The organism is Pseudaeromonas sp. HNCC25DJ180 (assembly GCF_055413345.1).
This window is the reverse complement of record NZ_JBVAYF010000016.1, coordinates 1-56,635: the sequence shown is the minus strand read 5'-3', so window position 1 is coordinate 56,635 and position 56,635 is coordinate 1. Positions and strand designations below refer to the sequence as shown.

Below are 56,635 nucleotides of genomic sequence, written 5' to 3'. Positions count from 1 at the left end.
GAGATCATCCAGATCCTGGGTCTCCTTGGGGTTGAGCCCTGCCGCCGGTTCATCCAGCATCAACAACTTGGGCTGGGTACACATGCAGCGGGCTATCTCCAGCCGACGCTGCTGACCATAGGCCAGCCCCGTGGCCGGACGGTTGGCCAGTTCGGTGAGCCCCACCTTATCCAGCCAGAAGAGGGCCCGCTCCAGCGCGGCCTTTTCGGCGCGACGGAAAGCCGGAGTCTTGATGATGCCCTGCAGGAACCCGCCATGCATGTGGCGATGTTGCGCCACCAGCAGGTTCTCCAGCACCGTCATCTCCTTGAACAGACGCACATGCTGGAAGGTACGCACTACCCCCTTGCGTGCTATCAGGTGGCCAGGCAGCCCCTGTATCTCCTCACCGGCATAGCGGATCACCCCCTCGCTGGGACGGTAGAAACCGGTCAGGCAGTTGAATACCGTGGTCTTCCCCGCACCATTGGGCCCTATGATGGAGACGATCTGCTTCTCCTCCACCTGCAGCGCCACCTTGTTGACCGCCACCAGACCGCCAAAGCGCATGGTGAGACCCGAGACTTCTAACATCTTGCTCATTTGGCGATCTCCATATGCTGACGAGTCATAGGCAGCAAGCCTTGGGGCCGCCACAACATCATCACCACCATCAGCAGACCAAACATCATCATGCGGTATTCGTTGAACTCACGCGCCACCTCGGGCAGCACTGTCATGATAATGGCGGCTAATATGATACCGGCCTGAGAGCCCATGCCCCCCAGCACCACGATCGCCAAGATGATGGCCGACTCAATGAAGGTGAAGGACTCTGGGCTGATAAAGCCCTGGCGCGCCGCGAAGAAGCTACCGGCAAAACCGGCAAACGCCGCGCCAATGGCAAAGGCGCTCAACTTGATGACAGTGGGATTGAGCCCCAGCGAACGACAGGCGATCTCATCTTCCCGCAATGCCTCCCAAGCGCGACCCAGGGGCATACGCAACAGGCGATTGATGACAAACAGGGTGAACAGGGTCAGCAGCACCGCCATCAGATAGAGGAAGATCACCTTGTGATCGGCCACATACTTGATGCCAAAATACTGGTGGAAGGTCTGACTCCCCTCCTCGGCCTTGCGCGCAAACTCCAGACCGAACAGGGTCGGTTTGGGGATGCCGGAGATGCCGTTAGGGCCCCCGGTCCAGGTTGTCAGGTTGTTGAGCAGGATGCGGATCACCTCGCCAAACCCCAGGGTGACGATCGCCAGGTAGTCGCCACGCAGACGCAGCACGGGGAAGCCCAGCAAAAAGCCAAAACCCGCCGCCAACAAGCCTGCCAATGGCAGCGCCTGCCAGAAGCTGAGCCCCAGGTACTGGTTGAGCAGGGCATAGCCATAGGCACCTATGGCATAGAAACCGACAAAGCCCAGATCCAGCAGCCCCGCCAAGCCCACCTGCACGTTGAGCCCCAGCCCCAGGATCACGTAGATGAGGGTCAGGGTCGCCAGATCCACCACACTGCGGCTGGCCACGAAGGGCAGCGCCAGCAAGGCGGCTAACAACAGCCAGGAGCCAATGCGGTAGAGGGTGGGTTGGGCGCGCTGCGTGGGTAACGCCAGCTTGGGCATCTGCCCCCTGACCCCGGCCAAGCCGCGAGAGAGCGGTTCGCGAAACAGCTGGAAGAAGAAGACCAGGGCGACCCCCAGCAACAGGGCTGGGCCATTGCCATCCAGGCGGTTGACCACGGTCAGTCCGACCCCTTCGGCCTGCAGTTGGAAACCAAACAGCCAGAGCGACAACAGCAGCGTCATCAGAGCAGCCAGCGAGGCCTGTTTAAAATGCTTCATACCTTCTCCACCTCAGGACGACCCAGGATGCCGGTGGGCATAAACAACAAGATGGCCAGCAACAAACCAAAGGCCACCACATCCTTGTATTCCGAACTCAGGTAACCGGCGGTCAATGCCTCGGTCACCCCGAGTATGAGCCCGCCCAACATGGCGCCCGGAATGGAGCCTATGCCGCCCAATACGGCAGCAGTAAACGCCTTGAGCCCGGCCATAAAGCCGATGGAGGGGTTGATGACGCCGTAGTAGAGCCCCAGCAAGACACCGGCAATCGAAGCCAAGGCGGCACCGATGACGAAGGTCAGGGAGATGACACTATTGGTGTTGATGCCGAGCAGATTCGCCATCTTGATATCTTCGGCGCAGGCGCGGCAGGCGCGGCCCATGCGGGAGCGATTGATAAACTGGGTCAGGCCATACATAGTGATGAAGGTCACCACGAAGATGATGATCTGCATCCAGGAGAGGCTGGCCGTCGAGTTGCCGCTGCCAAACTCGAAACCACCGGTGACCAGAGCAGGCATGGCGATATCCCGCGACCCCTGCGCAAAACGCACCACGTTTTGCAAGAAGATGGACATGCCGATGGCCGAGATAAGGGGGATGAGGCGGTTGCTGCCGCGCAGCGGCCGATAGGCCACCCGCTCTATGCTCCAACCATAACAACTGGTGATCAGGATGGAGACAATGAAAGCACTGCCCATCAACAACACACTGCTGTCGATCCCTATCATCATCAGGGCCGCCATCACCATAAAGGCCACATAGGAGCCCAGCATGTAGATCTCGCCATGGGCAAAGTTGATCATGCCGATAATGCCGTAGACCATGGTGTAACCAATGGCGATCAGCGCATAGGTACTGCCTATGGTCAGGCCATTGAGCAGCTGCTGGATAAAGTAGAAAAATTGTTCAGACATAGGAGCGATTCCTGTGCACCCGAAAGCCGAAGTCACGGGCTACTTCGGCTCTGGTGATAAAGTTAGGGGCGGCAGACGCCGCCCCCCGGGTTGCAAGACAGGCTTACTTCAGGGTGGAAGAAGAACCATCCTTGTGCCAGGCAAACACGCCAAACTCGAACCCCTTGAGGTCGCCCTTGGCATCCCACTGCAGATCCCCCATGACGGTCGGTATCTTGCCGCCCTTCAGGGCCTTGGCCACTTCGGCAGGATCGTCGCCCGCCTGCTTGATACCGGCCACTATGCTCTGCACGGCAGCATAGGTGGTCCAGATGAAGGGGCCTGACGGATCTTGCTTATTGGCCTTCAACGCCTCGACCAGCTTGGCATTGGCTGCCTCCTGATCGTAGCGCTTGGGCAGGGTCACCAGCAGCCCTTCGGAGGCGGCACCGGCGATGGAAGAGATATCCTTGTTACCGACCCCTTCCGGCCCCATAAACTTGGCCTTCAGCCCCTTCTCGGCGGCCTGGCGCAGGATCAAACCCAGCTCCGGGTGATAGCCACCGTAGTAGATGAAGTCCACCTCGTTTTTCTTCAGTTTGGCGATCTGGGCTGAGAAGTCTTTGTCGCCAGCGGTGATCCCTTCGAAGGAGACCACATTGATCCCCGCTTTCTTCAGCTCATCGCGCACGCTGGTGGCAATGCCTTCACCATACTGCTTCTTATCATGGATGATGGCCACGCGCTTGGGCTTGACGCTGTCGATGATGTAACGTGCGGCTGTCGGCCCCTGATCGCTATCCAGACCTATGGTCCGCAGTATCAGCTCATAGCCACGGGTACTCACCTTGGGGCTGGTAGAAGCCGGGGTGATCATCAGAATGCCTTCGTCTTCATAGACATCCGATGCCGCCAGGGTGCTGTCCGAGCAGAGGTGACCCACAACAAACTTGATACCATCATTGACGACCTTGTTGGCAACCGCCACGGCTTGTTTCGGATCGCAGGCATCATCATAGAGCACGGCTTCGATTTTCTTACCGTTGAGGCCACCCGCCTTATTGATCTCCTCCACGGCCAGCTTGCCACCGGCAAACTCCATGTCGCCATATTGAGCAACCGGGCCAGTCTGAGGTCCGGTAATAGCGATCTTGATGGTCTCTTCGGCCATGGCCTGGCTGGCCATACCCGATAAACTGACGGCCACGGCGGTGGCAATGGCACCCTTGATCCAGTTACTCATGAGTCTTCCCTCTATTTTTATCGCTGCTAGACTTTATGTTTATTGGCAGAGTCTGCTGGGATACAGCGACTCATTCCGAGTTTTCTACCACTGGGCAGCGGGACACACAAGAGAGAAAGTGTAAAATTTTATCTTGAGTTTCAGGTTGTTAGCTATTTATTTAACCCAACAAACCGCACAACGACAGAGTTTAAAACCAGCAATATCGAAAAGCCGCCAGATTATTCTAAAACAGCAGGAGACAAAGCCAGCGTTTTATCCTAGCTTGGTAAGTCACTTCTTGCACTCGGTTCTGTGGTGAATAATCCGCTCAAATGGCACCGTTGGCGGGTTTTATGCCCCTATTGGCGAGGTAAGCAGCGCATGCGAAAACATAGGCCCCCACTCTTGGCAAGTTATCGGCGTGATATTGGCCCTGACTCACACCTTGTTGGTGGGAAAGGCGTGATTGACGGCCCGAGCTCCCAGCGTCACAGAGCGGCCTAGGCCAGAGAAAGGAGAGGGGCGCCAACGGCGCCCTTCTGCATGATATTAGTTCACCCAGGAGCGCGCTTACTCCCCGTTATTGATACGCGCCTGAAAGTAGCGCTCCAACTCGGCCAGCTCCGCTTGATGCGCCGGGGCTATATAGGGGCGGAACAGGAACAGAACCCTGGGGATCACCTCATAGATCTTGGACTTGGTGACAGCTTCATTGCCTTGCAGTGTATGCATGTAGGCAATCCAGAAGAGCAGGATCTGTTTCATGATATGCACCAGATTCTGCAGCTCCTCGGCATTCACCAAGAGTATCTGTTGCTCACGCAAGGACTCCATATGCCGCTGCATGAAACCATAAATGGGCGCCTGCAATTTACGATAGAGCTCGCGCAGAGCAGGATCTCGAGCCAAAATATCCGGTAAGTTGTTGTAAAGAAAACGATAGCGCCACATCACATAGATGATGTGATCCAGATGGCCCATGCTCACCTGGAGCGTAACCGGGCCAACCTGTTCCGGCCCGAAATGGTGATGCAGATCCTGGGCATAGAGGCTGATGATGGCCTGAATGATGTCTTCTTTATTGCGGAAATGGTAATAGAGATTGCCAGGACTCATACCCAGATGGGCAGCGATGTGGTTGGTCGTCACATTCTGCTCACCCTGTTCATTAAACAGCTCAATGGCTGCGTGAATAATTTTATCTCTGGTCTTCATGCTGTTCCTACACGATTGAGTGCTCACTCTAGCGCCTGTTACACCTTAGGCACTCCGGCATGGGCTGCCAATCTATATTGCTGCTTTATGTTTTGAATTGTGAATTCTCTCAACAGAGCTCATTCGAGCCTACCTAGGCTACTGCATCCCCTCAACTACGGCAATCCCGAGCTGGGGCCAAAGCACAGTGCCCGCCCAACACTGAGATCTATTTCCCGCCGCCCTTCACTTCGCCCACCTTGTACTGCATGGTAGACTCTAGACAAAGTTTGTAATCCACAGGCGCTGCAACTTGCGCCAAGCCAACGAGGCACACCCTATATGATCATAGTGACAGGCGGAGCCGGTTTTATCGGCAGTAATCTGGTTAAACTGCTGAATCAGGCTGGACATAAAAATATCGTGGTCGTGGACGATCTCACCGACGGCACCAAATTTGCCAACCTGGTCGATCTGGATATTGCTGACTATCTGGACAAGGATGAGTTCATCGCACGCGTCGTCTCAGGCGATCCTTTCGAGGAGTGGGATGAGATAGAGGTGATCTTCCATGAGGGCGCCTGCTCAGCCACCACAGAGTGGAACGGCAAGTTTGTCATGGAGGTCAACTATGACTACTCCAAGGACCTGCTCCATTTTGCCATCGAGCGCGGCATCCCCTTCATTTATGCCTCTTCGGCCGCCACCTATGGTGGACGCAACGACAACTTCATTGAGCAACGCTGCTTCGAGCAACCGCTCAACGTCTATGGCTACTCCAAGTTCCTGTTTGACGAGTATGTTCGTCGCCTGCTACCCAGCACCAACAGCCAGATCATTGGCCTCAAGTATTTCAACGTCTATGGTCCGCGCGAGCAGCACAAGGGCAGCATGGCCAGCGTTGCCTTCCATCTGAACAACCAGATGAAAGAGGGGCAGAATCCTAAACTGTTTGAGGGGTGTGATGGCTTCGGGGATGGCGGTCAATTGCGCGACTTCATCTATGTCGAAGATGTCTGCAAGGTCAACCTCTGGTTCTGGAAGCAGGGCGGCAAGTCTGGCATCTACAACTGTGGCACAGGTCGAGCCGAGCCTTTCCTCAACGTGGCCGAGGCTGTGGTCAAGCACCACGGTAAAGGGCATGTGGAGTTCATTCCCTTCCCTGACCATCTGAAAGGGCGCTATCAGAGCTACACCCAGGCCGACCTGACCAAACTTCGCGCCGCCGGTTGTGATGTGCAGTTCCGTTCGGTCGCCGAAGGCGTGGCGGAATACCTGGCCTGGCTAAACCGCTAAGTTCCCCTCTCGGCCGAACTGCAACTTGAGCCCCTCGGATGCCATCTACGGCCGGGGGGCCCAACCAACTGATAAGACAAACAGCATAATGAGCACACTCAATACGGCAGCACTCTCACCCCGCCTGATGCGGCTGATGCAACTCCTGGTCTTTGGCTTAGGAGCTCTGAGCCTCACCATTAAGGGCGGCTACTCAATCAGCTTCGTTGGACTCTTCCTGCTAGGTGTCGCCTATTGGTGCCGTTACCGGCAAGCAGATCTCTCGCCCATAGCCCGCCCCCTGTGCTGGGTCCTGCTGCTGGCCTTTGCCACCCAGGCCCTGGCAACCTGGCTCGATGGTGGTACCCTCAAAAGCCTGGATCGCCCCAGCCGCCTGCTAGGAGTAGCGCTGATGCTCCCCCTGCTCTGCCGCTATCGCCCCGACTTCCATAGCCTGATGCGCGGCATCGGCATAGGCGCCATCGGGGCAGGAGGAATTGCGCTGCATGATAAATTTATTCGCCATCTCCCCCGCGCCTTTGACGATGTGATGCCGATCCAGAGTGGTGATATCAGCCTGAGCCTGGGGTTGCTCAGCCTCTGTGCCATGGCCTGGGCCTACCGGGAGCGCAAGCAGGGTGAAACCCTCTTTTACCTCGTTGCCGCCAGCATGGGACTGCTTGGCAGCCTGCTCTCGGGCAGCCGTGGCGGCTGGATACTGCTGCCACTGATCCTGCTTGCCTGGTATCGCCTGTTTCGTCCCTGGTTCAGTCGCCGACTCAAGCTCACCCTGCTCGGCGCAGTCATAGCGCTGGGCCTGCTGGGGGCACTACCACAGTTAGGGGTTAGCCAACGGCTGGCTGAGGCCAGGCAGGATATGAGCTTCTATATGAGTGGCGGCGATCAGAACACCTCGCTTGGTTACCGTTTGCAATTTTGGCGCAGTGCCTGGCACAGCTTTGTCGACAAACCCCTGCTGGGCTGGGGTCCCAAGAGTGTGCGTCACTCCCAGGAGCAGCAGTACAAGGCGGGTGAGCTGAGTCAGGCCGCCTTCGACTTCAACAGCCACGCCCACAACCAGTACCTGGATCAGATGGCCAAGTTTGGGCTGCTGGGCCTCAGTTGTCTGCTGGCCCTGTTCTTGGTGCCCCTGTATCTCGCCAAGCGCCTACACAACGGACGGATCAGCGATCGGGGTTACACCCTGGCGGCGGCCACTATTATTCATGTGCTGGCCACCATGGACTACTGCCTGAGCCAGGCGTTTCTTAACCATAATTCCGGCATCATCTTCTACCCCTTGCTCATGGTGTTGCTGCTCTTAAGTGCCGAAGCAGAACAAGAACCGGCACCGGCGGCCCAGATCACCGGGGAGCCCGCCACAGATTGAACCACGCCGGATGGCAATATGTAGCCATAAAGCTATACTGCCCGGCTTGCCCCCACATGTGATGAAGCAGATGAAAATAGTGATCATAGGCCCAGCCTGGGTCGGCGACATGGTGATGTCCCAAAGCCTCTACATCACCCTCAAGCAACAGCATCCCGATGCCGAGCTGCATGTGATGGCTCCAGCCTGGTGCCAACCCCTGCTGGCGCGGATGCCACAGGTGGACAGGGCCATCCCCATGCCGATTGGCCATGGGGAGTTGCGGCTGCTGGCGCGCTGGCGCCTGGGCCGCGAGCTGGCCCGCGAGGGGTATGATTGGGCCATAGTGCTACCCAACTCGCTCAAGTCTGCGCTGATCCCCTGGTTTGCCCACATCCCCCGTCGTACCGGTTGGAAGGGGGAGAGTCGCTATGGCCTGCTCAATGATCTGCGCAGTAACAAGCAAACCTTCCCCATGATGGTTCAACGCTACGTGGCTCTGGCCCATGACAAGAGCACGATGACGGATGCTCAGACGCTGCCTGACATTGCCCATCCCCAGTTGCGTGTCGACCCGCAAGCCCAGCAAGCAACGCTGGAACGCTTGAACCTGACGCTGACCCGCCCGGTTCTGGCACTCTGTCCTGGCGCCGAGTTTGGCCCAGCCAAACGCTGGCCAGAGGAGAAGTATGCAGATATAGCCCAACTCTGGCTGGCCCAAGGGGGTCAGGTCTGGATCTTCGGTTCGGCCAAGGATAGCGCCGTGGCCGAGACCATACGCCAGCAATTAGCTGCCGAGTTCGCCAACCATTGCCACTGTCTGGCGGGTGAAACCTCCCTGACCGAGGCCATCGATCTGCTGGCCGCCAGCCAGCAGGTGGTGAGTAACGACTCCGGCCTGATGCATATCGCCGCCGCCCTGGCTCGCCCCTTGGTGGCGGTGTATGGCTCTACCTCCACGGTTTACACTCCCCCCTTGAGCCAGCAGGTAGAGGTGGTCCATACCGATATTCCCTGCCGCCCCTGCTTCAAGCGCGTCTGCCCACTGGGTCATCTCAACTGCCTGAAGCAACTGCCCAGTGAACAGGTGTGGCAAGCCATCTGCCGGTTACAGGCCAAAGCGGATTGAAGCCAAACTACGACCAAGCTGGTAACGCACACACCAGCTTGAGTCTGGCCCGCCCATCACCGATACTGACCCCCTATTGCCCCCGACCTCAGGCATGCCATGCTCTATCGTCTGCTCTATATCTTGTTGACCTATCTGGCACTGCCTTTCGTGTTGGCACTACTCTACTGGCCACGCCGTGGCAAACCTGGCTATGGTCGGCGCTGGGCCGAACTGCTGGGCTGGACACCCAGAGTGTCATCAACCAAGCGCCCCCTATGGATCCACACCGTCAGTGTCGGGGAATCCCTGGCCGCCATGCCCTTGATCCGCGCCCTGAAAGCGGCCCATCCCGAATTACCATTGCTGGTGACCACCACCACCCGCACTGGCGCCGATCAAATCGCCAAGCTGGGTGACCTGGTCGAACACAGGTATGCCCCCCTCGACTATCCCGATGCAATTTGGCGCTTCCTGCACCGTACCCAGCCCCTGGGGCTGGTGATCATGGAGACCGAGCTGTGGCCCAACTGGCTGGCTGCCTGTGGGGCGCGTAAATTACCAGTGGTGGTGATGAATGCCCGGTTATCGGAGCGCTCCTGTCAGCGCTATCAGAAGTTACAGGGCATATTCAGTGAACTGAGCCGTCATCTGAGCCTGGTGCTCTGCCAAAACCGGCAAGATGAGGCCCGCTTTCAGCGCCTGGGGCTAGCCCCGGAGCGGCTGAAGGTGACTGGCTCGTTGAAGTTTGATATCCAACTGGATCAGCAACAGATCGAAGCGGGCCAGCGGCTGAGAGAGAGCATTGGCCCCCGCCCCATCTGGATCGCCGCCAGCACCCATCAAGGGGAAGATGAGCAAGTGCTGGCCGCCATGGCCCAGGTATTACAGGCGATTCCTGATACCCTGCTCATTCTGGTACCACGTCACCCCCAGCGTTTCGATAATGTCGCCAAACTCTGTGCCGGCCAAGGCTGGGCTCTGGCCCGGCGCAGCCAGCAAGCGCCTATTACCGCCACCACCCAGATCTATCTGGCCGATTCCATGGGCGAGATGGCCCTGCTGTTTCAGGCCGCGGATGTGGCCTTCATGGGGGGCAGTCTGGTGCCGGTCGGTGGTCACAACCTGCTGGAGCCCGCCAGCCTGGGTAAACCCACGCTCATCGGCCCCCACTACTTTAATTTCAGCGACGTGACCCGCCAGTTAAGCGAGAAGCGCGGCTGCCATGTGGTGGCCAACGCTGACGAGCTGGCCCAAGAGCTTATCCAGCTATTAGGGGATGAATCTCGGCGGCAACAGATGGGGATGGCGGCCTTTGATGTGGTGGCCGCCAACCAGGGCGCCTTGCTGAAAACCCGCCAGGCCATTTCCACGCGCTTCGCGCTCACCGCCCCGTCAGCACCTGAGCAACTCATGTGAGCGTCGGTTATGGACCCCCAAGTGGGTTTGGCCCAGATAACTCAAATGCATTAGAGTCCGAAATAATCTCACTTATGGCCAGCCGCTGGCCAAATCGGTGCATCAGCCACAACTCAGGTATTATCCAAGCGGCTTATCGGCTTATAATAAGAGCCGTAGCAGCACCCGTAACAAGGTAGCTGCGCTCATATCCACCTGTTGCAGAAACGAGATGCTTACCCGTATGGCGACACCCCCTTTTTCCCCCGCCGTCGAGCTCCCCATCTTCGTCATCAGCCTGCGCCGCTCGACCGAGCGCCGAGCCCTGATGGTGCAACAATTTGCGCGTTTGAACCTGCCGTTTAGCTTCTTCGATGCCATAGATGCCCAGCAGTGCGAACATCCACTACAACGCCACTATCGAGCGCAACACAGCCTGTTGCGCAAAGGGCGCCCGCTCTCCGCTGGCGAGGTGGCCTGCTATGCCAGCCACTACCAACTGTGGCAGTGGTGTGTAGATCACCAGCAAGCGGTGATCATAATGGAAGATGATATAGCCCTGAACCCACACTTCCCACAAGCGCGAGCAAGTGTGTCGGCACAGATTGAGAGCCTGGGCTATATCCGCCTGGCTAGGACCTTTGAGGTCAAAAAGCAACCATTAACACCCATCGACGAGCGATACACCCTCTATAAATATTTTGGTAAACCCAGTGGGGCTCAGTGCTATGCCCTGCATCCCAGTGCGGCCCGCAAATTACTCCGCCACTCACGCCGCATTAGCTTGCCAGTGGATGACTTCATGGATCAGGAGTGGCGACATGGGGTGGCGGCCATAGGGGTTGAACCCTTGCCCATCACCATCACGGATCTGCCCTCAGAAATTGGTCAACGCCGTCCAGAGCAACCGCTCAGCCGTGTCAACCGGATCAACCGCGAAGCCTTCCGCTGCGGCTACGATCTGATGGGTTCCCTGTTTAATCTCCACTTTCGCCTGCTGCAAAAGTGGCGACGCAAGAGATAGCCCGAACCGAGTCACAAGGTTGGAGACTGACCTTCAGCACGCCCACCAGGCGCGGAGAGCGACGTTAGATGCTCAACATGATAATGACGAGCCTTGCGGAGCAGGGCGACAATCCCCTCGCTCACCGCATCCCAATCCAACGTATTGATATCATGGGGCTGGGCCACCGAAAACAGGCTCTGGGCCAAGGGGTTCCGCGGCCCCCAATCGGCATGGTTTTCCAGGTCCGGATTGTATAAACCCAACAGAGGCAAACCCAATCCGGCCCCGATATGAATTGTCGCGGTATCCACCGAAATCAGACCATCAACCGCGCTGAGCTGGGCGATCACATCATAGATGGTACGGCTCTGCTGGTAATAAAAGAGCCCCGGGGCTCCTGATTGGGCCACTATCTGCTCGACCGTATGCCGCTCATTAGGAGGATAGAGCAGGCAGATGCCGCACTCCGGAGCCGAGGCTTTCAGCAAGGCGATCAAGCGCAACACAGCAGGCTGGCGCAACTTGCGCGCCCGACTGGCGCCAAAGGGATTGATGGCGATGATCTGGGGATAGTCAGTGGGCCATGTCGCCCGTAGCGCCAGCTCGCTTGCCGCGCAGCGGGGCAACCAGTAGCGGGTATCCACCGCCCCCACACCACACTGCTGCAGCAACCGGGCGAACTTGTCGGCGAAGTGTAAACTGCGGCATGCCTGACCGAGCTTGATATCGATACAGGAGAGCTCATCATCCAGCCCCGCCAGATGTTGAGGTGCCAGCCGATGGATGAAGTAGAGATCCTTCATCTTGAATACCTTGCTGAAATGCACCACCAGATCCACAGCGCCTATCTCCGCAGCCAGGCGGGCCAACTCCCGATAACCGGCCCGTTTGCTGCAGCGATAGAGCCTATCCGGCTGCCATGACTCCTGAAACAGCCCAGCCATGGCCTCCGTAGTGATCACCTCGATAGAGAGATCCGGGTTGGCCTTGCGCAACTCGCGGAACAGAAAGGAGGAGACAATAGCATCCCCCAACTTGGCATCCCAACGGATCAACAGAATGCGCCGACAGGCCTGGAGCTGACAGCCTGAAGCAGTCGTCAGGGGGCGATCGAACAACCAACGCCCCAGGCAACGCCGTCCACCATCGCGCCAGCGCTGGATCTGCAATTTAAGTCGTTTCACTCTCTCTCCTCTCCTGCCCCATCGGCTTGGTACCCTTGCAGGACATTGGGCCACAACGACTCCTGCCAGTGAAACTCAGGATGCAGCGCCGACTCCTTGCGCAGGGAGCGCAGCAGACGCGCCAGCATCTCCTGCTGCCAGGGGCCGGGTTGACGCAGACCACACTTGTCAAAGTCGATAACCCACACCTGACCATCGGCATCCAGCAACAGGTTGTGAGCATTCAGATCCGAATGATAGGCTCCGGCCTGATGCAGTTGCCGGATGACCTGGCCAATGGCTCGCCACTCCTCCGGCGTCAGCGGCCGCTCGCGCAAGATCTGCACCAGATCCCGGGCACCGGGAATGCGCTCGATCAACAGATCGGCACGATAAAACAGCCCATGCCGAACTCGCCTCGCCGCCGCTGGGCGAGGCACAGGCAGGCCGAGCTCGCGCAACCGGGTCAGCAGGCTGAACTCGGCCATGGCGCGGGAGCGCGCCAGAGGCGTCAGCCAGAAGCGATCGCCCAGCAGACGCCCCATCAAGCCACCGCGCCAGTAGTGACGCAGCACCAAGGCGGGCTTGCCCGGCTCCTGCACAAACCAGGTAATGCCACGACCACGGGATTGCCCCAGCACCCACTCACGGCTCTGCCACCACCCAGGGGTGCACTGCTCCGGCGTAAAGGCGCTAAAACAGTCGGGGTCAAACCAACAGACGTGCCCGGCATGGGAGATAACCTTCATAGGGCTCCAGAGAGTGGAAGGGAAGCAAGGCCGCGATTTTACAATCTGCAGCCGAGTTTGCATAATGCCCCTCATTATCTCAGCCTGAGTCCACTCATGCCGTTATTTTCTTCCCCGCCCAAGCAGTTATGTCTGTTGCGTCTCTCGGCCATAGGCGATTGCTGCCATGCCGTCGCCCTGGTGCAAGCCATCCAGCGCCAATGGCCGACCACCGAAATCACCTGGATCATGGGCAAGGTCGAGGCCAGCCTGCTGGGTGACCTGCCCGGTATCGAGGTGATCCCCTTCGATAAGAAACTGGGGTGGCGCGGTTACCTGCAGGTGTGGCGCCAACTCAAGGGGCGCCGCTTCGATGCCCTGCTACATCTACAGTCGGCCCTGCGCGCCAGCCTGCTGAGTATTGGCATTCGTGCCGGGCACCGCCTGGGGTTTGATGCAGAGCGTGCGGGCGATGGCCAGCGCTGGTTTACCAACCATAAGGTGGCCTCACCTGCCTCCCCCCATGTGCTGGATGGTTTCATGGCCTTTGCCCGGGAGTTGGGTGTTCAGGATCTCACTCCCAGCTGGCAGATCCCCACCTCACCCGCCGATGATGGCTGGGCCCGTGGCCAGCTCGACAAGAGTCGCCCCACCCTGCTGATAGCCCCGGCGGCCAGCAAGCCGTTCAAGAACTGGACCACAGCGGGATATGCAACCCTGGCCGATCATGCCGCCGAACGCGGCTATCAGGTCGTGCTCTGTGGTGGCCCGAGCGCATTGGAAAAGCAGATGGCACAAGAGATATTCGCGCTCTGCCAGCACAAGCCGGACAATCTGATAGGCCAGACCAGCCTCAAGCAGCTGATGGCCCTGATCAAACAGGCGCAACTGGTGCTAGCCCCCGATACCGGCCCCACCCATATGGCCACGGCGGCAGGCGTGCCGGTGATCGGTCTCTACGCCCACCATAACCCGGAGCGCACCGGCCCCTATCTGTGCCGCGACCGGGTGGTGAGCGTCTATGCTCCGCTGATCGAAGCCCAACTGGGCAAGCCTGTGGCCCAACTGCCCTGGCGCAGCCGGCTAAAAGATCCCCATGCCATGCAACAGATCACCCCAGCCCAGGTGATAAGCCAATTTGATCGCTTCGATCGCGCCCGGACATCCCCCCAGGAGAGCTCATGATCCCCCGCATTGCCGCCGTACTGATAGTCAAAAATGAAGGTCACAATCTGCGCGCCTGCTTGCAGAGCGTGGCGGCCTGGGTGGATGAGATCGTCATCCTCGACTCTGGCAGCAGCGACAATACGGCCGACATCGCCGCCGAGTTTGGTGCCAATTATCAGGTCGAGCCAGTCTGGCCTGGCTATGGTCGACAGCGGCAACTCGCCCAGCAGCGGGTCACGGCCGAATGGTGCTTCTGGCTGGATGCCGACGAGCGGGTCACCCCCGAACTCAAGGAGGCCATCTGCGCCGTCTGTGATGAAGCCGTAGGACGTACCGTCTACTCTGTGCCACGGCGCAACTGGGTTTTTGGTCGCTACCTGCGCCACTGTGGCTGGTATCCTGATCGGGTACTGCGCCTCTACCCTACCGCGCTGACCCGCTATAACGATGCCCTGGTACACGAGAAGGTCGAACTGGATGAGAGCATGCGGGTCGAACCCCTGCAGGGCGATCTGCTGCACACCCCCTACCGGGATCTGGAGCACTACCTGGTCAAGTCAGCCCGCTACGCCAAGGCGTGGGCCGATGGCAAGGCGGCGCGCGGGAAAACGGCCACTCTGCTACAGGGCATCGGCCACGCCATCGGCTGCTTTGTGCGCATGTATCTGCTACGACTGGGCTTTCTGGATGGCAAGGCGGGCTTTCTCATCTCGGTGCTCTCGGCCCACTCCACCTTCGTCAAGTATGCGGATCTCTGGAGCCGAGGACGCCCACGGCCCGAGTGACCGCCCCGCTTGCGGTTCAGGATGCCAGCTCTGGCGTGGCATCCTGCTCCACTTGGACATCCCCTGACTGGCGGGCTAGGGGTGAGATGGTATCGGCTACTGTTTGCCGTAGTTGGGGGAGCGCGGACCGTAGAGGATGCCGTTGGCGGTTCCAGCGAAGAGCAGACGAGAGCTGGTCATACCGGCGATGTCGTAACTCTTGTCACTGATGGTATTGGCGATCTGATTGATGGCCGCCTCCACCAGCATGCCCACCAGACCGGCACTGCTTCCGCTGCTCTGCTCCTGGCTGGAGGCGGTCGCCTTCCCCTCCCAGAGCAACTTGCCGTCGCGCAGATCCACCAGCCTGGCACTGGCCGTCACCCGGGTATCGCTGCTGAGCAACAAATAGGTGGTGCCATAATCCTGGATGTCGATGTAGAGCGCCGCATCGGCACCGAAGATCTTGCGCAGTTTCTCGATGGGTACGGCATGGATCTCGGCCGGCTGTTCCAGGCCATTCTGCCGGAAGGTCTCATCCACCACGGCCACCGGAAAGACATAGTAGCCAGACTCCGCCAGCGGCATGGTCACCTGGGAGTAGAGGCCATAGCTGCCCTTGATATCGGTGGCATGATTCTGGGGTGGCAGCACCAGTATGGATTTGGGTTTACTCTGGCGAAACGCCGTATAGTCATAGCCCTGCTGTGTCGCGCAGCCTGCCAGCAATAGCAGGGGTAGCAGCAGGGTTGCGATGATCACAGCTCTCATTTGCTGATCCCCTTCTTGTCACTGAGCAGAAAATCCATATAGGCAGCCGATTCCGGATAGAGGCTCTTCTCGGTCTTGAAGGCCGACGCCGCCTTGTCCGGATGACCCTGCCGGGCATAGAGCAAGCCGAGGTGGGCGTGGAAGCCCGGTGGCAGCACCTGTCCCTTGCCCTTGGCCTCCTGCTCATTCTTCTCCAGCGCCGCAATCTGCTGCTCCACGCTGTTCCCTTCCCCCTGGAAATAACCATATAACTGGGGCTGATACTGATCCCAGTTATAGAGGGATTGGGGCGCCGTGGCACAACCGCCGAGGCCTGCGGCCAGCAGCAGGACACACAATTTGCTTCCTTTCATTCACAGTGCTCCTGTGGCTTATTTCGCCGGTTGCCAGGCGCCGGACTCTATGCCCTTCACTAGCTTGTTCACCGCCTCGCGGATGGCCAGATCCAGCACCTTGCCATTGAGGGTGGAGTCATAGCTGGCGGTGCCGCCGAAACCGATCACTTCGCGGTTGGAGAGTTCATACTCCCCCGCCCCTTGTGAGGAGTAGACCACTTCCGAGGTATTCACATTCACCACATTGAGGGCCACCTTGGCGTAGGCGATCTGGGACTTGCCCTGCCCCAGTATGCCGAAGAGCTGGTGATCACCTGTCTCCTTGCGGCCAAATTCGGTCACATCCCCCGTCACCACATAGTCGGCGCCCTTGAGGTTCTGGCTCTTGCCCTTGATACCGGCCTCCTGCTTGAGCTCATCCATATTGTCGCGATCCAGCACATTGAAGCGGCCGGTCTGCTGCAGGTGAGTCATGAGAATGGTCTTGGACTGGCCACCGAGGCGATCTATGCCATCACTGAAGATGCCGCGCATATAACTGGAGCGGTTATCAAACTTGCCGACGGCGATGGGGCTACGCACCCCCTGGTAGGGCTGGTTGTAGCTCTCTACCTTGGCCACCTCTAAAGAACGGGAAGATTCGGTGGCACAACCTTGCAGCAAACTGACTGCCAGAAGTGCCGATCCACATGCTAACAACGCCTTATTCATCCTGATGGTCCTTCTTGGTTTTCCTAAACGTTAGACAGCTGGAATATAGCAGCCAACCGCCCGCTAGAGAGAGCTTAGACAGCCATTGCTCAACACGGAATAAACCAACTGAATAAGACTCACAAGGTTCTGTGACTAAAGTCCCAGTCCACGTCGCCACTCGACGATGGCAGGCAGCAGAGTCGCCACCTCAATGCGGCTCATGTCGCAGAGATCCCCGTCGCCCGACGGCGGAGTAAAGGCCAGGTGACGCCCCTGGCTATTGAGCGGTTGCCAGCGCAGCGGCGTGGCAGAGCGACGGGCAGGAAAGAAGCCGACGGTCGGCACATTCAGCGCGGCAGCGATATGCAAAGGACCGGTACTGCCGGCGATAAACAGGGCGGCATTGGCGATCACCTGGGCAAAGCGCACCAGCCCCTCCCGGGATTCATAGACATAGGCATGCCCCCCACCGGCCATGACCTGGGCCGCCAGCTCATGGGCCAGTACCTCTTCGCCGGGGCCCGCCGTGACCACGCAGGGGGAGTCGGGCCACTGTTGCTGCAGTCCCAGCAGCAGCTCGGCATACTGGGCCGCCGAGAGGTTATTGGCCGAGCCGCCCGTGCCGCAGTGCGCCATCAACCAGGGCTTGGCTGGGTTAATGCCGAGGCGCCCCGCCGTATCGCCGCGCACAGCCGCCAGCAGCCCATCGGCAAATCGCAGATAGGGTGGCTCGGGTTCCATCACAGGCCATTGCTGTGCCTGCAGGAAGTGACGGATCAGATCCAGGTTGTACTCATACTCGGGCTTTTCCGAACGGGAGCGGCGCTGCACCAGGCGGTGATTATAGAGAAACTGGGCCAGCTTGGTGGCCGGGGCCAACCGGTAGGCGATGCGGCTACGCCAGAGCAGCCAGGCGGTACGCCAGGTGGAGAAGAGGGTGATGGCGGCATCGAAACCTTCCTGCCTGAGCCGCTTTTGCAGCTGAGCCCGCTCCCGGCAGGGCGCCTTGCGGCCCGGATCCAGTATCACCTGATCGATCCAGGGGCAGAGTTCGGCCAGCGGCGCGGTATAGGCTGGCACCAGGGCCGTCACATGACAGTCGCAAGACTCCTTGAGCATGGCAAAGCTGGGCCAGGCCAGCATGAAATCGCCGATCTTGTCGTTCCGCACCACCAGGATACGCCGCATCCCTTCTCTCCTTGCTACAACTTGAGTGGCGGCTATTCTTGCCAAAGGCGCTGCCTTTCACAAGCGCGCATCCGTATAATAAGACAATAAGCGGAGATTATTAGTACGAGGAGCCACCATGACCAGCAAGGCCCTGTTTCCAGGCACCTTTGACCCCTTGACCCTGGGGCATCTGGATATTATTCGCCGAGCTGCCGCCCTGTTTGATGAGGTGGTGGTCGCCATCGCCATGAGCCCGGGGAAACGCCCCCTCTTCACGCTAGAGGAGCGCGTGACGCTGGCACAGGAAGCCTGCGCGGAACTGAGTAATGTGCGTGTAGAGGGCTTTAGCGGCCTGCTCATCGACTTCGCCCGCCAACAGCAGGCCAATGTGCTGGTGCGCGGTATCCGCACCATGACCGACTTTGACTACGAGAACCAACTGGCGGCCATGTACCGCCAATTGATGCCGGAGCTGGAGGTAGTCTTCCTGCCGCCCAACGCCGGCTTCAACTTCATCTCCTCCACTCTGGTACGGGAGGTGGCGCTGCATGGCGGCGATGTCTCGCCCTTTGTCACGCCGGCGATCGCCCGCGCAGTACGGGAACAGCTGAGGCTAAACTAGCGTTGGCAGTGGGGGCAGAAGACTGTGGTTCGCTGCCCCTGGCGGATCTCGGTGAGCGGGTGCCCACACTCCTTGCACTCCGCTCCCCCACGGCCATAGACCTGCAACTCCTGCACAAAGTAGCCGGGCCGGCCATCGGCTCGGGTAAAGTCCTTGAGGGTAGTCCCACCCTGGTGGATGGCGCGAGCCAGCACCGCCTTGATCTCTACCACCAGTCGCTCGCACTCCGCCAGGCTCAAGCTGCTGGCCGCCCGTCGCGGATCTATCCCCGCGGCAAAGAGCGACTCGTTGGCATAGATATTCCCGACCCCCACCACCAGGTGATTATCCATCAACCAGGGCTTGATGGCGCTTTGCTTGCGGCGGTTGCGCTCATGCAGGTAGTCGCCATGGAAGGCTGAGGTCAAGGGCTCGGGGCCCAGCGTGGCCAGCAGCGGGTGTAGATGGGGATCCCCCGAGGTCCAGAGCAGGGCGCCGAAGCGGCGGGCATCATTGAGCCGTAGCAGCTTGCCATTATCCAGCTCGATATCCACATGATCGTGTTTCTCTGCGGGCGTGCCGATAGGCAGAATACGCAACCGCCCGGACATCCCCAGATGCAGGATGGCGGTACCCAGCGTCGAGTAGAGCAGCAAATACTTGGCGCGCCGCTCGATACGCTCAATGGGACACCCCACCAGCAACTGGATCTCGCCGGGAATGGGCCAGCGCAGGGCGGGGGTGCGCACCACCACCCTGGTCACTGTATGTCCTAGCATCCAAGGCGCTATACCCTGCTTACTGACCTCAACCTCAGGTAATTCCGGCATCACACTCTCCTCGGTAGTGCCCCAACCCAGCCGGGTTTATTCATGGGGCAGCCAGCGGCCACTCTGTTGCTGCTCGGCCACATAGCGCTCGACCTGGGCCGGGTAGCTGACCTGATAACTGTATTTCCGACTGTCATTGGCCGCCTGCAGATTGATGACGAGGCAGTAACAAGCCGCCCACAGCAGATAACGGGCAAACTGCGGCTCTCGCCCCTTGGCCCAGTGGCGGATAAATAGCAGCAGCGGAAAGAGGGCGCAGGGAAAGATCAGCATCAGATGCCAGAAGCTGAAGATGATAGGGGCTAACGCGGCACAGACCAGGGAGGCCAACAAGCCGGCGACCGAATAGAGCGTCAACCACTGGCTTGGCGTGATCGCCTGTGCTGCCGCTCCGCGCCAGAAGATGGGCTTCACCTGTTGCCACAGATAGTAGTTGGCCCGCAGCACCAGCAGCATGGAGAGCCCACCAATCCCATACGCCAGGGTACGCCACAGATAGGTGACCCCCAGTTGCAACCATGCCACCGACTCCAGCCAGGGGAACTGAGCCCCAGTGATCAGCTTGTTGGTAAAGATCCAGGAGGCGTAACGCAGCCAGTAGATCACCGGCTTGAACAGCGGGTAGACATGCACCAATCCCCAGCCGATATAGCGCGCCTGAGCATCCGGATTGGCCTCACGCGTAATGCTCTGGTTCGCCAGCGTCTCCTGCAGATAGGGTACCAGCGACAGACCTATGACCAGAGCCGCAAACAGCACGCCCCAGAGATTGACCCGCAATTGGCGACGATAGAAGAGATAGGCCGAGATAATACAGAGCAGGGGCCAGGAGTAGTGAAGCTGCATCGCCATACCGATCGCCAGCAGGTGAAGGAAGGTATAGCCCGCCGAGGAGAGGGTTCGCATCTGGAAGGCGGACCAGCAGTGCAGTGCGGCAAAGAAAAAGAGGTAGGAGGGGTTATAGAGCAGGCTCTCGTAGAGAAACCAGGGGTTCAACCAGCAGATCACCATGAAGAGCAGGCGCATCCGCGCTCCGCCGATCTGCTTGATCACCTGATCAAATAACAGGTAGCCCACCAGGCGCAGTGCGATCAGCAGCAGCATGGGGCTATAGGGGGAGTACCACACCTTCAGTGGTAAACCCACCAGATAGGCCGAGAGCGAGCCAGGCACGTTGCCCATGGCGCTAGCCACATTGCCATAGCTCAACCAGACATGGTTCAACGCCCCCAGATAACCCTTATCGATCATCTGCCACTGGTCGGCCCCGACTATCTGATGCTGAGCATACAAGCCAGACAAGAGGAGCCCGAGCAGCAGACCCGCAGCAAACAGCGGCCTGAAATATTTTTCCAAATCCATAGCGACACCCTATGCATGATGCGTAACGACACCCTGATCATCTACGCCAAGCCGAAACCCGAGTGGGCGCATTCTACCGGAAAACCGGCGAGAGCGGAGTGCAGGAGGGTCGCCAAATTGCAGGCATAAAAAAACCCGGCTTAATTAAGGCCGGGTTTTTTCAAGCAAGCAGATCAATTACTTGATCTTGCCTTCCTTGTAGATCACATGCTGACGAACTACGGGATCAAATTTCTTGATCTCCATCTTCTCAGGCATGGTGCGCTTGTTCTTGGTCGTAGTGTAGAAATGACCAGTACCGGCGCTGGAGTTCAAGCGGATCTTTTCGCGTACACCTTTAGCCATGATCTATCTCCTTACACTTCGCCACGGGCGCGCAGATCAACCAGAACTGCTTCGATTCCCAGCTTGTCGATGATGCGCATACCCTTAGTGGAAACACGCAGCTTGACGAAACGCTTCTCGCCTTCAACCCAGAAACGGTGAGTTTGCAGGTTAGGCAGGAAACGACGACGGGTCGCGTTTTTAGCGTGGGAACGGTTGTTACCCACTGCCGGACGCTTACCGGTTACTTGGCACACTCTAGACATGTCAGTCTCTCCAAAATCTTACTTCTAAATTTGCTCGAGCATTTCTTAGCCCCGCTGGCCTGTTGCGGGGCCATATAGAAGGCGGCATTTTATACAGCATGGCTCGACAAAGATCAAGCGAAAGCCAAGCGATGGTCGGCTCATAGCCAACCACGCTCGGCAAAAGATACTGTCTCACCGTCACCAACCACCAGGTGATCAAGCACCCGCACGTCAATGAGACCCAAAGCCGCGCAGAGCCTATCGGTCAGGCTACGGTCAGCCCGACTTGGCTCAGCCACGCCGGATGGGTGATTATGGCAGAGGATGACCGCCGCCGCATTATATTTGAGCGCCGTCTGCACCACTTCTCGCGGATAGACGCTAGCCGCATCCAAAGTCCCGAAAAAAAGCTCGGCAAAATGGAGCACCCTGTGCTGATTGTCCAGCAGCAGCAGGGCAAACACCTCCTGGCGTCTATCCCGCAACTTGGCCTGCAAGAAGCGCCGGGTGGCGGTGGGGCTGGTCAGGGCATCCCCCCGCTTCATCTCCTCCCCCAGGTAGCGACAGCTCATCTCCAATACTGCCTGCAGCTGCACATATTTAGCCTCCCCCAGGCCATGGGCTTGGCAGAAGCGCCCCTTGTCGGCGGCCAACAGACCACGCAGGGAGCCGAACTCCAGCAGCAGGCGCCGGGCCAGCTCCACCGCATCGCAACCGCTGACGCCGGTGCGCAAGAAAATAGCCAACAGTTCGGCATCGCTCAGCGCCCCAGCCCCCTGGCTCAGTAACTTCTCCCGCGGCCGCTCGGCGGCGGGCCAATCCCGGATCCCCATACTGACTCCTGACTATCGCACAGCAACGAGCCGTTGCGCTCGCCTCCAAGATAGGTTGCCTGGGCTGTTTTGCCCGCAGGCGCTGTCAGCAGAGCCAGCTGACACTTTTTGCAGAACCGTTGAGCCCAACACGCCGGGTGCCATCACAGTGTCATCATGCTGGGGTGTGATAGCGGTTTGCACGACTCGGCAACAGGCTGTGATATTCTGTGGCGCTCGACTCAGCAGCCGGAAGTGAAATGGATGGAACTGCTCAACAAACGCATATTATTGGGCGTCAGTGGTGGCATAGCCGCCTATAAGAGCGCCGAACTGGTACGCCGCCTGCGCGAGCGCGGTGCCGAAGTTCGGGTAGTGATGACAGAGTCAGCCCGCGCCTTCATTACCCCCCTCACCATGCAGGCGGTCTCGGGTAACGGGGTGCCGGATGGCATGCTGGAACCGGCCACCGAGCTGGGGATGAACCATATCGAGTTCGCCAAGTGGGCCGATCTCATTCTGCTGGCCCCGGCTACCGCCAACCTGATCGCCCGCCTGGCTACCGGCATGGCCGATGAGCTGCTCACCACCCTGTGCCTCGCCTCCCCAGCCCCGCTGGCCGTGGCCCCGGCCATGAATCAGCAGATGTATCTGCATCCGGCCACTCAAGCGAATCTGCAGACCCTGGCCAGCCGCGGTGCCCTGATTTGGGGTCCGGCCTCCGGCTCCCAGGCCTGTGGCGACATAGGCCCGGGCCGTATGCTCGACCCCAATGATCTTGTGGCCGAGTGCGTGGCCCACTTTGCCCAACCCAAGCTGAACCTGAAGGTGATGATCACAGCGGGCCCCACCCGGGAGGCGCTGGATCCGGTGCGCTATATCAGCAATCACAGCTCGGGCAAGATGGGCTTTGCCATCGCCGCCGCCGCCGCCGAACTGGGCGCCGACGTGACGCTCGTCAGCGGCCCGGTCAACCTGGCCACCCCAGCTGGGGTCAAGCGCATCGATGTCGAGAGCGCCCTGCAGATGCAGGCGGCAGTCAACGCCCACCTAGCTGGGCAACAGATCTTTATCGGTTGTGCCGCCATCGCCGATTATCGCCCTGAAGAGGTGGCCCTTCAGAAAATCAAGAAGTCGGCCGATGAGATGACGGTGACCCTGGTGAAAAACCCGGACATCATAGCCGAAGTAGCCGCCCGGGCCGACCGCCCCTTCGTGGTGGGCTTTGCCGCCGAGACCCGGGATGTGGAGCATTACGCTCTGGACAAGCTGCAACGCAAGAAGCTGGACATGATCGCCGCCAACGATGTGGCGCGCGAAGGACAAGGCTTTAACAGCGATAACAATGCCCTGACCCTGTTCTGGGCCAATGGTCGGCAGGAACTCCCCCTCGCCACCAAAACCGAGGTGGCGCGCCGCCTCATGACACTCATCATCAAGAAGTATCAGCATGAAGCAGATTGAACTGAAGATCCTGGACCAACGTATTGGTAAACAATTTCCCCTGCCGGAGTATGCCACTCCCGGCTCTGCGGGCCTCGACCTGCGCGCCTGCATCGATGATGCTGTCGAACTGGCTCCTGGCGCCACCACCCTGCTGCCCACGGGTCTGGCCATCCATATCGCCGATCCGGGCCTCTGTGCCACCATTTTGCCGCGTTCTGGCCTGGGCCATAAGCACGGCATAGTGCTGGGCAACCTGGTCGGGCTCATCGACTCGGATTACCAGGGGCAACTCATGGTCTCGGTGTGGAATCGGGGTCAGGAGAGCTTCACCATCCAGCCGGGTGAGCGGATCGCCCAGCTGGTATTCCTGCCCGTGGTGCAAGCCAGCTTCACTCTGGTTGATGAGTTTAATAGCAGCGAACGGGGTGAGGGTGGTTTCGGCTCGTCCGGCCGCCACTGATCGCTACTCCTCTTGGTCGAGAGCATGACGCCCTGGGGCGTCATGCTGGCGTTGTTTGTCACCGTTTAGGGATGATTCGGATATGACCACTCAAACTGCGACTCCCCACAGGCGCGAGCAGATATTGCAAGCCCTGGCCCATATGCTGGAACACCAGGCCGGACAGCGCATCACCACCAAGAGCCTGGCGGCCGAGGTGGGTGTCTCGGAGGCGGCCCTCTATCGCCACTTTCCCAGCAAGGCGCGCATGTTCGAGGGGCTTATCGACTTCATTGAAGAGACCCTGCTCTCCCGTATCAACCTGATCCTCAAGGAGGAGAAGGAGACGCTGGCCCGCTGCGAGCACATACTGCAACTGCTGCTGGTGTTTGCCGAACGCAACCCCGGCATCACCCGCATCCTGACCGGCGATGCTCTGCAGGGCGAACACGAGCGGCTGCGCGAGCGCGTGACCCACATGTTTGACAAGCTGGAGAGCCAACTCAAGCAGGTACTGCGGGAACGCAAGCTGCGGGAGGGCAAAGGCTTCTCGGTCGAAGAGGCGCAATTGGCCAATCTTCTGTTAGCCTATGTGGAGGGTCGTCTGAGCCAGTTTGTGCGCAGCAACTTCCACCTGCTGCCCACGGCCAACTTCGCGACCCAATGGCAATTTATTCATAACCAGTTGCTACAAAGTTAAGAGGCCGGAGTTTCCAGCCTCTGTCACCCCCGAAGGAGCACGCATGGATACTGAAATCATAGATAACGCCAGTCATTGGTTCACCAACAACCAAACTCTGCTCATCGAGTATGCCGTCAATTGCACCGCCGCCCTGCTCACCCTGCTCATAGGTTGGTTCGTCGCCAACCTACTGACCGGTGGACTGACCCGGCTGATGAAGAGTCGTAACCTGGATGCCACCATCACCGACTTCATCGGCCACCTGGTGAAGTACGCCATCCTGGCCTTCGTGGTCATCGCCGCCTTAAGCCGCATCGGAGTACAGACGGCCTCCTTCGTCGCCATCATAGGTGCCGCCGGTCTGGCCGTGGGCTTGGCCCTGCAGGGCTCCCTGGCCAACTTTGCCGCCGGTGTGCTCATCATACTGTTTCGCCCCATCAAGGCCGGTGAGTTTGTAGAAGTGGCCGGCACAGCGGGTGTGGTGCAAACCGTGCAGATCTTCAGCACAGTACTGACCTCGGGCGATAACAAGATGGTCGTGGTACCTAACGGCGCCATTCTCAATGGCACCATCACCAACTACTCCCGCATGGAGACCCGCCGGGTCGATATGAGCTTTGGTATCGACTATGGCTCGGATCTGCGCATCGCCAAGCAGGTGCTAGAGCGCTTGGTTGCGGAAGAGCCCCGCATCCTTAAAGAGCCGGGCGCCACCATAGCGGTCGCCGCGCTGGGCGAATCGGCGGTCAATATCGTGGTGCGCCCCTGGGTCAAAACGGCTGACTACTGGGGCGTGTGGTTTGACTTTCACGAACAGGTAAAGCTGGCTTTCGATGCCGAAGGGATCAAAATTCCCTTCCCGCAGTTGGCGCTGCATATGCAGAAATCCTCGACCTGAATCGGTTAGTCGGCCGTAAAAAAAGCCGCTCAATGAGCGGCTTTTCCGTTTATGGCTTACGGCAAACTTAGATGCCGTATTGGGCGCGATAAGCCTGCATGGCCACCAACTGCTCGGCCATCTCCGGCTTCTCTGCCAGGTAGTTGATGAGATCGCCCATCTGGATAATCGTCACCACCTTGGCACTGTAATCCCGCTCCACCTCCTGGATGGCAGAGAGTTCACCCTTGCCCTTCTCCTGACGATCCAGAGCGATCAGCACCCCGGCCAGGCTGGCGCCATTGGCCTGGATCAGATCCATGGATTCGCGAATGGCAGTGCCAGCGGTGATCACATCATCCACCAGCATGATGCGCCCCTGCAGTGGGCTACCTACCAGATTGCCGCCCTCGCCGTGATCCTTGGCCTCCTTGCGGTTGAAACACCAGGGCACGTCGCGATCATGGATCTCGGCCAACTGCACCGAGGTGGCTGAGGCAATCGGGATCCCCTTGTAGGCCGGGCCAAACAGCACGTCGAACTCGATGCCGGAGTCCACCAGGGCAGCGGCATAGAAACGGCCGAGGCGCGCCAGATCGCGACCTGAGTTGAAGAGGCCGGCGTTGAAGAAGTAGGGGCTCTTGCGGCCCGATTTCAGGGTGAACTCCCCGAACTTCAACACCTGCTTGCTCAGGGCAAACTCGATAAACTCGCGCTGGTAGGCTTTCATGTTTGGTCCTCTTTCCTGTCACATCTCAAACGGTAAAAATTAAAAAAACGCGGCCAAGACCGCGTTGTTAATTGACTCAGTTCAGCGCCTGCTTCTGCAGCTCAACCAGCTCGGCTATGCCGTTTTTGGCCAACTCCAGCAGTTGGAACAACTCCTCCTGGCTGAAGGGAGCCCCTTCCGCCGTGCCCTGCACCTCGATGATCTTGCCGCACTCTGTCATCACCACATTCATGTCCGTCTCGGCGGCGGAGTCTTCCACATACTCCAGATCGCAGATGGCCTGCCCCTCATGGATACCCACGGAGACGGCGGCCACCATGTACTTGAGCGGATCATTCTTCAGCTTGCCCTGCTCCTGCAGCCAGCGCAGGGCATCCACCAGGGCCACACAGGCCCCGGTAATGGCGGCGGTACGGGTGCCGCCATCGGCCTGGATCACGTCACAGTCTATGGTGATGGTATATTCACCCAGCAGCTTGAGATCGACCGCGGCGCGCAGGGCGCGACCAATCAGCCGCTGGATCTCCAGGGTACGGCCGCCCTGCTTGCCGGAGGCGGCTTCGCGATTCATGCGCGAGTGGGTAGAGCGGGGCAGCATGCCATATTCGGCAGTGATCCAGCCTTGGCCCTTGCCCTTGAGGAAGCGGGGCACCCCTTCCACCACGCTGGCGTTGCACAGGACGCGGGTCAGGCCAAACTCGACCAGCACTGAGCCCTCGGCATGGGTGGTGAAGTTACGGGTGATGGTGACCGGGCGCAACTGCTCGGGCGTTCTGCCATTGGGACGCATGGGATCTTCCTGCTTAATCGTGAGTGGCCGCCAGTATACGGGATCGGCCAACGCTTTTCACATGACGGGCATTTTCCTGATGAGAGGGCTATAATCGGCCCCACTTTTTCCGCCGATTTACGAGATCCGTATGATTCACAGCATGACAGGCTATGCCCGCAAAGAGTTCAAGGGCGATTGGGGCACCGCAGTGTGGGAGATCCGCTCCGTCAATCAACGCTACCTAGAAACTTACTTGCGCCTACCGGAACAGCTGCGTGGCCTGGAGCCGATCCTGCGTGAACGCTTCCGCAAGCACCTGGAGCGCGGCAAGGTGGAGTGCAACCTGCGCTTCGAAAGCCAGACCAATGCCGGCCAACTGCACATCAATGAAGCCCTGGCCGAGCAGCTGATCGAGGGCGCCCTCTGGGTGATAGACAGAGCCGGTCAAGGCCAGCTCAACCCCCTGGACGTGCTGCGCTGGCCCGGCGTCATGGCTGGCGAAGAGCAGGACATGGACGAGCTCAACACCCGCCTATTGGCTGGGTTTGACGAAGTGCTGGCCCAGTTCGTCGAGAGCCGTCAGAGCGAAGGCGATAAGCTCAAGGTGCTGATCGAGCAGCGTCTGGATGGCATCCAGGTCGAGGTGACCAAGGTGCGCGCCTTCATGCCTCAGATCTTGGAGTGGCAGCGTCAGAAGCTGATCGACCGCTTGGCCGAAGCCAAGCTGGAGCTGGATCCCGCCCGCGTCGAGCAGGAGATCATCATGCTGGCCCAACGCATCGACGTGGCCGAAGAGCTGGATCGCTTAGGGATGCACCTCACCGAGACCCGCAAGATCCTGAACAAAGGCGGCGCCTGCGGCCGTCGTCTGGACTTTATGATGCAGGAGTTCAACCGCGAGTCGAACACCCTCGGCTCCAAGTCCATCAACGCCGAGACCACCCAGAGCGCAGTCGAGCTCAAAGTGCTTATCGAGCAGATGCGCGAGCAGATCCAGAATATCGAATAAGCATCAGCCCGCTACACCGCCAAAGCCCCTCACGAAGGGGCTTTGGCGGTTTCTGTGAGTGGTTGGATAAATCAAAACCCCATATCAAACTTGTTTTTAGGGGTATTGTCATTGAGTAATTCTGAAGCGAGCGCGCTTACTTCTGCCTGCACATAGGCCCAATATTCCGGGTTATCCAGCGTCCGCTCCTTGATCTGTCTGGGAATAAAGCGGCTCATTTCCATGTTGAAATCGTCACGCACCTCATCGTCTTGCATCAACTTACCAAGCTGAAGAGTAAGCGCGGCGCGGAAGTCGTCGGTTTTCTTGTTTCTGGCTGCCAACTTATTCGCAACCAGATCCTTTGACAGGGCGACACCACGCTGTTTGATCCAGACAATATCCCAAATATCACGGGGCTTTATTCTTCTGGCGCGATAGGCCAAGGCGATCAATTTATCGGCGAGCGTTTCTTGCAGTGATTGGACCGGTATCAGTATTCCCTCTGTTGGTACAACAATATTGTAGTGATTGAGCAATGGCCTTTTTTCTACGTCAAACGAGGGGATGGCACACACATCGATATGCATTTTTTGACGCGGCAAATCCGGTCGAGTCGCATCCTTGACGATACTGATTTTCCAGGAAGCGGTATCGCCTTGCTTGTCCTCTGCGGGTTTATTCACCCACACTGGGGTTTCATACTTGTTCTGAATGTACTTTTGTATTTCCAACTCCAAACCGTCAAAATCGGCAGGCGTGAAATCATGCCCACCATTAAAGTCGAGATCTTCAGACAGGCGCGCACTGTTGTAACACATTCGCAATGACGTCCCGCCAATGAAGGTCAGCGTTTGCATTGCACCTTGCTTTATCAACACATCCATAATGTCGTGATGCAGGATCTCTTTTTCTATTACAGGAGTGATGGCTGCATACTCTGGATTCGCCTGGACAATTTGACGGATCTGTTCCTTTAACATGTTAACTCTCCAGCATATGCAGGTTGCGATTACAGTGTTTCAAATCCGCTATCGCTTGTTCGCTTGTCGCCCGATACATTTTTATATCGGGGTCAAAATAGAGGTTTGGCGCAATCTGATGGATAGGCTTCTTGGTGTGAATAAACTCAATCACCCCGTATGGGGTTGAAAAGGTGCCACTTCGCCCCTTGGTAATAACGGTGACCCTGTCCATGACCAGTTGTGATATATCACCGGTATGACTTAACTGACTCTCCAGGCTGATGTAATTCAACACACCGCCACGCAGTTTTTTAATGATCTTATAGAGGGCACTTTCCGGTTCAGGTGGTGTGAGCGTACTTTCATACAGACCTTTAACAACCCTTCTCAACAGCCCCCTTTTCACCGCATCGGCCAGAAACTTGATAAAGGCCGGACTACAGGGCTCCCCCATCATAAAGGCAAGCTCTGAAGCGGTATGAATACCGCCTCCAGCCTTAACGGCGCTGGAAAAAACGGCGAGTAGTTGGTCGGTCTTCGTCATAAAGGTCTACATTACATAACCATATACGTTATGTAATGTAGACCTAAGCATCCAAAGCAACAAGAGGTAGGTCTACAAAACATCACCAAATAGGTAATAATTTGTAGACTAATGGGCGGCTCAGTTTGTCCCTTCCAGCAACTTGACGTTTTGCAGCTTAATCCCGACCTCATCATGGGCCGCAAGCGTGGCAATAGACCAGTGGCTGTCGAGCCGACGCAACTCGGCAGCAAATTAAAAAAACACAATAAAATCAAATGGATGCATAACGACCAATAAAATCAACAACATATAACACATTGATTTTATTGGTTTTTTGTTCTGTTTTGACGATTAAAGCACAAAGCAAAACCCCATCCCAACCATCCCCTTGAACTAATGGGAAGGAGCTGTGTACTGCGCAACTAGACAGCCACCTTCCGCAGAGCGCAAAGGTGTAGCGACCGGAGGGGCTGCCTATTCTCCCCACCACTTTCCCCTTCACTAGCTTCCAGCTCGGGATAAACGGCGTGTCGGCATAAAAGGTTATCCCGATGCCGCGCGGGCACCAACCAGCAACGGAAGCGGCAGCCTGAACAAACGGCCCCTGTGGCAAACCAAAGTGGCTATCCCGAGTGGCGTTATTAGATTGAAAACTGAAACGTTTGCGTCAGCAGCGGCTGGATCTCGGCTTTTCTCGGTGCATTTTCCTCGGCGAACATCCGTCCTGGCTCAACGGTAACAAAGCCCCAGAGCTGTAAGAATCGATCTATAAAGCGCGCGCCGATAAGAAGACCGAGTAGCCTAGCGGGTGAAAAGAATCCATCAGGCGCGAAGTGGCGCAGCAGATCGGGGAACGCGGTCGCCACGTCCTCAATCAATTGATCAACACAAGCATGGCCTTGCAGGCGCCACAGCATAAACAGCCAGAAGATGCGCAGATCCACATCCGTCTCCCAGCCATCGAAATAAGCCCAGTTAAACTTAGCCACTGCGGCCTCGAGCATGGGCAGGAGAAAGGCGTGAACGCCCCGGGTTTGATACTGCTTCTGTGCCTCTTTTTTCACATGAAAACGGCCACTTCTGCAGTAAATGATGCCCGCTATCTCCGCCAGGATCCGGGTATAGTGCAGCGCGACAAACTTATCTTCATTCACACCGGCAAAGCTATTTATGCTCACATGAATGTCAAACTTGCCGACGGCAAATTCAGGTAACAATGCACTAGCCTGCTTGACCAGTTTTTGTGGCAGATTGCCTTTGCTCGTTGCTTTGAATGAGCCCTCGTGCTGCATGGCTTCATCCAGGATCAAGTCCAGATAGCGCATGACAGGGCTAGAGGATAAGTCGTCAGGCGTCGTAATCGTCACCCCGGTCCATTGATTGAAAGGCCCATAGAGCCAGTTCTCCATCTGGTTTGGCGTGAGGCCACAAAGCTCGGCATGGGGTCGGTTATTGCGCTCTTCCACCTTATGCTGCATGACCAAATTGAGTTCATCCAGGCTGAGATTGGGGTTCATGGCGACGACTTGTGCCATGTCATCCAATAACTCGGTGCGCTGTTTTGACAGACTATCCATGCAGCAGTGTTTGTATTTCTTACCACTGCCACATGAGCAAGGATCATTGCGGCCAATTTTCACGATAACTCTCTTCTTCTGTTTGTCCTGCCCAAATTTACCCATAATGGCGAATATCAGGTCAACAACCCAATGACCTTCATCGCCCACCAAAGCGACCCCTCTCGCATATTCCGAGCGGCCGCCCCCAGTCACGATATCCCCAGGAGAACCCTCATGACCTCAGCCTTTCCCCTCCCCGACCTGGGTAAACTCCTGGCGATAGCCGGTGAGGCCACCTTTGCCAAGGGGATGCTGCTGGCCAAGGCGGGGAACGTCCACCAGTTGGTATGGCAAGGAAATTGTGTCTCGTCTCGAGTGGCGGGCAGCCATGACTACCAGGTCACACTCAAGCTGGATGAGGAGGGGGTTTCCAGCAACTGCACCTGCCCGGCGGCCACCTATCAGGTGATGTGCAAGCACGCCGTCGCCACAGCGCTCGCCCTGATGGCCCAACAGGCACAGAAACCGGATGGGGATGAGAGTGAGCCAGAACGACTGCGCAACTTCTTTGCCAGCCAGGAGAAGGAGGCGCTGATCACCCTGCTACTCGAGGAGCTCGGTCGCGATGAGCGGCGCTGGCAACACTGGCTGCAACGGGCAGATCGCAGTGACCAGCCGGTCACTCAGGCTACGTTGACCACACAGATTGATCAGGCGCTGCCAGAGGAGAGTCTGTGGGCGTGGCGGGAGGTGGCAGACTACTTCGACGCAGCGGAAAAGCAGTTCGAGGCTATCTGGGAGGCACTGGAGCCACTGCCGGTAGAAGCCCAATGGGCACTGGTAGAACATGCCCTGTCGCGCCTCAACCAGGTGCTGGAGCAGTTAGATGACTCGGGCGGCCACCGCTTCATTATTGAAGGCGAGTTGAAGAGTCGCCTACCAAAACTATTCCGGCAACTGCCGTGGAGCGAACAGCAACAGGCCGACTGGCTATTCAAGCATCTGCTGGAGAAGCCTTTGGATGTCTTCCCATCCCTTTCCGACTTTGGTGTTGCCTGCCGTAACCCCAGCCTGCTGGCGCTGTGTGAACAGGCGCTGGAGCAACGGCTGGGCCAGGCCGACAGTTCGGAGCCGTGGTGGCAATGCCGACGCTATGCCGAGCCGCTGATCGCCGCCGCCAGAGCGAGTGGGCAGTGGCGCACCGAACTCTCCATCCAGTCACGACTCGCCCAGAACGTTCGCGACAGGCTCGATCTCTGCCAACTGTGCCTCGACAACCAGGAGCCACTGGATGGTGAGTATTGGCTGGCCAAGGCCCGCCAACAGGCGAGCCACCCCATAGATCATCTTCACTGCGATCGAATGGAGATCCGGCTGAGCGAGCAACTGGCAGACAAACCTCGGGCCTGGGCACTGGCCAACCGCCTCTTCGAGCAGCACCCCAGCTTTGCGGAGTTTCAGGAGTTGCGCCAACTGCAGCAGCGGCTGGCCTGGCCGGATGAGGGGTTGCTGGACCGGGTGGAGCAGGCGCTACAAGCGCTCTACCGTCCTGCCGATGGCGGCCCTCTCCGGCATGAAAGCGATGCCCTGCTCTGGTTCTATCTGGATCAGGGGCGCGAAGACGAGGCCTGTGACTGGGTCAAGGAGCGCCAGATCGGTGCCAACGCCCTGTTGACCCTGGCCGACCGGGTGCTACAGCGCCGCCCGTTGGATGCCCTCATCTACCACTTCCGGGTAACCGCCATTACGTTAGAGCAGGCCAACAACAGCGCCTACCAGCAGGCGGTTGCCCAGTTGCAACGGCTGGAGAAGGCCCTGCCTGCCGATGAGGCAATAAGAGCCCACTTCTTCCAGCAGGTAAACTCGCTAGCCAGGGAGCACAAACGCAAGCGCAACTTTATCCAACTGCTCGATACCCGCCTTCCCCGCTTCTGACGCGCCTTATCAGCAGACGACAAATCTTGGCAGCAACAAAGAAATAGACACAAGATAATCAATAAAACTGACGAGTGAAAAGCACCAAACCCTTCTTCGCAAGGGTTTTTCGTTTGGCGCCATCAGAAGTTGGCTAGAACGCTCACCCTCGGGGAGTTACGAAGAAAATCAGGCCCACGACTGAGTGGGGGTGGGCGTATGTTAGCTCGGTGAATGACGCCATCACGGCTCCTGCAACCTCCCGCGCCGAACACCAACGGTCACGGGTTTAAGTTGCATTCAGGTTACCAAGCCATGTGATTATTCGATTACTTTCAACTGGTTGTCTTTAATAAAGCTACCGAGCTGAGAAAATCGAAAGATTTGACAGGAATTACCGTCTGGTGATCCCTGCCAAGGCAGGCTAAAACTGGATCCGCGTGAAGGGCACTTCCGCAGCAAGCTACAGTTATTTCCGCCGGGCCCAGTGCCCGGTTTTTTTTATCCCTACGCCTCTGTTATCCTTAGCCGCCTTATCCCTTTCTCTCTATGGTCATAGCTGCAACGTGCGCCCAGACAAGCTGTCAGCGTTGCCTGCTTACTCAAAGGTTCTGATATGGCACATCTTGGCACCCTGTTTATCGTCTCCTCGCCCAGTGGCGCAGGCAAATCCAGCCTGCTCTCGGCCCTACTTGGCCGCCACAACGCCGACCAGCGCATGCAGGTCTCCGTTTCGCACACCACCCGCGCCATGCGCCCCGGCGAAGAGAACGGCATCCACTACCACTTTGTCGATCAGGCCGAGTTCCAGGCCCAGATAGCCCGTGGCGCCTTCTTCGAATGGGCCGAGGTGTTCGGTAACTACTATGGCACCTCCCGCGAAACCATAGCGCACTGCCTGGATCAGGGGATCGATGTGTTTCTGGACATCGACTGGCAGGGGGCGCGCCAGGTGCGTGAACTGCTGCCCGAGGCCCGCGCCATCTTCATTCTGCCCCCTAGCCTGCCCGTGCTGGAGCAGCGACTGCGCGGCCGCGGCCAGGATAGCGATGAGGTGATCCAGCATCGCATGAGCCAGGCAGTGGCCGAGATGAGCCACTATGCTGAATATGACTACCTCATCGTCAACGATGACTTCGAGGAGTCACTGCAACGTCTGGCCAGCATAGTTCTGGCCGAACGCAGCCGCCTTGGCGCCCAACGCCTGCGCCACGCCGACTTGCTGGATCGCCTACTGGCGGGCTGAGCAAAAAACAAGTACAATTTGGCGTCATTTTTTATCTCTGGAGTTCCCATGGCACGCGTTACCGTTGAAGATGCAGTAAAACAGGTTGGCAACCGCTTTGATCTGGTATTGATCGCCGCCCGCCGCGCGCGTCAGATCGCCGTTCAAGGCCGTGATCCTCTGGTTGACGAAGAGAATGACAAGCCGACTGTGATCGCGCTGCGCGAGATCGAGGAAGGTCTGATCTCCAACGAGTTTATGGATGCTCAGGATCGTCAGGACCTGCAGGAACAAGAAGCCGCCGAGATGGCTGCCGTCTCCGCCATGACAGATGGCCGCGGATTGATCCTCTAATCTCCTCCAGAACGGCACCTGCGGGTGCCGTCCTACCGTAACCCGATTTACAATCAGCGCAATTGGCAGCAAACTCAGGATCACATCCCGATCGGGAGCATCTGCTGCAGCCCGCAGTTGTTGAAGTGAGCCGGAGTAGGCCTTGTATCTGTTTCAAAGTCTTAAAGAGCTGGTCAGCAGTTACCTCCCCCCCGAGCAGGTGGAGCTGATACAACACGCCTATATCACGGCCCGCAATGCCCATGAGGGGCAGAGCCGCTCCAGTGGCGAACCCTATATCACCCATCCGGTGGCCGTGGCCCGCATCCTGGCCGACATGCGCCTGGATCATGAAACCCTGATGGCCGCCCTGCTGCACGATGTGATCGAGGATACCCCCATCACCAAGGAGCAGCTGGCTGAGCTCTATGGCGAAGCCGTGGCCGAGCTGGTCTCTGGCGTCTCCAAGCTGGACAAGCTGAAGTTCCGGGACCATAAAGAAGCCCAGGTCGAGAACTTCCGCAAGATGTTTCTGGCCATGGTGCAGGACATCCGCGTCATCCTCATCAAGCTGGCCGACCGCACCCATAACATGCGCACGCTAGGCTCATTGCGCCCGGACAAGCGCCGCCGTATCGCCCGGGAAACCCTGGAGATCTTTGCCCCCATAGCCAATCGGCTGGGCATTCACACCATCAAGACCGAGCTGGAAGAGCTGGGCTTCGAAGCCCTCTACCCCATGCGCTCCCGCGTGATACGCGAGGCAGTGAAGCGCGCCCGTGGCAACCGCAAGGATGCCATCGATGGTGTGAAAACCGAGATGCTCGGCCGCCTGGCAGATGCCCACATCGAGGCCGAGGTGAAGGGGCGGGAGAAACACCTCTTCTCCATCTACAACAAGATGGTGAAGAAGGAGGTGCAGTTCCACGAGGTGATGGATATCTATGCCTTTCGAGTCATAGTCAAAGATATCGATACCTGCTATCGAGTGCTGGGCCAGATGCACACCCTCTACAAGCCCAGACCCGGTCGCTTCAAGGATTACATCGCCATCCCCAAGACCAACGGCTATCAGTCGTTGCACACCTCGCTGATCGGCCCGCGCGGCATGCCGGTGGAGGTGCAGATCCGTACCGAGTTTATGGATCAGATGGCCGACAAGGGGGTCGCCGCCCACTGGGCTTACAAACAGGCAGGGGAGAGTGTCGGCACCACGGCTCAGTTGCGCGCCCAACGCTGGATGAAGAGTCTGCTGGAGTTGCAACAGAGCGCCGGCAGCTCCTTCGAATTTATCGAGAGTGTGAAAACCGATCTCTTCCCAGATGAAATTTACGTTTTCACCCCCGATGGCCGCATCCTGGAGCTGCCCACCGGCGCCACACCCGTGGACTTCGCCTATGCGGTGCATACTGACGTAGGCCATGCCTGTGTCGGCGCCCGAGTCGATCGTCAGCCCTATCCCTTGAGCCGCGCCCTCAGCTCAGGCCAGACCATAGAGATCATCACGGCGCCCAATGCCCGGCCCAACGCCGCCTGGCTCAACTTCGTCGTCACCTCTCGGGCCCGCACCAAGATCCGCCAATTTTTGAAGAATCTGCGCTCGGAAGAGTCCATTGTGCTGGGCCGTCGTCTGCTGGGCCACGCCCTGGGCGGCAAGCGCCTGGAGGAAATAGCGCCGGATAACATCAAGAAGGTGCTGCTGGATACCAAACACGAGACCCTGGACGGCCTGCTGGCCGACATAGGCCTCGGCAACGCCATGAGCGTGGTGATAGCCCGCCGTCTGCTGGGGAATGTGGAAGAGCTTAACCTGGAGCACACCCTGCCCCAGCATGTACGCAAACTGCCCATCAAGGGAGCCGACGGCATGCTGGTCACTTTCGCCAACTGTTGTCGTCCCATACCAGGTGACCCCATAGTCGCCCACATCAGCCCCGGCAAGGGGTTGGTGGTACACTTGGAGAGCTGCCCCAACATCCGCAGTTACAACAAAGAACCTGACAAGTACTTGCCGGTGCAGTGGGATCTGGAAGTCTCCATTGAACATGAGTTCCGCACCAGCATCCAGATCGAGGTGATCAATCACCAGGGCGTCCTGGCCCAACTGGCCAACACTATAGCCGCCACCGGTGCCAACATTCAGGGCATCACCACAGAAGAGAAGGACGCCCGGGTCTACCAGGTGAACCTGCTCATCACCACCAAGAGCCGGATCCACCTGGCCGATGTGATGCGCAAGATCCGGGTAATGGCCGATGTGCTGCGCGTCAGCCGCAGCCGGCAATGACTCAGCGCCAACCGAACTTAAGATAGAGAGCCATGAATCCCGAACGCTTCGCGCGCATTCAGCGCATGCTGGCCATGCGCCAACCCGATCTGACCGTCTGCCTGGAAGAGGTGCACAAACCCCACAATCTGGCGGCCATGATCCGTACCTGCGATGCCGTGGGCGTGCATGACGTGCATGCGGTCTGGCCCGAGAGCATGCGCATGAACAACCATGCCGCCAAGGGGAGCCAATATTGGGTCAAGATCAACCGGCACGAGACCCTGAATGAGGCGCTAGGCACCTTGCGTCAGCAGGGGATGCAGATCCTCGCCACCCATCTGTCGGAGCGGGCCGTGGATTTTCGCGAGATCGACTACACCCGCCCCACCGCCATACTGTTCGGTGCCGAGAAGCACGGCATCAGCCAAGAAGCCCTGGCCCTGGCCGATCAGGAGATCATCATTCCCATGGTGGGCATGGCCCAATCGCTGAATGTCTCGGTGGCCAGCGCCCTCATCCTCTACGAGGCCCAGCGCCAACGTCAGCTGGCCGGACTCTATCAACAGCGCTGCCGTCTCTCCCAGCGCGAGCAGGATCGTCTGCTCTTCGAGCGGGGTTACCCGGTACTGGCCCGAGTCTGCAAAATGAAGCACCTGCCCTACCCCGCCATCACCCCAGAGGGGGAAGTAGAGGCCGATGAAGCCTGGTGGCAGCAGATGCAAATGAGCCATAGCGCCTGGAAAGCGATGGAACGTCAGGACGATGCAGAAGAGAACGACGAGGAATAGGCGCTGAAAACGTAATCACATGAAAAGAAACGTTTTCATGAAAAATAAAAGTTGATCCACTTCACAAGCTGGCTAGTATCGAAAGTGATGAAGGTCACGAAAGCCACGAGGTGAGATATGAAAAACATCTATAAAAGTCTGACTACCCTGCTCGCCGGCAAGAACGAAGAACACTACGCCCCCGCTACCCGCGAGTACTTCTTCCGCTACGAGCGCTAATCCTTCCCCCCTCTTCTATCAGGCCGCTTATGCGGCCTGAATTGTTTTTGGCATTCCCCATACCCTTGCGTTAGTGAGCTTGTCTCCGTTCACGTTCGTGGTGAGCCTGTCCCGTTCGTGGTGAGCTTGTCGAACCATAAGCCAGAAAAATCTAACCACCTGATTTTAAAGATATTCCCCTCCCATTCGACAAGCTCAGGGCGAACGCAGAGGTGGTACGAGACTCACGAGTCATCATCGCCCTCAAGCCCCCAGCAGAACAAAAATAATCCCCAATCCAGTAAGGGATTTTCAACTGAGCCCAAGGCGCGTAGCATGGAGACTCAATGATGCCAGCTGTCAGAGTCGGCAACCGGCGTGCACGCAATGACACTGCCCGGCGGTAGCCATGCCAATGCTCAGGCAAAGGAGGCACAACCCGTCAGGTTCATGGCAGAGGGATGATTCCCCGCTGCAGACAACCATTACAGACTAAGCCGCACAAGTCTTCTTATGTGGATTTGTTTCGGATAAGAAATTGTTAGGCTTCAAAGGATAGCGCATGGATGATGATCTTTTTTACCTAAACCAACGATTTCGTGAAGTACTATATTTCGATTCAAAGACAAATATAAAATGTCCTCATTGTAAAAAGTCAAATCTAATTTTGCATAAAAAAGATATGCGATTTCATGAAACAAATGCGTCAAAAGAAAATCACTATGAGAGCTGGTTTGATATAGAAAATACCATTTTCCAATTTACAGTATTTTTAGAGTGCCCTTATTGTAAAGATTACACCATCGCAACAGGTGAAGGCTCATACGAGATTTTTAAATATATTGAAAGTGACCGTGAAGAGTGTTGCGAAGTATTCCGACCACAATATTTCATTCCAACAATAGAGTTATTAGAAATACCAACTAACTGTCCCAAACATATTGCGTGGCACATTCGTAGCTCGTTTAAATTAGCATGGGCAGATGAATCCGCAGCAGGCAATAAACTCAGAGTGGCAATAGAAGCACTGTTAGACACATTAATTGAAAATAAAAATTTAAAACTACACAACAAAATCGAATCACTCGATGACAAATACACGCCCATAAAGGAGTATTTACTTACAATAAAATGGTTAGGCAATGATGCCAGTCACGAGTCTTCTTTGCGTGAACATGATTTAGCCTTTGCCTATAAAATACTTGAACAGGTATTAGCTTTTCTTTTTAATGATAAGTCGAAGTTGGATTTCCTATCTGCGAAAATTAATAAAAACAAGGGTCGTAGGTTGGACTGAATGAAATGAAGCCCATACATGGACGCCTCCCATTTGCACAAGGTTTTTCTCGTAGATAGCGACATAAGTTAAAAAGGACACCAATCTCAAACCGGCGCTACAGGTAGAGATCCTTCCAGCATCACTCGGCCTGAGCAGTAATAAAGATATTCAATGACTGGTTGTAACAGCTACAGACGTCTTTCGCGGGTAAAACGGTGAGCAAGTTAAAAAGGACATATATGGTCACCTCGCTGGATGCAAGGCCAAAATCCTGATTGCTATGTAGTAGCCAAGTGGTTTTTTATGGGTCGTTACATAATGCCCCCTTGTCTCGTAATGCATCTGGCAACTGATGATTGACGGTCTTACGACATATATCCGGCATCACATATATGGTCACCTCGCTGGATGCAAGGCCAAAATCCTGATTGCTATGTAGTAGCCAAGTGGTTTTTTATGGGTCGTTACATAATGCCCCCTTGTCTCGTAATGCATCTGGCAACTGATGATTGACGGTCTTACGACATATATCCGGCATCACACTGTTGTGTCTGCCCTGATGAGTTCCAATTTGAAGTCTTACCCGCCTTGGCACCCACAAGGCCTCGAAGGCCAGTGTCCTATCAGGTTCCAGGTAAGACGTATCCGTTTAACTCATCATTGCCATTACCGCTTTACGTTGACTTCGGGTTATTAACTCTTGGTTTATTTCACTGCCTGACAGGCTTTCGTGATATCGAATTCTTGTCTTGTTGTCAGGACGGCCCAGACGATCCGAGCCAGTTTATTGGCCAGAGCCACGGTTACCTTGCAACTGTGTTTGCGCGCCTTGAGCTGCTGCAACCACTTGCTTAGGCCGTCCTCTTTGTTCTCGCACCAGTTCAATACCGCTCTGGCTCCGTGGATCAGCAAACGCCTCAGGCCCTCGTTCCCTCGTTTGCTGATACTGCCCAGCCGATTAACCAGACCGCTGCTGTATTGTGTTGGCGTCAGCCCTAGCCAGGCCGCAAATTGCCTGCCATTACGAAAATCGGTTATCTCGTTAACGGAGGCCATGATCGCCGCCGCAACAATTGGCCCGACGCCAGGGATACTTTGCAGTACCTTGAAGACCTCATCATGGCTGATGAGGGCAATCAGCTCATGGGTAAGCGCTTCAAGCTCCTGATCCTGTTGCAACCATCTATCGTGCCAGCGTTTTAACAAGCTGCGGATAGTAGTGGTCAGGCCATTCTCGGCATCCTCCAACAGCGCGGGTAACGCTTGCTGTAACTGGGCCAAGCCCTGGGCCACAATGACTCCATATTCAGCCAGAAAACCGCGAGTCTGGTTTATCAACGCAGTCCGCTCCTTGATAAGCAGTTCTCGGGCTCGCAACAGGCTTTGAATATCTTGCTGGTGTAATCCCTTGACGCGTAACAGCTGTACCCGGGGGCGCTGGGCAGCTTCACCGATGGCAATTGCATCATTGCTGTCATTTTTGTTGCCAACCAACATGGCTTTGACGACACGAGCCGAAACCAGTCGGGTATCGTGGCCGAGTTTGGCAATTTCCCGGCCCCAGTAGTTAGCGCTGTAACAAGCCTCCATGACAACGCGGGTTGGCTCGCACTGGCGCAAGGTATCCAGCAGCTGGGCTCGTTTTACGCGTTTGTTAAAGGCAACGGTATTGTCATCGCGGAATGCCGCTACCTGAAAGACGGTTTTTGCCAGATCGATAGTGATAAGTTTATAGTGCATGACGGTCACCTCGAGTCGAGTTTGAACACCTCATCATGGCACATTGCGATGCCGGGCCGAGGTGACCATCTCATCACCCACCTCAAACCGGCGCGACAGGTAGAGACCCTTCCAGCATTACCCGGCCTGAGCGGTAATAAAGATGTTCAATGACTGGTAACAACAACCGCTACACACGTCTTTCGCGGGTAAAACGGTGAGGACGGCCCAGGGGCAGTGAAGAGCGCATAAGCTTCTGATCAATGGATCGAGATAAGTGAGCTGGTGGCCTTACTGTTGTGCGGTCGGCCTGAGTAAAACAGTTAAAAAGGACACCCACCTTAATTAATTAAAGCAACACAAAATAGACACCAATCTCAAACCGGCGCTACAAGTAGAGATCCTTCCTGCATCACTCGGCCTGAGCAGTAATAAAGATGTTCAATGACTGGTAACAACAACCGCTACACACGTCTTTCGCGGGTAAAACGGTGAGGACGGCCAGGGGCAGTGAAGAGCGCATAAGCGTCTGATCAATGGCTCGAGATAAGTGAGCGGGTGGTCTTACTGTAGTGCGGTCGGCCTTAGCAAACTGCCTCTGACATTCTGTCGGTTCGTGAGTTTGGCATGATCTGCCGCGCCGGTGACCAGCCCAATCACAGTGCCGCGTGATAGCTGCTTTATCGCCAATTGAGACAGGAAGCTGCGGCTATCAATCCCCAGACGAGACATGATAGGCGGAATATCAGCAGCAATAGCACCTCGCTTATCTTCACGCCTTGCTCTTCCCGTCCAATCCAGCAGTTGCAGGTAATCATTCAAGGTACAGGGCAAGCTCATTGGCTCGGAAGTTGTGGTGGCAAACGGCAGCAACCAGGGGTGGTTTGCTTCGGGCTGGCCTGTCGTGCCATTTGTTTCAGCCAGCCGTTTATGTTCCACCAAGCGTTGGTGGATGGAGACATCTGCCGACTCTTCCGGTGTGGAAACCAGGCAGGCGCGCAGTGGATTGAGGTCTACATAAACCATGCAGGCCAGCAAACCGGGATCATCCAGTATGGCTTGGGATTTAAAACGCCCCTCCCAGAATCGCCCCTTGCAACCATCTTCAAGGTTGGCCTCCCGCGCTATGTATTCATTCAGACAGCGCATATACCAGGAGACATCCGTCAAGCGTTGACGCCACAGGGCGACCAACTTTTCTGCCACCTCGGTTTCGCCTTCTTGCGCGTTGCCTTGCTGCCAGCGCTCGACAATCGCAGGGATGCGGAACAGTCGGCTCCAGCGGGAGATGACCTCGTGGGCAGTCAAAGATAATGCCTTGTTCTGGTTGATATTAACGACAAGATGGTAGTGATTGGACATCACAGCATACGAGAACAATTCTATGGTGAAGATCTCAGCCAGCAGGGCCAACCGCGCCAATATCCAGCCCTTGCGGTGGCTGTAATCCTTGCCGGTCACGGCATCTTCACCACACAGAAAGGCTCGGCGCACACAGCGACCGATGCAGTGGTAGTAAGGTGTGGATGCAGGGCAGATCAGTTGGCTGCGAGGTAGGGTCATCATCTACTCCAACAGAACCATCATGACCAAAGCGTAGATACTGTTTTTACATACAGCAAGTCAAAGTGGCTGTCCTGCTCGTGCTGCTCGTGTTGTGATGGAAATGACGTGCAAAGGACACCCCAATTCGTGCGCCAGCTACTCCAACAGAACCATCATGACCAAAGCGTAGATACTGTTTTTTACATACAGAAAGTCGAAGTGGCTGTCCTGCTCGTCGGTCCCTGCTCGTCGGCTGTCCTTTTTCTTATAATATTCTGCGCAAATCGTTGCATGTCAGCTGGAGCACTTTGTCTATGCCCTGCATGGGCATGAAATTGATGGTGTGCCATTCCTCCGTAGGAAGACCCTTCGGCTTTCTGGCCCAGGCTAACGACTGGCAAATGGCAAGGGCTAATCCGCGAGCTGCCCTCTGAAGAGAGCTGGAACGTCAAAGACATGCAAATGGTAAGGCGTGCTTTATCGGGCCGCGAATGCGTGGTCGATGAGAGGTGTTGTGATGGAAATGACGAGCAAAGAACGCCCCAATTCGTGCGCCAGCTGTTGCCTTCACCCGGTAAACATTGAGCTCAGTCATTCGTGGATTCATGCGTACGAATACGCTTCGCTATTCGTACCTACAGTGACTAATTTACTGATTTTAAAGAGTTTACCCTCCCATTCAACAAGATCAGAGCGAACTCAGAGATGGTGCGAGACGAATGAGTCATCATCGCCCTCAAGCCCCCCAGTAGAACAAAAGCCACGCAACCCAGACGGCCCCTCCAGCCGACTACTGTATACGCAGGGTGAGAAGAGATATGACGTTCATCGCATTTTTCTTTTATAATTCGCCCTCATTCCTGTGCTCATTGAGGCTGTTTCCATGTTTATTCGAGCCCAGCTGAGCTTGCTGTTGCTTCTTTTCCTGACTGGTAGATCCCTGGCCATGGACAACCCCTATCATCTGCTCCGCACCGCCGAGTTACCCGACTTCTATCAGCAGACTTTGCCTCCGTTCTGGCAGCAGAATGCCCAGCCTGGCGAGTTTATGGGTGTGGGAGAGGTGCCCATCCGTTACGTGGCCCTGCGCAACCCCGTCAGCCATAGAGCCATAGTGCTGGTCAATGGTCGCATCGAGAGCTATATCAAGTACCAGGAGCTGGCGTATGAGCTCTATCGGCAGGGCTACAGTGTCTATCTCTATGATCACCGGGGACAAGGCTTCTCCGGCCGCATGCTGAGTGACCCCCACAAGGGATACATTGAGCAGTTCAGCGACTACACCACAGATCTCAAGCGCTTCCACGATCAAGTGGTCATGCCCGATCAACCTAACCAGCTCTATCTGCTGACCCACTCCATGGGCGGCACCATAGCCCTCGACTACCTGGGCAAGTATCCGGACGATTTCCGGGCCGCCGCCCTCTGTGCCCCCATGCTGGGCATTCAGTTGGGAGCCATGCCCACTTGGCTGGCCAAACTCATCACCTGGATCATGGAGTGGAGTACCCGGTTACTGGGTCTGGAATCCCCCTATGCCCCGACGCAGGGGCGCTATGATCCCGTGCCCTTTGCCAACAATGAACTGACCCATGATGTGGTGCGCTATGAGCGCTTCCGCCAGGTCTACCGAGACTTTCCGGAAGTGCAGCTCGGCGGCGCCACAGCCCGCTGGCTCAACCTGGCGCTCTACGCCACAGAGCAGCTGCGAACCCAGGCTCCCCGCATTACCACCCCCCTGCTGATCCTGCAGGCGCAAGCGGATACCGTCGTACGCAACGATAGCCAGGATGAGTACTGCCTGGCGCTGGCCGCAACCCATCATCCCTGCGATGGCGGCAAGCCCAAGGTGATCGCGGGAGCACGCCATGAACTGCTAAACGAAAGTGATGAATTCCGTATGCAAGCCCTGGAAGCTACGTTTGAATTCTTCGATAGAAACCAATAACTTTCGAATGAAGAAAGCATTTTCAGCGCGCGGCGGAATTGGCTAGACTTAAGACTTGGCATCCCGCGTTTCTGAGGGCTTATGTATAAAGTCGTTGTCTCCGATCTTGATGGTACCCTGCTGAATAACCAGCATCAGGTCTCCCCCCATACCCGCCGCACCCTGCATCACCTGACAGAGCGCGGCATTCGCTTTATTGTCGCCACCGGTCGCCATCATGTGGATGTGCGCGGCATTCGAGATGCACTGGGGCTGGAGATCTACCTCATCACGGCCAACGGTGCCGTCGTCCACGACAAGCAGGATCTCTGCATCTACAACCAAACCATTCCCCCAGAGCTGGCCCAGGAACTGGTGGAGATTGAACGCCTGCCGGATATCGCCCTGCACGTCTATCAAGGGGATCACTGGCTGGTCGAGGCCGAAAGCCCCGAGCTGCTGGCCTATCACCAGGAGTCCGGCTTCGGTTATCAGATAGTCGATCTGGTGGCGCACCCCAAAGAGCAGATCAACAAGATCTTCTACGTGGGCGAGCATGAGGATCTGCTGGAGCTGGAGCATCGCCTGCTCTCCTATTACGGCGATCGCCTCAGCATCGCCTTCTCGACTCCCACCTGCTTGGAAACCATGCAGAAAGGGGTCAATAAGGGCAACGCAGTAAAAGCGGTACTGGAGCAAAACGGCTTTCAACTGAACGAGGCGGTGGCCTTCGGCGATGGCATGAATGACCTGGAGATGCTCACCATGGTCGGACACGGGGTGGTGATGGGGAATGCCCACTCCCGCCTGAAGAACGCCCTGCCCACCCACCCACAAACGCTGACCAATGATGAGGATGGCGTAGCCGACTACCTCAACCAGCTATTTGGTGAATAACTCAGCTCACCACCCGACTCAGGTTGGGTGGCGTTTTCCCTGGATTCAGGCAGACTGTGTAGAATATGGCCTATCCATTTGGTTGGGCCCAACCTATTCAAGGAGTTGCCATGTTCCTGCGTTATGGCGCCATAGTGCTGAGTCTCGGTCTGCCCCTGGGGCTGACCGCCTGCAGCTCGACGTCATCCGAACCCTCTCCCGCCGCAACCCAAGTTAGCAACGAACTGAGCCGTCCCGGCGTCGCCCTGTTTCGCGGCATTCTGAGCGGCCAGGGGGATACCGCTACCTTCACCCCTTGTGACAGCAAGCAGAGCTGGCGCTTCAGCGCCGATCCAGGATTCTGGCAACGCTGGCAGGATCTGGGCAATCCCAAGCAACTCTATGCACAAGTGGAAGGCAAGCTCACCCTGGCTCAGGAGCGGGGCGCCCCCATCACACTCACGCTCAACCAAGTTGACCATCTGACCCCGGATCTGCAGAGCTGCCAGCGGGATACCAACTTTGCCTTTCGCGCCTTCGGTCATGAGCCCGAGTGGAACCTTACGCTGCAGGGCGAAACCGCCCTCTACAGCACGCCGGGAGGCAGCCAGACCTATAGCCTCAAATCCAACCAGCAGGAGGCCAATGGCGTACTAACCCTGAGTCTGACCAGCCTGGAAGGCGACGATGCCGAGCTCATCTTTACACCGACCCTCTGCCAAGAGAGCCAGGCCAACCAGATCTGGGGCTATGAGGTGAAACTCAAACAGGGGGAAAACCAGCTGCTCGGCTGCGGTGAACGAGGCCGCCCGCTGGCCGATGTGATGCCACCGCTACAGTGGTATGGCATCTCGGCTCAGATGAAGGCCCAGGTCGGCTTGACCCTGACGGAAGATCATCTGGCCAACCTCAGCTACTACCGCGATAGCGGCCCCAAGGTGGAGTACGCTGGCGTCTGGCAACCGACGCCACAAGGGCTGGAGTTGTTGTTTAATCAGCGCAACGGCTGGGGGGTCAGCGAGCAGATCCCTTTCACCCGTGACGGGCAACAGCTCAGCGCCAAGTATCGCAAGATCAATGGCGCCCAGGCCTACTTCGATGAGCCGTTGCTGCTGCGTCCTGGCACTCCGGCCCTGCCGGTGGCGCCCCAGGATCAGAGCAGCGCCCATGCCAGCGGCAGCGAGACCCCGACGCGAGCCGCCTTCACTCCGGTCGTGTTGCAGGCCAGCCTTCAGGAGGATGGTGCGGTGAAACAGGCGCTGCTGGATTACTTTGCCATCAACAAGAGCAATCCGGATGGCGTCCAGTATCGCTACCTCACCTACGATCTAAATGACGACAACTACCCGGACGCCCTGGTACAGATGAACTGGTGCGACAAGAGTGGGTGTGTCTGGCTGCTGTTCCAGGGGTCGGTAGATGGGTATCGTTTTCTGGGCCGCATTGAAGGGATGCAGGGGCCCATCCTGATCTCCCCGAATACCACGCAAGGGTGGCACAATCTGGTGGTTCAGTCCGGCTTCCAGCAGTGGAGCAAATTGCTCTTTGATGGCGTCAGCTACCCCATCACCCTGAGCGGCACCCCGACCACAGAGGCACCGGCCAGCAACAGCCACAGTCAGCTGCGGTTCGACACCAGCAACTGGTTAATTCTCAAGTAAGCGGTCACCACCAGACAAAAATGGCGCCATAAGGCGCCATTTTTTTTTGCAAATACGCTGGATTGCACCGTTACTCCAGACCGACTTCCGAACTGGCCAGCGTCAGCTCATCTTGGCAGGCCAGAGCCCAGCTGATCAGCGCCGGATCCTCGAACACGGTCACCAGATAGTCGGCCAACAGCGGTGGCACCGCCACCCCATAGGTGCGAAACCGCGACACCGCGGGGGCAAACATGGCATCGGCTATGCTCCAGCGCCCAAACAACCAGGGCCCCTCCACCCCATACTCCAGCCGACAGCTCTGCCATAGGGCTATGATGCGGGCGATATCGGCTTCCAGAGCCGGCGTCGGCATCACCTTGCGCCCCATGGCCCGCATATTCATGGGCATCTGCTGACGCAGAGCCAAAAAGCCAGAGTGCATCTCGGCCGAGACCGACCTGGCCTTGGCGCGGGCCAGGGGCGAACTGGGCCAGAGCCCCGGCACCAACTCGGCTAGATATTCCGCTATGGCCAACGAATCCCAAATGACGGTCTCACCCACAATCAAAGCCGGCACTCTGCCACTGGGCGAAAACCGCGCCACATGCTGCTTAAACGCCGGAGAGCCGAGATCGAGCGAAATCTCCGAAAACTCCAGGCCACTGTGCTTGGCCACCAGCCAACCACGCAAAGACCAGGAGGAGTAGTTCTTATTACCTATGACCAGTTTCAATGCCGACATGGCGCTCTCCCGCGAGATGACATAAGCGCATCACTACAGTCTGTGACCCTTAGCTAAGAGTCGCACTCTGGCACGCCTACAAAAGCAGCATTAGGCTGCCAGATCAGCATGGCGCAATCGCACTCATATGGCAATGGTGCTCACGCCCTCTTGCTTCAACTCCCCCCTGGCTAAACCTCATTAACACCGAGAGCAAGCAAAATTAATCCATAGATGACATTGACTCTCATTTGCATAAACATCAATCTATCGAGAATGGTTATCATTACATGGAGATTTTCCCGATGGATCTGTTTTTCAAACGACGCCTGCTGGCCTCCTTGCTACTAACCACCCTCTACGGTTGCGGAGGTAGTGGCGGCGACACAACCACCGCAACCACCCCAGGCGATAGCTCATCTAACAGTGGCAGTACAAACAGTGGTAACTCAGGTAGTAACGGTTCCGGCACCACAACCAGCAGTTACAACTATCTGGCCTGTATCGATAGCAATCTGGATGGCGTCTGCAACCCCAATGAAAAACCCCAGCGTATCAGCAGTAACTCAGCCTATGGGGTGTCAGATCTGGATCTGGGCAGCAATGCCGGGGGCTACCCGCTGCTGCTTAACGCCGATAGCCAGAGCCGCAGCAGCTCCCAAGCCGCCGCAACCCTGGTGCTGACCGCCCCAGCGGGAAGTACCGAGATCAATGCCAGCACCAGTTATCTGCTCAATGAGCGGCTCTTCAACCCGGACACCAGCTCCACACCATTGAGCCTGAGCCAAGCAGAGCAGCAAGCCCTGGCCGATGCCATTGCCGTCGCCGTGGCACAATATCCGGATGCCAATCGCTACCAGCTCATCGCCGCTCTCAGTAACAAGCTGACGTTGGATCGTAATCAGCTCACCAGCACCATGACACTCAGCGCCGAGGAGATTGCCGCCGCCGACAGTAGCAGCCAGTTGGCCAGCAAGATCAGCACCACACTCAATAGCAAGCAGAGCATAGGTTGGGATCTGTTCCAGGCCGATGCACTGGACGCAACCGATCAACGGGTCAATGGCATAGTGGTCGCTGGGAGTCGCGCCCTGGTCACCAGCCAATGGCACAACGGCCTGACCCTGGTGGAGTTTGGTGATGAGAGCAGCAAGCTGCTGGCCCACACCCCCTTTGCCGGTTATGCCCAGTCGGGACACCATCCGGATGCCTACTCTGGTGCCAGCGAAATTGCCATCAAGGAAGCCGTGACCACAGGCAGCGATGACCAGGCCCGGTTGCTGGTGCTGGTCAGCCGTGGCAGCAAGAGCCGCCCAGATGATGATGAATCCTACGGCATCTTCGCCCTGAGTTCGGCGCTGTTGCAGCAAAGCGGCGAACTCTGGCCCTATGGCCAGGGCCTCTCTCCGGACGGCGTCACCACACCAGAAGGGGTCACCCGTTTTGCCACCGATGGCAACTACACGGACCTGGCCCTCAGCGCCGACAAGCGCAGCGTGCTGGCCTATGACGCCTCCGCCTTGCAGCTCAAACAATTCACCCTAAGCGGTGAACAGTCTGACACAGCGATCGATCTTGCCAGCGAGAAATACCTCTCCATGGCAGTCAGCGGCACGGGACAACTCTTCATTTCTCTCGACGCAGTGACAGGCAGCCACGGCCCCCAGATCCGCATCTACAATCTGGCCGATCTGCACGCCGCGCCCAGCACAGTGGAGCTGAGCGTTCCTGCCGACCAGATCTATGTGCAAAATAACGAACTGACCTTGGTAGATGTGGGCGGCACCAAGGTGGCCCGCTACCAGCTGGCCTCGGGCACCCTGACCGAACGGGATCTGGGCGTCACCATCAGCCGTTCGGCCATCTCGCCGGATGGTTCACTTCTGGCCATCAATAGCAGCAGCAAGATCATGCTGTTACCTCTGGGCGAGCGTTTCAATCGCGATGTCGATGCCACCCTGACGCTGACGGCCACCCCCAGAGCCATTGCCCTGCTCGATAACCAGCGCCTGCTGGTCTCCCTCAGCGGTCAGTATGGCCTGAGCGTCTATCAGTTGCAGAGTCAGCCGGTCAACGCCAGCAGCCAACTCAGTAATGCCCTGGCCAACCTGCAGAGCAATGCTGCCGAGCTGCTCAACCATGGCCTGCCGTTAAATGCTGGTTTCTATAACTTCTCCCTGCAGGCCAGCTATGCCCCCTACTCCACCGTCTCCATCGGCTGGAGCAGCGAGCTGGCAGCCCTCTCCACCGCCACCGAGAGCCTTGGCCAAGTCACACGCGGCAGCGAAGAGGTGAGTGGCACCCTGACCGCGACCGCCAGTAAGTTGTTCCGCGGCCAGACCATACAGGCCAAGCTGGAGTTACCTGTCACGGTACGGGCGCAACCTGCCACCCTGAGTGCGCAAACCCCGCTGACACTGAGCGGTGATCACCTAAGCCGCAGCTTTGATACCCTGCTCGCCTCCAGCACCGGAGATCGCCTGCTGGCGCTGGGCAGTAAAGGATGGGCTCTGTTTGACACGCAAGCCACGCAACCCAGCTTCCTGATTGGTCAGGATGGCACAGGCACCGCCACCACCCAGACCCTGCTCTCCCTCGATGGCAGCGCCTATCTGAGTTCGAGCCTGGTAGGTGGCGTCTTGAAGGGCGATGATGAGGCCATCGTTGCCGTAGACACCCGCTACGACGGCCAGGGCGTCGCCACCAAAGAGGGCGCCCTGTTACGTCTGGATCTGGGTAGCTCAGCTCTGGGTGACCAGTTAGCCGATGTGCTGGAAACCCTGCCGCTCTCGGGAACTGTCACCGGCCTGGCCCAGAGCCAGGATGGCAGCCTGATCGCCATTGCCCTGAGCAAGACCCTGGCCGATGGCACAGTGGAAGCGTGGGCCTCAGTCCGTCCGCTGGCCGACCTCAGCCAGGAGCAGATTCTGCCGCTGGACAAGAGCTACAGCTATCTGGCGGTCAGTAACGATGGCAAGCGCCTCTACGGCTATACCAGTGCCAGCGAGATGAACGCCACCACAGGACTCAACGAGACGGTCCGCCGCATCAACCTCTTCCTGACCGATGCGCCCAAGGTGGACGGTAACGGCTTGCCTCAGGCCAGTGCGACACAAAGGGTGGAGGCTAACAACTACCGGATGGCCTACTACGACCAGACCCTCTACGCCGCTGACTACAACGGTAACTTGAACCTGTTCGCCGCCGATCTGGGGAGCAAGGTGAGCATCAGTTATCCCCATGATGCCTCACTGGCCAGTTATGTGACCGGCTACGGCAGCTACAACGGCACCGACACCAGCAGTAACCGAGGTCGGGTCTACAGCCTGGCCATTCGCGAGCAGGCAGGAAAACGCTATGCCTATCTCTGGCATAACCAGCGTGGCCTGGATGTGCTGGATGTGACCCTCCCCGAGCAGAGTCGCACTGTGCAGTGGTTGCCCATGAGCAGCGCCTACCGTGGCGCCATCTCGGCCGATGGTAGCCGGGCCTTCGTGGCTGGTTACAGCTCCAAGGTCAGCAACAGCCTGGTCTCTCTCACCTTACCCCAATAACCCGATGGACTCCGGTGGCGGTCTCCGCCACCGGCCTTAGCCAAGGAGTCACTCCATGAATTACGTACTCATGCTACGCGGCCTGCTGCTGGGCGCTCTGGCCTGTTTCAGCCTCAATACCCAGGCCTATCAAGTCGGCGATACGGTCGATCCCGACCTGATCCAGGCGCTGAAGATCGATAACCAGCAAATCACGCTGGTGGACTTCTTTGCCTCCTGGTGTACCTCCTGCAAGAAGGAGCTGCCTGAGCTCAATGGCCTGCGCGAGGAACTGGCCGCGCAACAGGTCGCCATCATCGGCATAGATACCGACAAGGACGTGGAAAAAGGGATCGCCTTCCAGCAGAAGCTGGGGTTGCAATTTCCCATCACCAACGATGCGGATCAGCAGATAGTTCGCCGCTTCCAGCCCATGGGCATGCCGGCACTCTTCTATCTCCATCAGGGCAAGGTGGTGCAACTGCGTCTGGGCGCCATGCCGCATATCGCTGGACAAATCCGGAGGGATATCCAGCACTACGTCAACCCTAAACGACAGGGCGCCATGCTCCATCACGTCGCTGAACAAATCCGGAGGGACATCCATGCACTACGCCAACCCTAAGCAGATGCACAGATCCGGAGGGACATCCATCCACGATACCCACAGCGCCAACCCTAAGCGACTGGGCGCCATGCGCCATCACGTCAGCGATCAGATCCGGAGGGATATCCATGCACTACGTCAACCCTAAACGACTGGGCGCCATGCTCCATCACGTCGCTGAACAAATCCGGAGGGATATCCATGCACTACGCCAACCCTAAGCAGATGCACAAATCCGGAGGGACATCCATCCACGATACCCACAGCGCCAACCCTAAGCGACTGGGCGCACTACTGCTGCTGGGCGGCCTGCTGCTGGGCGGTTGTGCCCCCAGTCAGGTGATGCCCTGGGAAAAAGGCACCCTGGCGGACGAGGTGATGAAACCCGGTGGCCCAGCCAGCCTGAAGAAGATTAACGACCACGTCTACACCTCCAAAGAGGCCGCCAAGGGCGGTGGGGGTGTGGGTGGTGGTGGCTGCGGCTGCAGCTGACGGACATAGCCAGGAGAGCCTGGCGCAACCCAATTTTCACGGAGAGAACTTTTATGAATGTTACCTTTACCATAGCGTTACTGGGAGGGCTGCTCACCTTCCTTTCCCCTTGCGTCCTGCCCCTGCTGCCTGTCTATCTGGCCTATATGACGGGCACCCAGCTGCAAGGCGAGCCAACCAGCCAGACCCAGCGCAGACGCGCCCTCTTCAGCGCCTTGGCCTTCGTCTTCGGTTTTACCCTGAGCTTTGTGCTCATCGGCATGGTGCTGTTTAGCCTGGTGGCCGAGGTACGCAGCGCCGGCTGGTTCAGCAAGTTCGCCGGTGTCGTGCTCATAGTGCTGGGCCTGCATACCATGGGGCTGTTCAGGATCCGCTGGTTGATGCAGGAGAAACGCTCACAACGCACCATCAGCAATACCGCCACCCTGCTCGGCTCCCTGCTGATGGGGGTCGCCTTCGCCGTGGGCTGGTCGCCCTGCATCGGCCCCATCCTCTCCGGCATTCTGGCCATGGCCTCTACCTCCGAGAGCACGCTGCGGGCCGCCATGCTGATGACCACCTATTCACTGGGGCTGGGCATCCCCTTCATTCTGGCGGCGCTGCTCACCGAGCGGATGCTGAAACTAACCCAGCGCCTCAAACGCCACCTGGGGCTCATTGAGAAGATCAGCGGTGGCATGATACTGCTCATCGGGGTGGGCCTGCTGTTTATCTCCCTGGATCAGCTCTCGCTCTGGTTTGTAGAGCAGATGCCCTGGCTGGAGCATCTGTTGTCCGTCGAAGACAAGATGCTGGGAGGTCAATGATGGCCCATACCGTCAAACGTCGGGATGGCCAGCGTCATCGGCTGGTCACCCTGCTCACCCTGGCCTCGGCCAGTGCCCTGGTGCCGCTGGCCCAGGCCAGTGATGAACATGTGAGTCTGGATGTGATGCGCTATCAGGAGAGCGACGACCGCATGGGCGTCAGCTACGGCGCCCTGGATCTGCTCAAGGATTTCGGCACCGACTACACCCTGAATCTGGGTTTCACCTACGACACCCTCTCCGGTGGATCTCCCAGCTGGGATAGTGTCAGCGGGGCCTCCTCCCTAACCACCTCGGATACCAGCTCGGGCGCCTCCCCCTGCAATGACCAGACCGGCAGCTACTATGATACCTGCCGCAATACCCGGGATAGCGAGCTGCTGGGTGACGGCCAGACCAGCACAGATGGTTTCGTCTATCACAAGGTGCAGATGGACGATACCCGCAAGGCCATCTATGGCGCCCTGACCACCCGCACCGAGGCGCGCAGCGAGATCACCACGGGGGCCGCCTTCTCCACCGAGAGCGATTTCCACAGCATGGAGGGCTCAGTGGATTATCTCTTCTATCTGGATGAGCTGAAAAACCGGGCCATCAATGTGGGCGCCTCCTACCAGAGCAACGAGGCCTACTTCTACCGGGACGATACGTGGCGCGACTCCCATGTGCTCAACAGCCAGATAGGCTGGACCGAGGTCTATTCACCGACCCTGCTCAGCCAGTTGCGCCTCTTCTACCTCAAGGAGAGTGGCGAGCTCTCCAACCCCTACAGCCTGGTGATCCGCAAGGTCAATGTGATGCTGGACAGCAGCGACGGCGCCTACTTCAAGTACTACCTGGCACCGGACGACAGGCCGGATGAGCGTAATCTGGGCGGCGTCAATCTGGATCTGGTCAAGCAGCTCTATCCCCTCACCCTGCATGGCACTTATCGCTACTATCACGACGACTGGGGTATCGATGCTCACACCCTGGATAGCGTCCTCTTCTATGAGCTAGAGAGCGGCTGGCGCCTGACCGGCGGCCTGCGTTTTTACGATCAGAGCGAGGCGCTCTTCTACAAGGGGTACGATCAGGAGGACTACTACTTCGACGAGCAGGGGTACGCCACCGCCGATGAGCGCCTCAGCGCCTTTAGCAGCGTCACCTACAAACTGGGCGCCGAAACCCCCTTCTACGGCGACTGGAAGTGGCGCGTCAATCTGGCAACCCAGCATCAGACCACGGGTCTGGATATGAGCTGGCTGACCCTGGGGGTGACCTATGCCCTATAAACCTATGCCCTATAAACCTACGCCCTGTCACCCATCGAGCACCACTACGTTCACTAACATGGAGTCCTTTCGCACCATGCGTACCCTATTGGCCAGTAAGGAGGTGCTGCCACGCCTCAGTATCATCTGCCTGAGCCTGTGGCTGGCCGGTTGCAACGGCGATGAGATCGCCGCCCAACGCTGCACCGCCCCCGCCGATCCCGCCCAGCTCGACTGTCGCAGCAACTCGGGCGACACCGGCGGCAGTGGCGATGACAGCAGCAACAGTGGTGGGGATCAGGGCAGTACAGACGGCGGTAGCGGAGGCAGCACAGATGGTGGCGGCACCACTGACGGCTCTGGCAGCAGTGGCACTACCGTAGTCACCACGCTCAAGGGGGTGGTGATCGGTGCCGGTAACCAGCCCCTGGCCAGCAGCACTGTCTGTTTCGATCTCAATGACGATGGCCTCTGCAGCACAGAGCTGGAGCCCTATACCACCACCACCAGTGACGGCAGCTTCAGCTTCGGCGAGAGCGCGGTGCAGCGGGGTTATGGCTCCACCCTGCGGGCCGAAGCCAGAAACGGTTCGCAACTGAACTACACCCTTGCCGCCCTCACACCGCCACAGGCAGCCATCAAGGCCAGTGACGGTGTGCTCTCCCTGGCCATTACCCCCTTCTCGACCCTGTTGGCCAGTGAGGTGGAGTTCAATCCCGCCACGATCCAGCAGACCGAGCAGGCCCGCACTGCCCTGCTGGCTCTCTTACCCCAGGTTCAGGCCAACTGGCTCGACAGTCAGGCGCCGCTCACGGAGTGGGATGAGAGTGGCAAGCGCTGTGCCTCGGCACTGGTGGATGGCTTTATCGCCGCCCAGGCCGGCACCGGCTCGCTGGCCGCCATTGCTGCGGTCACCGATCAGGTGGCAAGTCAGAAGCGTTGTCAGGTCACGGTCAGCAGCGAGCAGATCCAGAGTCAACAGCGCTTCTTCACCCCGGCAAGCATGACACTCGGCGAGAGCCTGAGCTGGCCCATCGAGTATAAGGATGAATACAGCCTGGGACTCTACGCCAACAGCCAATATGGCCTGGTCTACAGCAAGTTCCACAACCGGCTTGTCAGTCTGGATCTGACCAGCGGCACACCCAGCCTGCTCGATGGCGCCCAATTTGCCCATGTCACCGGCGCTCAGCATGCCATTGATGGGGTGACCGGCGCCTCGGAGCAACTGCTTGATGCCGTGGTGCTGAGCCAGGATAGCCACACCCTGTTTGCCACCGTCAAGCTGGCCGGCGACAACCCGGGCAACACGGTCGGCATCTACCGGGGCGATAGCAGTGACATGGCTAACCTGCCGATCCGCACCGCCGCCAACTTTGTCGCGGGCAGCGAGTTCTACCCCTATCCCAAGGTGCGCTGCACCGCCTTGTCGGCCGATGGCAGCCGGTTGGCCACGGGTGGAGAGGACAACCAGATCCATCTGCTCAACAGTGCCGACCTGAGTGAGCTGGCCACACTCAATCTCGGCGGAGTGGTGCGCTCTGTGGCCTTTAACCAGGATGGACGGACGCTCTATGCCGGTATTGCCAAGAATGGCACCCAGAGTGCGGCCATAGTGGTGCTCGCCGTCAGTGACAGCACAGTGACCGAGCTGGCGCGCTATGCCGAAAGCGCCACCCCCATTCAGCTGTTGCCACTTCACTCCGGCACCGCCCTGGCCTATGTGCTCTCGGCCTCGACCCGCTACGGGGTACTGGATGTCACCACCCCCGCCAAGCCGACGCTGTTGCACAGCTATCAGGCCGGTGGCAAGGTGACGGCACTGACCGAAACCCCGGATGGCCAGGCCCTGCTGGTGGCCACCAACAATCGTCTGGTAGAGCGGGTCGATGCCCGTACCCTGCAGGGGACACCCGCGCCCGTGCGGGTCGCCAGCCTGACACTGGCCCCCAATGCCATTGCCGCCCCCAAGGCAAACGCATGGCTGGTGGGGGTGAAGAACGGGCTGCAACCGGTCCAGTATCAGGCCAGCCAGATCCGGAGCCTGGATGCGGCAGCACTGGCCAGCTGGCAAAGCAGTCATAGACCCTGAGCAAGTGGCAGAGCAAGTGGCAGAGCAAGGACCCTAATGCAGGTTAAGCAGTTCAAGCGAGAGACACTCTCTCGCCTTTGCTGACTGGCATTAGAGGTGGGTTTTGCTCTTGGGCCCCAAAAGCTAGAGCCACCCCCTCCCGGCCTCCCCCTTGTCAGGG

The 56,635-nt window shown here is 57.8% G+C and carries 52 protein-coding genes (1 of these 52 cut by a window edge); 28 read left to right on the top strand and 24 right to left on the bottom strand.

All coding sequences use genetic code 11. The annotated features are described in order from the left end of the window. The 5 genes from livG to ACZYTD_RS14800 form a co-directional block, all read right to left on the bottom strand. Positions 1-582, bottom strand: partial view of a high-affinity branched-chain amino acid ABC transporter ATP-binding protein LivG gene (livG, locus tag ACZYTD_RS14820; protein ID WP_463893163.1) — the 5' portion only. It extends 183 nt beyond the left edge of the window; only the first 582 of its 765 coding nucleotides appear in the window; the start codon lies at positions 580-582; its stop codon lies beyond the left edge, outside the window. Continuing rightward, the gene (gene livM / locus ACZYTD_RS14815) at positions 579-1,829 is read right to left on the bottom strand and encodes a high-affinity branched-chain amino acid ABC transporter permease LivM (RefSeq protein WP_463893161.1); all 1,251 of its coding nucleotides are present in this window, start codon (positions 1,827-1,829) and stop codon (positions 579-581) included. The genes livG and livM overlap by 4 nt, the downstream gene beginning before the upstream one ends. After that, a complete protein-coding gene (gene livH / locus ACZYTD_RS14810) occupies positions 1,826-2,749 on the bottom strand; it encodes a high-affinity branched-chain amino acid ABC transporter permease LivH (protein ID WP_463893160.1) in 924 nt (307 codons plus the stop codon). Before livH ends, livM begins: the two co-directional genes overlap by 4 nt. Positions 2,750-2,852: 103 nt before the next feature. Beyond that, a complete protein-coding gene (locus tag ACZYTD_RS14805) occupies positions 2,853-3,971 on the bottom strand; it encodes a branched-chain amino acid ABC transporter substrate-binding protein (protein WP_463893159.1) in 1,119 nt (372 codons plus the stop codon). Between the two features lie 552 nt (positions 3,972-4,523). After that, positions 4,524-5,168 carry a TetR/AcrR family transcriptional regulator gene (locus tag ACZYTD_RS14800; protein WP_463893158.1) on the bottom strand — a complete coding sequence of 215 codons (645 nt, stop codon included), beginning with the start codon at positions 5,166-5,168 and terminating at the stop codon, positions 4,524-4,526. A gap of 321 nt (positions 5,169-5,489) precedes the next feature. Here ACZYTD_RS14800 and rfaD point away from each other — a divergent pair, with 321 nt between their 5' ends. From rfaD to ACZYTD_RS14775, 5 genes are all read left to right on the top strand, one after another. Next, on the top strand, positions 5,490-6,443 hold the full coding sequence (gene rfaD, locus ACZYTD_RS14795) for an ADP-glyceromanno-heptose 6-epimerase (protein WP_463893157.1): 954 nt from the start codon (positions 5,490-5,492) through the stop codon (positions 6,441-6,443). Between the two features lie 88 nt (positions 6,444-6,531). Then, positions 6,532-7,812 (top strand): O-antigen ligase family protein, encoded by a 1,281-nt coding sequence (locus ACZYTD_RS14790; RefSeq protein WP_463893156.1) that lies wholly within the window; start codon positions 6,532-6,534, stop codon positions 7,810-7,812. A gap of 70 nt (positions 7,813-7,882) precedes the next feature. Next, on the top strand, positions 7,883-8,920 hold the full coding sequence (gene waaF / locus ACZYTD_RS14785; RefSeq protein WP_463893155.1) for a lipopolysaccharide heptosyltransferase II: 1,038 nt from the start codon (positions 7,883-7,885) through the stop codon (positions 8,918-8,920). Positions 8,921-9,019: 99 nt separating this feature from the next. Then, positions 9,020-10,318 carry a lipid IV(A) 3-deoxy-D-manno-octulosonic acid transferase gene (gene waaA / locus ACZYTD_RS14780; RefSeq protein WP_463893154.1) on the top strand — a complete coding sequence of 433 codons (1,299 nt, stop codon included), beginning with the start codon at positions 9,020-9,022 and terminating at the stop codon, positions 10,316-10,318. Between the two features lie 223 nt (positions 10,319-10,541). Beyond that, on the top strand, positions 10,542-11,321 hold the full coding sequence (locus ACZYTD_RS14775) for a glycosyltransferase family 25 protein (protein WP_463893152.1): 780 nt from the start codon (positions 10,542-10,544) through the stop codon (positions 11,319-11,321). 11 nt (positions 11,322-11,332) lie between these two features. Here the strand turns inward: ACZYTD_RS14775 and ACZYTD_RS14770 are convergent, their stop codons facing one another. Then, the gene (locus ACZYTD_RS14770; RefSeq protein WP_463893150.1) at positions 11,333-12,487 is read right to left on the bottom strand and encodes a glycosyltransferase family 9 protein; all 1,155 of its coding nucleotides are present in this window, start codon (positions 12,485-12,487) and stop codon (positions 11,333-11,335) included. Then, positions 12,484-13,215 carry a 3-deoxy-D-manno-octulosonic acid kinase gene (locus ACZYTD_RS14765; protein ID WP_463893149.1) on the bottom strand — a complete coding sequence of 244 codons (732 nt, stop codon included), beginning with the start codon at positions 13,213-13,215 and terminating at the stop codon, positions 12,484-12,486. Before ACZYTD_RS14765 ends, ACZYTD_RS14770 begins: the two co-directional genes overlap by 4 nt. A 96-nt stretch (positions 13,216-13,311) precedes the next feature. Here ACZYTD_RS14765 and ACZYTD_RS14760 point away from each other — a divergent pair, with 96 nt between their 5' ends. Then, positions 13,312-14,379, top strand: coding sequence for a glycosyltransferase family 9 protein (locus ACZYTD_RS14760; protein WP_463893147.1), 1,068 nt, complete (start codon positions 13,312-13,314; stop codon positions 14,377-14,379). Further along, complete coding sequence (locus ACZYTD_RS14755; protein ID WP_463893145.1) at positions 14,376-15,146, top strand: glycosyltransferase family 2 protein; 771 nt, start codon at positions 14,376-14,378, stop codon at positions 15,144-15,146. The genes ACZYTD_RS14760 and ACZYTD_RS14755 overlap by 4 nt, the downstream gene beginning before the upstream one ends. A gap of 96 nt (positions 15,147-15,242) precedes the next feature. Here the strand turns inward: ACZYTD_RS14755 and ACZYTD_RS14750 are convergent, their stop codons facing one another. The 4 genes from ACZYTD_RS14750 to ACZYTD_RS14735 form a co-directional block, all read right to left on the bottom strand. Further along, a complete protein-coding gene (locus ACZYTD_RS14750) occupies positions 15,243-15,896 on the bottom strand; it encodes a DUF799 domain-containing protein (protein ID WP_463893143.1) in 654 nt (217 codons plus the stop codon). Next, positions 15,893-16,249: a DUF4810 domain-containing protein gene (locus ACZYTD_RS14745; protein WP_463893142.1), complete on the bottom strand. Its 357-nt coding sequence runs from the start codon at positions 16,247-16,249 to the stop codon at positions 15,893-15,895. The genes ACZYTD_RS14750 and ACZYTD_RS14745 overlap by 4 nt, the downstream gene beginning before the upstream one ends. Positions 16,250-16,267: 18 nt before the next feature. Continuing rightward, positions 16,268-16,942: a CsgG/HfaB family protein gene (locus ACZYTD_RS14740; protein ID WP_463893141.1), complete on the bottom strand. Its 675-nt coding sequence runs from the start codon at positions 16,940-16,942 to the stop codon at positions 16,268-16,270. Positions 16,943-17,077: 135 nt separating this feature from the next. After that, positions 17,078-18,112: a glycosyltransferase family 9 protein gene (locus ACZYTD_RS14735; protein ID WP_463893140.1), complete on the bottom strand. Its 1,035-nt coding sequence runs from the start codon at positions 18,110-18,112 to the stop codon at positions 17,078-17,080. Between the two features lie 118 nt (positions 18,113-18,230). On the opposite strand from ACZYTD_RS14735, the gene coaD reads away from it, so the two are divergent. After that, on the top strand, positions 18,231-18,716 hold the full coding sequence (gene coaD, locus ACZYTD_RS14730; protein ID WP_463893139.1) for a pantetheine-phosphate adenylyltransferase: 486 nt from the start codon (positions 18,231-18,233) through the stop codon (positions 18,714-18,716). Here coaD and mutM read toward each other — a convergent pair. The 5 genes from mutM to radC form a co-directional block, all read right to left on the bottom strand. Further along, a complete protein-coding gene (mutM, locus tag ACZYTD_RS14725) occupies positions 18,713-19,525 on the bottom strand; it encodes a bifunctional DNA-formamidopyrimidine glycosylase/DNA-(apurinic or apyrimidinic site) lyase (protein ID WP_463893138.1) in 813 nt (270 codons plus the stop codon). The two genes, coaD and mutM, sit on opposite strands and share 4 nt — an antisense overlap. A 36-nt stretch (positions 19,526-19,561) precedes the next feature. Next, entirely contained in the window at positions 19,562-20,887 is a 1,326-nt protein-coding gene (locus ACZYTD_RS14720; RefSeq protein ID WP_463893137.1) for a 3-deoxy-D-manno-octulosonic acid transferase, read from the bottom strand. A gap of 177 nt (positions 20,888-21,064) precedes the next feature. Next, complete coding sequence (gene rpmG / locus ACZYTD_RS14715; RefSeq protein WP_377151161.1) at positions 21,065-21,232, bottom strand: 50S ribosomal protein L33; 168 nt, start codon at positions 21,230-21,232, stop codon at positions 21,065-21,067. 11 nt (positions 21,233-21,243) lie between these two features. Continuing rightward, a complete protein-coding gene (gene rpmB / locus ACZYTD_RS14710; protein ID WP_460884358.1) occupies positions 21,244-21,477 on the bottom strand; it encodes a 50S ribosomal protein L28 in 234 nt (77 codons plus the stop codon). Between the two features lie 140 nt (positions 21,478-21,617). Then, on the bottom strand, positions 21,618-22,292 hold the full coding sequence (gene radC / locus ACZYTD_RS14705) for a RadC family protein (RefSeq protein ID WP_463893135.1): 675 nt from the start codon (positions 22,290-22,292) through the stop codon (positions 21,618-21,620). 243 nt (positions 22,293-22,535) lie between these two features. On the opposite strand from radC, the gene coaBC reads away from it, so the two are divergent. The 4 genes from coaBC to ACZYTD_RS14685 all read left to right on the top strand — a co-directional run bounded on the left by coaBC (position 22,536) and on the right by ACZYTD_RS14685 (position 25,736). Next, positions 22,536-23,735 (top strand): bifunctional phosphopantothenoylcysteine decarboxylase/phosphopantothenate--cysteine ligase CoaBC, encoded by a 1,200-nt coding sequence (gene coaBC, locus ACZYTD_RS14700; RefSeq protein ID WP_463893209.1) that lies wholly within the window; start codon positions 22,536-22,538, stop codon positions 23,733-23,735. Then, positions 23,722-24,177, top strand: a complete 456-nt coding sequence (gene dut, locus ACZYTD_RS14695) for a dUTP diphosphatase (RefSeq protein WP_463893133.1) — start codon at positions 23,722-23,724, stop codon at positions 24,175-24,177. The genes coaBC and dut overlap by 14 nt, the downstream gene beginning before the upstream one ends. An 82-nt stretch (positions 24,178-24,259) precedes the next feature. Next, positions 24,260-24,856, top strand: a complete 597-nt coding sequence (gene slmA / locus ACZYTD_RS14690; RefSeq protein ID WP_463893131.1) for a nucleoid occlusion factor SlmA — start codon at positions 24,260-24,262, stop codon at positions 24,854-24,856. Positions 24,857-24,899: 43 nt separating this feature from the next. Next, positions 24,900-25,736 carry a mechanosensitive ion channel domain-containing protein gene (locus ACZYTD_RS14685; protein WP_463893129.1) on the top strand — a complete coding sequence of 279 codons (837 nt, stop codon included), beginning with the start codon at positions 24,900-24,902 and terminating at the stop codon, positions 25,734-25,736. 67 nt (positions 25,737-25,803) lie between these two features. Here the strand turns inward: ACZYTD_RS14685 and pyrE are convergent, their stop codons facing one another. Both pyrE and rph read right to left on the bottom strand, forming a co-directional pair. After that, entirely contained in the window at positions 25,804-26,445 is a 642-nt protein-coding gene (gene pyrE / locus ACZYTD_RS14680; RefSeq protein WP_463893127.1) for an orotate phosphoribosyltransferase, read from the bottom strand. 76 nt (positions 26,446-26,521) lie between these two features. Further along, positions 26,522-27,235: a ribonuclease PH gene (gene rph, locus ACZYTD_RS14675; RefSeq protein WP_463893124.1), complete on the bottom strand. Its 714-nt coding sequence runs from the start codon at positions 27,233-27,235 to the stop codon at positions 26,522-26,524. A gap of 130 nt (positions 27,236-27,365) precedes the next feature. Between rph and ACZYTD_RS14670 the strand changes: the two genes are divergently transcribed. Then, a complete protein-coding gene (locus ACZYTD_RS14670) occupies positions 27,366-28,226 on the top strand; it encodes a YicC/YloC family endoribonuclease (RefSeq protein WP_463893123.1) in 861 nt (286 codons plus the stop codon). A 71-nt stretch (positions 28,227-28,297) separates the two neighbouring features. On the opposite strand, the gene ACZYTD_RS14665 is transcribed toward ACZYTD_RS14670, so the two are convergent. The 3 genes from ACZYTD_RS14665 to ACZYTD_RS14655 form a co-directional block, all read right to left on the bottom strand. Beyond that, positions 28,298-29,188, bottom strand: a complete 891-nt coding sequence (locus ACZYTD_RS14665) for a nucleotidyl transferase AbiEii/AbiGii toxin family protein (protein ID WP_463893122.1) — start codon at positions 29,186-29,188, stop codon at positions 28,298-28,300. A 1-nt stretch (position 29,189) separates the two neighbouring features. Beyond that, a complete protein-coding gene (gene abiEi / locus ACZYTD_RS14660) occupies positions 29,190-29,714 on the bottom strand; it encodes a type IV toxin-antitoxin system AbiEi family antitoxin (RefSeq protein WP_463893121.1) in 525 nt (174 codons plus the stop codon). 623 nt (positions 29,715-30,337) lie between these two features. Further along, entirely contained in the window at positions 30,338-31,423 is a 1,086-nt protein-coding gene (locus tag ACZYTD_RS14655) for a YecA family protein (protein WP_463893120.1), read from the bottom strand. Positions 31,424-31,489: 66 nt separating this feature from the next. Between ACZYTD_RS14655 and ACZYTD_RS14650 the strand changes: the two genes are divergently transcribed. From ACZYTD_RS14650 to ACZYTD_RS14625, 6 genes are all read left to right on the top strand, one after another. Further along, positions 31,490-33,190 (top strand): SWIM zinc finger family protein, encoded by a 1,701-nt coding sequence (locus ACZYTD_RS14650; protein ID WP_463893118.1) that lies wholly within the window; start codon positions 31,490-31,492, stop codon positions 33,188-33,190. A gap of 595 nt (positions 33,191-33,785) precedes the next feature. Then, on the top strand, positions 33,786-34,415 hold the full coding sequence (gmk, locus tag ACZYTD_RS14645; RefSeq protein ID WP_463893116.1) for a guanylate kinase: 630 nt from the start codon (positions 33,786-33,788) through the stop codon (positions 34,413-34,415). 48 nt (positions 34,416-34,463) lie between these two features. Next, positions 34,464-34,748, top strand: coding sequence for a DNA-directed RNA polymerase subunit omega (rpoZ, locus tag ACZYTD_RS14640; protein ID WP_463893114.1), 285 nt, complete (start codon positions 34,464-34,466; stop codon positions 34,746-34,748). A gap of 142 nt (positions 34,749-34,890) precedes the next feature. Next, positions 34,891-37,014 carry a bifunctional GTP diphosphokinase/guanosine-3',5'-bis pyrophosphate 3'-pyrophosphohydrolase gene (spoT, locus tag ACZYTD_RS14635; protein ID WP_463893113.1) on the top strand — a complete coding sequence of 708 codons (2,124 nt, stop codon included), beginning with the start codon at positions 34,891-34,893 and terminating at the stop codon, positions 37,012-37,014. Between the two features lie 32 nt (positions 37,015-37,046). Beyond that, complete coding sequence (gene trmH / locus ACZYTD_RS14630; protein ID WP_463893111.1) at positions 37,047-37,784, top strand: tRNA (guanosine(18)-2'-O)-methyltransferase TrmH; 738 nt, start codon at positions 37,047-37,049, stop codon at positions 37,782-37,784. Positions 37,785-38,544: 760 nt separating this feature from the next. Continuing rightward, complete coding sequence (locus ACZYTD_RS14625) at positions 38,545-39,279, top strand: DUF4145 domain-containing protein (protein WP_463893109.1); 735 nt, start codon at positions 38,545-38,547, stop codon at positions 39,277-39,279. A gap of 687 nt (positions 39,280-39,966) precedes the next feature. Here the strand turns inward: ACZYTD_RS14625 and ACZYTD_RS14620 are convergent. Together ACZYTD_RS14620 and ACZYTD_RS14615 are read right to left on the bottom strand one after the other, a co-directional pair. Then, positions 39,967-41,001: an IS110 family RNA-guided transposase gene (locus ACZYTD_RS14620; RefSeq protein WP_463893107.1), complete on the bottom strand. Its 1,035-nt coding sequence runs from the start codon at positions 40,999-41,001 to the stop codon at positions 39,967-39,969. A gap of 543 nt (positions 41,002-41,544) precedes the next feature. Continuing rightward, positions 41,545-42,546 carry a transposase gene (locus tag ACZYTD_RS14615; protein WP_463893106.1) on the bottom strand — a complete coding sequence of 334 codons (1,002 nt, stop codon included), beginning with the start codon at positions 42,544-42,546 and terminating at the stop codon, positions 41,545-41,547. An 862-nt stretch (positions 42,547-43,408) separates the two neighbouring features. On the opposite strand from ACZYTD_RS14615, the gene ACZYTD_RS14610 reads away from it, so the two are divergent. The 3 genes from ACZYTD_RS14610 (at position 43,409) to ACZYTD_RS14600 (ending at position 46,989) form a co-directional block, all read left to right on the top strand. Beyond that, entirely contained in the window at positions 43,409-44,473 is a 1,065-nt protein-coding gene (locus ACZYTD_RS14610) for an alpha/beta fold hydrolase (protein ID WP_463893105.1), read from the top strand. A gap of 81 nt (positions 44,474-44,554) precedes the next feature. Then, positions 44,555-45,349 carry a Cof-type HAD-IIB family hydrolase gene (locus tag ACZYTD_RS14605; protein WP_463893104.1) on the top strand — a complete coding sequence of 265 codons (795 nt, stop codon included), beginning with the start codon at positions 44,555-44,557 and terminating at the stop codon, positions 45,347-45,349. Positions 45,350-45,459: 110 nt separating this feature from the next. Further along, positions 45,460-46,989 carry a hypothetical protein gene (locus tag ACZYTD_RS14600; protein WP_463893103.1) on the top strand — a complete coding sequence of 510 codons (1,530 nt, stop codon included), beginning with the start codon at positions 45,460-45,462 and terminating at the stop codon, positions 46,987-46,989. A 70-nt stretch (positions 46,990-47,059) separates the two neighbouring features. On the opposite strand, the gene ACZYTD_RS14595 is transcribed toward ACZYTD_RS14600, so the two are convergent. After that, a complete protein-coding gene (locus tag ACZYTD_RS14595; protein ID WP_463893101.1) occupies positions 47,060-47,713 on the bottom strand; it encodes a glutathione S-transferase family protein in 654 nt (217 codons plus the stop codon). A 284-nt stretch (positions 47,714-47,997) separates the two neighbouring features. Between ACZYTD_RS14595 and ACZYTD_RS14590 the strand changes: the two genes are divergently transcribed. From ACZYTD_RS14590 to ACZYTD_RS14565, 6 genes are all read left to right on the top strand, one after another. Further along, complete coding sequence (locus ACZYTD_RS14590; RefSeq protein WP_463893099.1) at positions 47,998-51,246, top strand: hypothetical protein; 3,249 nt, start codon at positions 47,998-48,000, stop codon at positions 51,244-51,246. 55 nt (positions 51,247-51,301) lie between these two features. Further along, positions 51,302-51,850, top strand: a complete 549-nt coding sequence (locus ACZYTD_RS14585; RefSeq protein ID WP_463893098.1) for a TlpA family protein disulfide reductase — start codon at positions 51,302-51,304, stop codon at positions 51,848-51,850. A gap of 183 nt (positions 51,851-52,033) precedes the next feature. Then, positions 52,034-52,324: a DUF4266 domain-containing protein gene (locus ACZYTD_RS14580; protein WP_463893097.1), complete on the top strand. Its 291-nt coding sequence runs from the start codon at positions 52,034-52,036 to the stop codon at positions 52,322-52,324. Between the two features lie 53 nt (positions 52,325-52,377). Next, positions 52,378-53,130 carry a cytochrome c biogenesis CcdA family protein gene (locus ACZYTD_RS14575; RefSeq protein WP_463893096.1) on the top strand — a complete coding sequence of 251 codons (753 nt, stop codon included), beginning with the start codon at positions 52,378-52,380 and terminating at the stop codon, positions 53,128-53,130. Further along, on the top strand, positions 53,127-54,404 hold the full coding sequence (locus ACZYTD_RS14570) for a DUF3570 domain-containing protein (protein ID WP_463893094.1): 1,278 nt from the start codon (positions 53,127-53,129) through the stop codon (positions 54,402-54,404). Before ACZYTD_RS14575 ends, ACZYTD_RS14570 begins: the two co-directional genes overlap by 4 nt. A 76-nt stretch (positions 54,405-54,480) precedes the next feature. Further along, complete coding sequence (locus ACZYTD_RS14565) at positions 54,481-56,475, top strand: hypothetical protein (protein WP_463893093.1); 1,995 nt, start codon at positions 54,481-54,483, stop codon at positions 56,473-56,475. Positions 56,476-56,635: the final 160 nt, after the last annotated feature.

What these genes read in the sequence shown, in the direction of transcription:
- rpmB (WP_460884358.1), bottom strand. Translation starts at nt 21,477, where the DNA reads ATGTCTAGAGTGTGCCAAGTAACCGGTAAGCGTCCGGCAGTGGGTAAC.
- ACZYTD_RS14800 (WP_463893158.1), bottom strand. Translation starts at nt 5,168, where the DNA reads ATGAAGACCAGAGATAAAATTATTCACGCAGCCATTGAGCTGTTTAAT.
- ACZYTD_RS14580 (WP_463893097.1), top strand. Translation starts at nt 52,034, where the DNA reads ATGCACTACGCCAACCCTAAGCAGATGCACAAATCCGGAGGGACATCC.
- ACZYTD_RS14790 (WP_463893156.1), top strand. Translation starts at nt 6,532, where the DNA reads ATGAGCACACTCAATACGGCAGCACTCTCACCCCGCCTGATGCGGCTG.
- ACZYTD_RS14805 (WP_463893159.1), bottom strand. Translation starts at nt 3,971, where the DNA reads ATGAGTAACTGGATCAAGGGTGCCATTGCCACCGCCGTGGCCGTCAGT.
- rph (WP_463893124.1), bottom strand. Translation starts at nt 27,235, where the DNA reads ATGCGTCCCAATGGCAGAACGCCCGAGCAGTTGCGCCCGGTCACCATC.
- abiEi (WP_463893121.1), bottom strand. Translation starts at nt 29,714, where the DNA reads ATGACGAAGACCGACCAACTACTCGCCGTTTTTTCCAGCGCCGTTAAG.
- trmH (WP_463893111.1), top strand. Translation starts at nt 37,047, where the DNA reads ATGAATCCCGAACGCTTCGCGCGCATTCAGCGCATGCTGGCCATGCGC.
- ACZYTD_RS14565 (WP_463893093.1), top strand. Translation starts at nt 54,481, where the DNA reads ATGCGTACCCTATTGGCCAGTAAGGAGGTGCTGCCACGCCTCAGTATC.
- waaF (WP_463893155.1), top strand. Translation starts at nt 7,883, where the DNA reads ATGAAAATAGTGATCATAGGCCCAGCCTGGGTCGGCGACATGGTGATG.
- ACZYTD_RS14735 (WP_463893140.1), bottom strand. Translation starts at nt 18,112, where the DNA reads ATGCGGCGTATCCTGGTGGTGCGGAACGACAAGATCGGCGATTTCATG.
- ACZYTD_RS14745 (WP_463893142.1), bottom strand. Translation starts at nt 16,249, where the DNA reads ATGAAAGGAAGCAAATTGTGTGTCCTGCTGCTGGCCGCAGGCCTCGGC.
- coaD (WP_463893139.1), top strand. Translation starts at nt 18,231, where the DNA reads ATGACCAGCAAGGCCCTGTTTCCAGGCACCTTTGACCCCTTGACCCTG.
- ACZYTD_RS14585 (WP_463893098.1), top strand. Translation starts at nt 51,302, where the DNA reads ATGAATTACGTACTCATGCTACGCGGCCTGCTGCTGGGCGCTCTGGCC.
- ACZYTD_RS14570 (WP_463893094.1), top strand. Translation starts at nt 53,127, where the DNA reads ATGATGGCCCATACCGTCAAACGTCGGGATGGCCAGCGTCATCGGCTG.
- livM (WP_463893161.1), bottom strand. Translation starts at nt 1,829, where the DNA reads ATGAAGCATTTTAAACAGGCCTCGCTGGCTGCTCTGATGACGCTGCTG.
- ACZYTD_RS14595 (WP_463893101.1), bottom strand. Translation starts at nt 47,713, where the DNA reads ATGTCGGCATTGAAACTGGTCATAGGTAATAAGAACTACTCCTCCTGG.
- rpoZ (WP_463893114.1), top strand. Translation starts at nt 34,464, where the DNA reads ATGGCACGCGTTACCGTTGAAGATGCAGTAAAACAGGTTGGCAACCGC.
- ACZYTD_RS14665 (WP_463893122.1), bottom strand. Translation starts at nt 29,188, where the DNA reads ATGTTAAAGGAACAGATCCGTCAAATTGTCCAGGCGAATCCAGAGTAT.
- ACZYTD_RS14750 (WP_463893143.1), bottom strand. Translation starts at nt 15,896, where the DNA reads ATGAGAGCTGTGATCATCGCAACCCTGCTGCTACCCCTGCTATTGCTG.
- ACZYTD_RS14720 (WP_463893137.1), bottom strand. Translation starts at nt 20,887, where the DNA reads ATGGATTTGGAAAAATATTTCAGGCCGCTGTTTGCTGCGGGTCTGCTG.
- ACZYTD_RS14670 (WP_463893123.1), top strand. Translation starts at nt 27,366, where the DNA reads ATGATTCACAGCATGACAGGCTATGCCCGCAAAGAGTTCAAGGGCGAT.
- ACZYTD_RS14685 (WP_463893129.1), top strand. Translation starts at nt 24,900, where the DNA reads ATGGATACTGAAATCATAGATAACGCCAGTCATTGGTTCACCAACAAC.
- gmk (WP_463893116.1), top strand. Translation starts at nt 33,786, where the DNA reads ATGGCACATCTTGGCACCCTGTTTATCGTCTCCTCGCCCAGTGGCGCA.
- slmA (WP_463893131.1), top strand. Translation starts at nt 24,260, where the DNA reads ATGACCACTCAAACTGCGACTCCCCACAGGCGCGAGCAGATATTGCAA.
- ACZYTD_RS14650 (WP_463893118.1), top strand. Translation starts at nt 31,490, where the DNA reads ATGACCTCAGCCTTTCCCCTCCCCGACCTGGGTAAACTCCTGGCGATA.
- radC (WP_463893135.1), bottom strand. Translation starts at nt 22,292, where the DNA reads ATGGGGATCCGGGATTGGCCCGCCGCCGAGCGGCCGCGGGAGAAGTTA.
- ACZYTD_RS14755 (WP_463893145.1), top strand. Translation starts at nt 14,376, where the DNA reads ATGATCCCCCGCATTGCCGCCGTACTGATAGTCAAAAATGAAGGTCAC.
- mutM (WP_463893138.1), bottom strand. Translation starts at nt 19,525, where the DNA reads ATGCCGGAATTACCTGAGGTTGAGGTCAGTAAGCAGGGTATAGCGCCT.
- rfaD (WP_463893157.1), top strand. Translation starts at nt 5,490, where the DNA reads ATGATCATAGTGACAGGCGGAGCCGGTTTTATCGGCAGTAATCTGGTT.
- ACZYTD_RS14620 (WP_463893107.1), bottom strand. Translation starts at nt 41,001, where the DNA reads ATGCACTATAAACTTATCACTATCGATCTGGCAAAAACCGTCTTTCAG.
- ACZYTD_RS14605 (WP_463893104.1), top strand. Translation starts at nt 44,555, where the DNA reads ATGTATAAAGTCGTTGTCTCCGATCTTGATGGTACCCTGCTGAATAAC.
- ACZYTD_RS14590 (WP_463893099.1), top strand. Translation starts at nt 47,998, where the DNA reads ATGGATCTGTTTTTCAAACGACGCCTGCTGGCCTCCTTGCTACTAACC.
- ACZYTD_RS14615 (WP_463893106.1), bottom strand. Translation starts at nt 42,546, where the DNA reads ATGATGACCCTACCTCGCAGCCAACTGATCTGCCCTGCATCCACACCT.
- rpmG (WP_377151161.1), bottom strand. Translation starts at nt 21,232, where the DNA reads ATGGCTAAAGGTGTACGCGAAAAGATCCGCTTGAACTCCAGCGCCGGT.
- waaA (WP_463893154.1), top strand. Translation starts at nt 9,020, where the DNA reads ATGCTCTATCGTCTGCTCTATATCTTGTTGACCTATCTGGCACTGCCT.
- coaBC (WP_463893209.1), top strand. Translation starts at nt 22,536, where the DNA reads ATGGAACTGCTCAACAAACGCATATTATTGGGCGTCAGTGGTGGCATA.
- dut (WP_463893133.1), top strand. Translation starts at nt 23,722, where the DNA reads ATGAAGCAGATTGAACTGAAGATCCTGGACCAACGTATTGGTAAACAA.
- ACZYTD_RS14775 (WP_463893152.1), top strand. Translation starts at nt 10,542, where the DNA reads ATGGCGACACCCCCTTTTTCCCCCGCCGTCGAGCTCCCCATCTTCGTC.
- ACZYTD_RS14600 (WP_463893103.1), top strand. Translation starts at nt 45,460, where the DNA reads ATGTTCCTGCGTTATGGCGCCATAGTGCTGAGTCTCGGTCTGCCCCTG.
- ACZYTD_RS14610 (WP_463893105.1), top strand. Translation starts at nt 43,409, where the DNA reads ATGTTTATTCGAGCCCAGCTGAGCTTGCTGTTGCTTCTTTTCCTGACT.
- ACZYTD_RS14575 (WP_463893096.1), top strand. Translation starts at nt 52,378, where the DNA reads ATGAATGTTACCTTTACCATAGCGTTACTGGGAGGGCTGCTCACCTTC.
- ACZYTD_RS14765 (WP_463893149.1), bottom strand. Translation starts at nt 13,215, where the DNA reads ATGAAGGTTATCTCCCATGCCGGGCACGTCTGTTGGTTTGACCCCGAC.
- livH (WP_463893160.1), bottom strand. Translation starts at nt 2,749, where the DNA reads ATGTCTGAACAATTTTTCTACTTTATCCAGCAGCTGCTCAATGGCCTG.
- pyrE (WP_463893127.1), bottom strand. Translation starts at nt 26,445, where the DNA reads ATGAAAGCCTACCAGCGCGAGTTTATCGAGTTTGCCCTGAGCAAGCAG.
- ACZYTD_RS14760 (WP_463893147.1), top strand. Translation starts at nt 13,312, where the DNA reads ATGCCGTTATTTTCTTCCCCGCCCAAGCAGTTATGTCTGTTGCGTCTC.
- ACZYTD_RS14740 (WP_463893141.1), bottom strand. Translation starts at nt 16,942, where the DNA reads ATGAATAAGGCGTTGTTAGCATGTGGATCGGCACTTCTGGCAGTCAGT.
- ACZYTD_RS14625 (WP_463893109.1), top strand. Translation starts at nt 38,545, where the DNA reads ATGGATGATGATCTTTTTTACCTAAACCAACGATTTCGTGAAGTACTA.